Origin of the sequence: Noviherbaspirillum sp. L7-7A, assembly GCF_019052805.1 — a bacterium.
GTDB lineage: Bacteria > Pseudomonadota > Gammaproteobacteria > Burkholderiales > Burkholderiaceae_D > Noviherbaspirillum_A.
The window spans coordinates 2,405,138-2,461,515 of record NZ_JAHQRJ010000001.1 but is presented as its reverse complement, the minus strand read 5'-3'; the positions used below and the strand labels follow the sequence as shown (position 1 = coordinate 2,461,515).

The window sequence follows — 56,378 nt, the reverse complement described above, 5'->3', positions numbered from 1 at the left end:
CACCGCAGTGGCCCGCGCCGCGCCGGATGGCTACACCCTGGGCATCTCCACGATTTCCACCCATGCGGTCAATGCCGCCTGTAATCCGAACCTGCAATACGACCCCGTCACCAGCTTCGCGCCGGTATCCAATCTGGCGCGTACGCCCAACGTGCTGACCGTGACCAACAAGTTTCCGGCGCAGGACTACAAGCAGTTCATCGACCTTGTAAAAAAGAATCCGGGCAAATTCAACTACGCGTCTTCCGGCGTGTGCAGCGTCCTGCACATGATGGGCGAGCAGTTCAAGATCTCGACCGGCACCTTCATCACCCACATGCCGTATCGCGGCTCGGGTCCGGCGCTGATCGACCTGCTCGGCGGCCAGGTTGAAATGATGTTCGACAACCTGCCTTCGTCGATGGGCCATATCCAGAGCGGCAAGATCCGTCCGATCGCGGTGGCCGCGCCCAAGCGGCTGGAAGCCTTGCCGAACGTGCCGACCTTTGCCGAGCTGGGCTTGAAGGAAGTCAATGACCCGGCATGGTATGGCCTGGTGGCGCCGGCCAAGACGCCGGAAGCCATCATCACCCGCCTGAACGCCGCGGCCAACAAGGTCCTGGCCTTGCCGGACGTGCGTGACAAGCTCAAGCAGAACGGCGCCGAATCGGCCGCCAACACGCCGGCCCAGCATGCCGCCGAGATCAAGTACGAGCTGGAGAAGGCGAAATCGGTGGTCAAGAAGCAGAACATCAAGTTCGAGAACTCTTGATCTGTAACCGTCGTGGCGGCCTGGCCGCTGCGGTTTCGTTGCATTGAAAAGCCGGCGCTTTCACGCCGCCGGCATTGCACCTTCCGCGCGTGATGCCAGGCGTAGGGCGGAATACCCCGAAGGGGCATTCCGCCGCATCCTTGGCAAACAGGCGCGACAGTAATCCGCTGCAGATCTGGCCGTCACGGCGCGACCAAACGGAATTTCAAAACCAGCAGCAAAGGCCGCCTGGTCAAGCGCAACCGGCATGCCTCTTCGCGTGCCAAGTGCGGTGCAATGCCCTTCGGGGATTGCACCCTACAGAGCCGGTCTCATCCGGACCGGTCCACGCTGCCCTGTGAGGCACCATTCCGAAGCCCGCAGTTTCACGCAAGCGGCATCACCGGCTCCCTTGCGTGCCGCCTCGCCCCATACCAGACACCGCCCAGCACCAGAAGCGCCGCGGTCAGCACCAGCGTGTTGCCGAACAGGATATAGGGCGTCCAGCCGCGCATGCCCTGCACCTGCGCGCTCAGCACGCCGAAGGTGAAAGGCGCCAGTTGCGCCTGCACCCGGCCGCGCGCATCGACCACGGCAGTGGCGCCGGTGTTCGTGGCGCGCAGCATCGGCCGGCGCATTTCCAGTGCGCGCATCTGCGAGATCTGCAGGTGCTGCGGCAGCGCGATCGAGTCGCCGAACCAGGCGATGTTGGACACATTGAGCATCATCGTCGCCTGCGGCCGGCCGGAAAAATAGCTGGCGGCGATCTGGTCGGCGATCTCTTCGCCAAACAGGTCTTCATAGCAGATGTTGGGCAGGATCCACTGGCCGGCCGCCTCGAACGGCGCCTGCACTGCCGCGCCGCGTGTGAAATCGCCCAGCGGAATGTTCATCAGTTCGACGAACCAGCGGAACCCCGGCGGAATGAATTCGCCGAACGGCACCAGGTGGTGCTTGTCGTAGCGGTAGGGCTGCGGCGCGCCGGCGGCACTGAAGCCCAGCAGGCTGTTGGCATAGGCGCCCGGACGGTCGCTCACCGGGACGCCGACCAGCAAATTACTTTTCGACTGACGCGCAAAGGACGACAGCAGTTCCAGGTAATCCGGCGGCAGCGCATGCGCCATCAGCGGCAGCGCGGTCTCGGGCGTGGCGATCAGGTCGGCGCGCGCTTCGGTCAGCATCTCGTGGTACAGCGCCAGGGTCTCATTGGTGCGCTCCGGATTGAACTTCATCTCCTGCGGCACATTGCCCTGCAGCAGGCGCACCGAGATCGGCCCGCCATTGTTCTCGGTCCAGGCCAGCTGGTTCAGCGCCAGGCCCAGCGCCATCACCGCCACGCCCAGCGCCAGCGCCAGCTTGCGGCGCGGGCCGAAGGCCAGCACCAGGCAAGCCGCCAGCAGCACTGCCAGCCAGCCCAGGCCGTAGACGCCCAGCACCGGCGCATAGCCGGCCAGCGGGCTGTTCACATGGGCATAGCCGGAAACGATCCACGGAAAGCCGGTGGCAACCCAGTTGCGCAGCCATTCGCCCAGCGCCCACAGCGGCGGATAGACCAGCAGCAGGGTAGTGGCCGGCGACAGCGCGCAGCGCAGCCGCAGCCAGGTGCCGGTAGCCATCGCGATGGCCGCATACAGCGCCATCGCGGCTGAGAGCAGCAGCACGGCGGCGGCCGCGATTGGCGCCGGCATGCCGCCGTAGTCATGCATGCTGATGTAGAGCCAGTAGGTGCCGGCCACCATCCAGCCCAGGCTGAAGCACCAGCCGATCAGGGCGCTGCGGCGCGGGCGGTTCTGGCCGACCGACAGCCACAGCAGCAGCGCCAGGCTGACGATCTGCAGCGGCCACCATGACAGCGGCGCAAAGGAAAAGACGGCAAGGGCGCCGGCCAGCAGCGCCCACAGCGGCGCCCAGCGTGAGAGTGCGGGGGAAAGGGAATCGGAAGGCATCCGCGTCTTGTTATTGGTTGATGTCAGGCATCCCGGCCCCGCCGCGCCTTGCAGGGCGGGGCGCCGGGACAGGCGGCTTCAGGCCGGTTCGGTTCAGAGATTGTCTTCGTCCTGGGCAGGCAGGGCGGGCGGAAGCTTTTCCACCAGCAGCACATGGACCTGGCGGGCGTCTGCCCGCAATACCTCGAAGCGCAGCCCGGCCAGGTCGAAGGTTTCGCCCTTGCGCGGCATGCGGCCCAGGTGTCCGGCTACCAGGCCGCCGATGGTGTCGACGCCGTCGTCATTGAAATGGGTGCCGATGCCGTCATTGAACTGCTCGATTTCGGTCAGCGCCTTGACCCGCCAGCGCGGGCCCAGGGGGCCGTCCTTCAGCGCGAGGATATTGTCCTCTTCCTCGTCGAAGTCGTATTCATCCTCGATGTCGCCGACGATCTGCTCCAGCACGTCCTCGATGGTGATCAGGCCGGCCACGCCGCCGTATTCATCGACCACCACGGCCATGTGGTTGCGGTTGGCGCGGAAGTCGCGCAGCAGCACGTTCAGCCGCTTCGATTCGGGAATGAACACCGCCGGCCGCAGCATGCCGCGCACGTCGAACGATTCTTCCGCGTAATAGCGCAGCAGGTCCTTGGCCAGCAGGATGCCGATCACCTTGTCGCGCTCGCCATCCACGGCGGGGAAGCGGGAATGCGCGGTTTCCAGCACCAGCGGCATCCATTCCTCGATCGGCTTGCTGATGTCGACCATGTCGACCTGGGAGCGCGGCACCATGATGTCGCGGGCGGATAGGTCGGACACCTGGAACACGCCTTCGATCATCGACAGCGCATCGGCGTCGATCAGGTTGCGCTCGTGGGCGTCGTGCAGAATTTCCAGCAGTTCTGCGCGGTTTTCCGGTTCGGGGGAAATCAGGGCGGTCAGGCGTTCCAGCAGTGACCGGTGGGGCTTGGCGTCAGGATTCTTAACGCTACTGGGATAGTCTTGCATAGTGGCGTAATGCCGTCGTTTTAAAGGGAGATAGGATACAACAGTTGGCAGGAAGGTCACAAAAACCGGGGCCGGCCTTGCGTTATGACAGGCCAGGGCTCAGCGTTCGGCATAGGGGTTGGCGATGCCCAGCGTGGCGAGGATCTCGGTTTCCAGGGCTTCCATTTCGGCCGCTTCCACGTCGTCCTCATGGTCATAGCCCTGGGCATGCAGCACGCCGTGGACGATCAGATGGGCCGCATGGGCGCCGATTTCAAGGCCCTGTTCGGCCGCTTCCCGTTCCAGCACGTCGGTGCAGAGAATGATGTCGGCCTCGGTGACCGGCGCGCTTTCATCCTCGGTATAGGCGAAGGTCAGCACATTGGTGGCGTAGTCCTTGCCGCGGTAGTCGCGGTTCAGGGTGCGGCCTTCCTCGGCGTCGACGAAGCGGATGGTCAGGTCGGCCGGCGCGAACAGCGCGGCCTGCGTCCAGCGCCGCACGTCGGAGCGGTTCAGGTGCGCGCGGGCGCGCGGATCGGCAAACTGCAGGGACAGCGTCAGCTTATTTTTTGAGGGCATCTTTGAAGCTGGCAGTGGCCGCGCTGACTTCGCTGGCCGATTCATAGGCATCCACGATGCGCGCCACCAGCGGATGTCGCACCACGTCGGCGCTGGTGAAGTGGGTGAAGGCAATGCCGCGCACGTCCTTCAGCACATTCATCGCGTCGATCAGGCCGGATTTCTGGTTGCGCTGCAGGTCGATCTGGGTCACGTCGCCGGTCACCACCGACTTGCTGCCAAAGCCGATGCGGGTCAGGAACATCTTCATCTGCTCGGGCGTGGTGTTCTGCGCCTCGTCCAGGATGATGAAGGCATGGTTCAGCGTGCGGCCGCGCATGTAGGCCAGCGGCGCGATCTCGATGGCCTGCTTCTCGAACATCTTCTGCACCCGGTCGAAGCCCATCAGGTCGTACAGCGCGTCGTACAGCGGGCGCAGGTAGGGGTCGACCTTCTGCGCCAGGTCGCCGGGCAGGAAGCCCAGGCGCTCGCCTGCTTCCACCGCCGGGCGCGTCAGCACGATGCGCTTGACCGCGTCGCGCTCCAGCGCATCCACCGCGCAGGCCACCGCGAGGTAGGTCTTGCCGGTGCCGGCCGGGCCGATGCCGAAGGTGACGTCATGCTCCAGGATGGCCTTCAGGTAATGGTTCTGGTGCGGCGTGCGGCCGCGCAGGTCGTTGCGCCGGGTTTTCAGCACCGGCATTTCCACCGGCGGGGGTTCCTCGACATCTGCCTTCTTCGCCAGGATCGCGGGCTTTTCCACGGCCTGGGCCAGCGTGGCGCGCTGTTCCACCAGGGCCAGCTGCACGTCTTCGACCGACACCGGCCGGTCGGCCACGGCATAGAATTTTTGCAGGATGTCGACCGCGCGTTCGGCATTGGCGCCGGAGACGATGAATTTCTCGCCGCGCCGGAACAGCGTCACGTCGAGCGCCGCGGAGATCTGCCGCAGGTTTTCATCCATCGGGCCGCACAGGTGGGCCAGCCGGTTGTTGTCCACCGGCTGGGGCTCGAAATGCATGGGTTGCAGTGGTTTGTTTTTCAAATCAGGAGCTTGCTTCTTGTCTGTAAGAAAGGGTTTCAGTCGGTATCAATCTGCGATCAATTCGCCGCGCAGCGAATAGGCAAAGGATTCGGTAATACGAAGATCGATCATCTGGCCGATCAGTTCCGCATTGCCTTCAAAATTGACAACCCGGTTGTTTTCCGTGCGTCCCTGCAGCTGCTGCGGGTCCTTCTTGGAAGGGCCCTCGACCAGGATGCGCTGCACGCTGCCCGCCATGCGGTCGCTGTAGCGCCTGGTGTTGTCGGCAATCGCCGCCTGCAGGCGCTGCAGGCGCGCCAGCTTGACCTCATGCGGCGTGTCGTCGGCCAGGTTGGCGGCCGGCGTGCCGGGGCGCGGGCTGAAGATGAAGGAAAAGCTGTTGTCGTAGCCGATGTCGTTGATCAGCTTCATCATGGCCTCGAAGTCGGCATCGGTCTCGCCCGGAAAGCCGACGATGAAGTCGGAGGAGATCGCAATGTCGGGCCGCACTTCGCGCAGGCGGCGGATGATGGACTTGTATTCCAGCGCGGTATAGCCGCGCTTCATTGCCGCCAGGATCTTGTCCGCGCCATGCTGGGCCGGCAGGTAGAGATGGTTGACCAGCTTGGGCACGCGGGCATAGGCGTCGATCAGGCGCTGGGTGAATTCCTTGGGGTGGCTGGTGACGTAGCGGATGCGCTCGATGCCGTCGAGCTCGGCGATGTATTCGATCAGGAGCGCAAAATCGGCGATCTCGCCGTCGGCCATTTCGCCGCGATAGGCATTGACGTTCTGGCCGAGCAGGGTGATTTCCTTCACGCCCTGGGCTTCCAGGCCGGCCACTTCGGCCAGCACGTCGTCGAAGCGGCGCGACACTTCCTCGCCGCGGGTATAGGGCACCACGCAATAGCTGCAGTACTTGCTGCAGCCTTCCATGATGGAGACGAAGGCGGTCGGGCCTTCCACCCGCGCCGGCGGCAGGTGGTCGAACTTCTCGATTTCCGGGAAGCTGATGTCGACCTGCGAGCGGCCGCTGTCGCGCCGCTTGTGCAGCATGTCGGGCAGGCGGTGCAGGGTCTGCGGGCCGAACACCAGGTCGACATAGGGCGCGCGCTTGATGATGGCCTCGCCTTCCTGCGAGGCCACGCAGCCGCCCACGCCGATCACGAGATTGGGGTTGGCCCGCTTGAGCTCGCGCACCCGGCCGAGGTCGGAAAACACTTTTTCCTGCGCTTTTTCACGCACGGAGCAGGTGTTGAAGAGGATGATATCGGCATCGTCCGGCGTGTCGGTCTTGACATAGCCGTCGGCGGCATTGAGCACATCGGCCATCTTGTCCGAGTCGTACTCGTTCATCTGGCAGCCGAAGGTCTTGATGAATACTTTCTTTTGCATGGAATGTTATTGCTGAGACTGTTTGGGCAGCGGCGCGCTGGCTTCGGCCGGAGTCAGGATCCAGACCCGGTCGATGTCGCCCTGCGGGTTTTCGGTGTAGTTCACGGTGAACTCGCGGCCGCGCAGCGTTACCGGCATATCAATCATGTTGTTTTCGTTCCTGATCCATGCGCCCGGCGCGAGCTTGCGCTGGCTGCCGTTGACGCTGACGCTGGGGAAGTCGACATTGGACATCGTGCCGCGCTTGATGTTGGGCGGGAACAGCCGTTCCAGCGCATGCGCGGGCAGGCCGGCGGCCAGCAGCGCGCCGATTGCCAGGGTCGAAAGGATGCGTTTTGCGCCCATGAACAGGATCCGAAATCATGAAAAATCAGGAGTTTATCGTAATCGGGGAGGCTGCGCCGCCGGAACGGGTGCAATTTCCACGGGTCGCTTTGTGCCTTTAATAACAACAGGGAGTGCATATGGGTAAGCGCAGCCGACTGTGTGGCCTGGCCTTGCTGGCCTGGGCCATGCTGGCTCAGGCGGGAACCATCAGCCAGTTTTCGCCGCAGGGCACGGTCAGCAAGGTGCGCCAGGTGCGGGCCACCTTTTCCGAACCGGCGGTGAAGGCCGGCGATCCGCGCGCGCCGGCGCCGTTCGACATCCAGTGCAGCGAGGCCGGCAGCGGCCGCTGGGCCGATGAGCGCAACTGGGTGTATGACTTCGAGCGCGACTTGCCGGCCGGCGTCAGCTGCCGCTTTCAGCTGAAAAAGACATTCAGGCTGCTGTCCGGCGCGGCGGTGCAGGGCGCAGGCAGTTTCCAGTTCGGCACCGACGGCCCGGTGGTGCAGCGCATCTTTCCGGAAGAATGGATGCGGGCGGACGAAGACCAGGTCTTCCTGACCGTGCAGAACGGCCAGGCCACCGACGCCAGCGTGCTTGCCCATGTCCATTGCGAGGCGGAGGGTGTGCAGGAACGCATCCCGGTGAAACTGGTGACAGGCCCGGTGCGCGAGGCGCTGATCAAGCGGTTCGCAGAGAAGACGCCGCCCGAGCGCGTGACCGCGCTGCAATGCGCGCAGCGCCTGCCCAACGATTCAGCGGTGCGCCTGGTCTGGGACAAGGGCGTTGCCACGCCCACCGGCATGGCCACCACCCAGCCGCAGCACTTCGACTACAAGGTGCGCCGCGCATTCACCGCCAGCTTTTCCTGCGAACGGGAAAACGCCCGCGCCGGCTGCATGCCGCTGTCGCCGCTGACCCTGTCCTTCAGCGCCCCGATCAGGCGCGAGATGGCGCAGAAGATCGTGCTGGGCGGCAGCAGCAAAAAATACACGCCGGTCATCGAAGGCGATGAAGGCGCCGACATGGTCACGATGCTGACCTTCAAGCCGAATTTCCCGGAAAACACCAGACTGGTGCTGGAAATGCCGCACAGGCTGGTCGACGATGCCGGCCGGCCGCTCGCCAATGCCAGCCTGTTTCCGATGCATCTGCAGATGGCGGCCTATCCGCCGCTGGCCAAGTTCGCAGCCGCACCCTTCGGCATCATCGAGCTGGACGACGCGCCGGCGGTGCCGGTCACGGTGCGCGGCATCGAGGCTGCCGCCGCGCCCATGCTGGCCAGCCTGAAAGTGGAGGGCGACGCCGCCATCATGGCCTGGATGAAGCGCCTGAACCGCTACCATGAAAATGTGGTCGAAATTGGCGGCAAGGATGTGCAGACGCGCAGCCTGGCCCTGCTGGACAAGGAGCCGGCCGCGCGCAGGACCGCGCTGCCGGGTCCGCATGTCGATGGCGGCGCGCAGCGGCCGTTCGAGGTCATCGGCATTCCGATGCCGGGCGCGGGCTTTTATGTGATGGAACTGGCCTCGACCCGGCTGGGAACGGCGCTGCTGGACAAGCCGGCGCCGATGTATGTGCGCACCAGCGCCCTGGTGACCAACCTGGCGGTGCATGTGAAGGTGGGCCGCGAGAATGGCGCGGTCTGGGTCACCACGCTGGATGCGGGCAAGCCGGTGCCCGATGCCGATGTGCGCATTGCCGACTGCGTCGGCAAGGAACTGTGGCGCGGCAGGACCGGCGCCGACGGCGTGGCGCTGGTGCCGCGCCGGATGGATGCGCAATGCAGCAACGTGCGCTGGGACGATCGTCTGGTTGACGGCCTGTTCGTCAGCGCCCGCGCGCCTGATGCCCGCGGCAAGCCCGACATGGCCTTTGCCCTGACTTCCTGGAATGACGGCATCGAGCCGTTCCGCTTCAATCTGCCGGTCGACACCGATGCGGTGGCCACCCGGCGCGCCCATACCGTGTTCGACCGCACCCTGTTCCGGGCCGGCCAGACGGTGTCGATGAAGCATCTGATGCGGGTGGAAACCGGCAAGGGCCTGGCGCTGCCGCCGGCCGGCGATCTGCCCAATCGGGTGCGCATCATGCACCAGGGCAGCGGCCAGGAATTCCGCTTTCCGCTGACCTGGCGCGCCGAGGGAAGCGCCGAGACCAGTTTCGCCATTCCGGCGCAGGCCAGGCTGGGCCGCTACGATGTGATGCTCGATCACGGCCAGGTCAAGCCTGGCGGCGACAACGTCAATGGCGGCAGCGATAACGGGCACGGCCGCCGCTACATGACCGGCAGCTTCCGGGTCGAGGAATTCCGGCTGCCGGTGCTGGAGGGCCGCATCGCGCCGCCGAAGTCGCCGCAGGTGGCGCCGAAGGAAGTGCCGCTGACGGTGCAACTGAATTATCTCAACGGCGGCGCCGCAGCTGGCCTGCCGGTGCAGCTGACGGCGCTGATGCGCAAGCGCACGCCATCCTTTCCTGCTTACGAGGAGTTTCGCTTCTCCGGCAGGAACGCCGAGAACGAGGAAGAGCAGAAGATCGTGGCCGACAAGCTTGCCATCAGGCTCGACCGCAACGGCATCGCCAGCACCGCGGTGCGCGAGCTGCCGGCCGTGACCGGTGCGTCCGAGCTGCTGGCGGAAATGCGCTTTGCCGATCCCAACGGCGAAATCCAGACCGTGTCGCAGGTCGTGCCGCTGTGGCCGGCGGCGGTGGTGGCCGGCATCAGGATGGAAGACTGGGTCTCGGCCGGCAGGCGCAGCCGGCTGACCGCGCTGGCGCTGGACCTGGAAGGCCGGCCGCGCGCCAATGTGGCGATGGAAATCAGCGCGGTGCGCCACAGTCGCAATGCCCATCGCAAGCGCATGGTGGGCGGCTTCTATGCCTATGAAAACGAGACGGTCAGCAAGGAACTGGGCCGGCTGTGCAGCGGCAAGTCGGATGCCCGCGGCCTGTTCGTCTGCGAGGCCGATCTCGGCGAGGCCGGCGAGGTCGAGCTGACCGCGCGCGCCAGCGATGACAAGGGCCGGCATTCGCAGGCATCGACCACGGTCTGGGTCAGCGGCGCCGACGATGTCTGGTTCGGCGCCGGCAACCAGGACCGGATGGACCTGCTGCCCGAGCGCAAGCAGTACCAGCCCGGCGAGACCGCCGTGTTCCAGGCGCGCATGCCGTTCCGCCAGGCCACCGCGCTGGTGGCCATCGAGCGCGAGGGCGTGCTGGAAACCCGGGTGGTGCAGCTGAACGGCCGCGATCCGGTGATCCGGGTGCCGGTGACGGCGGCCCATGCGCCGAATGTGTATGTGTCGGTGCTGGCGGTGCGCGGCCGCTTGCGCGAGGTGCCATGGTATTCCTTCTTCACCTGGGGCTGGCGCGAGCCGCGCAGCTGGCTGGCCGACTTCCGCGCCTGGAAGGCGCCCGGGCCGACGGTGGACCTGGCCAAGCCGGCCTTCCGCTTCGGCATTGCCGAGATCGCCGTGGGCACCGCCGGCTACAAGCTCGATGTGAAGGTCGATGCGGCGCAGTCGGCCTATCCGGTGCGCGGCAAGGCGCTGGTTACCATCAAGGCCACGCTGCCGGGCGGCAAGCCGGCGGCCGGCGCCGAGATAGCCGTGGCGGCGGTGGATGAAGCGCTGCTGGAATTGCAGTCCAATGCCAGCTGGGACCTTCTGCCGGCCATGCTGCAGCGGCGCGGCTACGGCGTGCAGACGGCGACTGCCCAGATGCAGGTGGTGGGCAAGCGCCATTTCGGCCGCAAGGCCATGCCGGCCGGCGGCGGCGGCGGCCGCGCCGCCACCCGCGAACTGACCGACACGCTGCTGCTGTGGCGCCCGGCGCTACGGCTGGACGGGCAGGGCAGCGCCCAGGTCGAGGTGCCGCTCAATGATGCGCTGTCCTCGTTTCGCATTGTCGCGGTGGCCACCAGCGGCGCGGCGCTGTTCGGCTACGGCCAGACCAGCATACGCAGCACCCAGGACGTGCAGCTGATCGCCGGCCTGCCGCCGGTGGTGCGCCAGAGCGACCGCTACAGCGCGATGGCGACCGTGCGCAACGGCGCCGAGCGCAGCATGGAGCTGGCGGTCAGCGCCCTGGTCGACGGCCGGGCGCTGGACGCCGCGCCGCGCAAGCTGACGCTGGCGGCCGGCCAGGCCCAGGAACTGCGCTGGGAGGTGACGGCGCCGGCGGACGGCGAACGCCTGTCATGGGAACTGAAGGCCCAGGAAGCCGGCGGCGTGCGTGCCGCCGATGCGCTGAAAGTCGAGCAAAAGCTGCTGCCGGCCGTGCCGGTCACGGTGCAGCAGGCCAGCCTGTTCCAGCTGGACGGCAGCCGCACGATTGCGCTGGCCCAGGCGGCCGATGCGCTGCCGGGGCGCGGCGGCATTGCGCTGTCGCTCTCGCCTAGCCTGGCCGGCGCGGCCGACGGCCTGCGGCGCTACTTCCGCGAGTATCCGTATTCCTGCCTGGAGCAGAAGACCTCGCGCGCGATCGGCCTGGACGACCAGGCGGCCTGGCAACGCCTCATGGCCGAGCTGCCGCTGTATCTCGATACCGACGGCCTGGCCCGCTACTACCCGTCCTCCAGCGCCGATACCCATGGCAGCACCATGCTGACCAGCTATCTGCTGGCCATCAGCCACGAGGCCGGCCTGGCCCTGCCGGAACAGAGCCGGGAGCGCATGCTGCTGGGCCTGCAGGCCTATGTCGAAGGCCGCATCGACAGCCATGACTGGGCGCCGCGCAAGGATGGCGACACGCGCCGGCTGGCGGCGCTGGAAGCGATGTCGCGCTACGGCCGCATGCCGGCGCGCGGGCTGGACGCGATCCAGATCCAGCCCGGCATCTGGCCCACCTCGGCGCTCTTGGACTGGATCGCCATCCTGCGCCGCACGCCCGGCCTGCCCAACCATGCGCGCCGGCTGCAGGATGCGGAGCAGGAACTGCGCGCACGGCTGAACTTCCAGGGCAGCCGCATGGGCTTTTCCACCGAGGCCAGCGACTACTGGTGGTGGCAGATGGCCGGCGCCGACGCCAATGCCGTGCGCATGGTGCTGGCGTCGCTGGACGATGCCGCCTGGCGCGAGGACCTGCCGCGCCTGCTGACCGGCGCCATCGCCCGCCAGCAGCGCGGCCACTGGAACACCACCACCGCCAATGCCTGGGGCACGGTGGCGCTGCGCAAGTTCTCCGCCCGCTTCGAAGCCGAAGCGCCGGGCGGCACACTGCGCGCGCAGCTGCGCCAGGGCGGGACGGAACGCTTGGCCAGCCATGCCTGGACCAGTGGCGCCGGCAGGATCGAGCTGCCGTGGAAGGCGGCCGCACCCCGGCCTGACGATGCCGTCACCCTGACCCAGCAGGGGGCGGGCAAGCCCTGGGTCACGCTGCAGAGCCTGGCCGCGGTGCCGCTGAAGGCGCCGCTCTCCAGCGGTTACCGCATCAGCCGCAGGACCGAGATGGTGGAGCAGCAGGCAGAGGGCGCAATCAGCCGCGGCGACGTGATACGCATCACGCTGGAAGTCGATGCCCAGGCCGACATGAGCCAGGTGGTGGTGGCCGACCCGGTGCCGGCCGGCGCCACCATCCTGGGCTCGGGCCTGGGGCGCGATTCCGCCATCGCCAGCGCCGGCAATGCCCGGCCGTCCGGCGGCTGGCTGGCCTTCGAGGAGCGCAGCTTCGACAGCTTCCGCGCCTACTACAGCTACCTGCCCAAGGGCACCAGCACCATCAGCTACACGGTGCGCCTCAATAATCCCGGCCGCTTCCAGCTGCCGCCCACCCGGGTCGAGGCGATGTATGCGCCGGAAATGCATGGCATGGCGCCGAATGCCGCGCTGGAGGTGAAGTGATGCGGCGCTGTCTGGCCATGCTGCTGCTGTGCGCGGCATCCGCCGCCCAGGCGGTGCAAGGCTATGACGCAGTGCGCGCCGCCTACCGGCCGTCGGACGCGCTGCTGCTCGACCGGCGCGGCGCGCCGCTGCAGCAGGTGCGCATCGATGCCAGCGCGCGCCGCCTGGCCTGGGTGTCCCTGGCCGACATCTCGCCGGCCATGCGCAACGCCCTGGTCGCTTCGGAGGACAAGCGCTTCTACCAGCATGCCGGCGTCGACTGGAACGCCGTGGCCGCGGCGGCCTGGGGCAGCCTCTGGCACAGCCGGACCCGGGGCGCCTCCACCATCACGATGCAGCTGGCCGGCCTGCTCGACGAAGGCCTGCGGCGCGGCGCCGCGCCGCGCAGCGGGCCGCAGAAGCTGGAACAGGCCCTGACCGCGAAGGCGCTGGAACGCGGCTGGCGCAAGGACCAGATCCTGGAAGCCTATCTGAACCTGGTCAATTTCCGGGGCGAGCTGGTCGGCGTGCATGCGCTGGCACGGGTCATGTTCGGCAAGCATCCGGAAGGGCTGGACCAGGTCGAGTCGGCGCTGGCGGTGGCGCTGATCCGCGGCCCCAATGCCGGCGCCGCGCTGGTGGCGCGCCGCGCCTGCGCCATCCTGACGGAGCAGGGCGCGCCGGCGCTGTGCCAGGGGCTGGAAGGCGTGACGCAACTGCGGCTGGCGCGCCTGGCCGGGCCGGACCGCGCAGTCGCCAGCGCGCCGCAACTGGCGCCGCATCTCGGCCGGCGCCTGGTGAAGGCGGCTGGCGCACAGGTCACGAGCACGCTGGACGCCGGCCTGCAGCGCCATGCGCGCGACGCGCTGCAGCGGCACCTGGCCGCGCTCGACGGCCGCAACATCGAGGATGGCGCCGTGCTGGTGCTGGACAATGCCAGCGGCGATGTACTGGCCTGGGTGGGTTCCAGCGGCGCCTTGTCGGACGCGCGCGAGGTCGACGCCGTGCTGGCCGCCCGCCAGGCCGGCTCCACCCTCAAGCCCTTCCTGTACGGCCTGGCGCTGGAAGAACGCCGGCTGACGGCGGCCTCGCTGCTGGACGACAGCCCGCTCAACCTTGCCACCGCATCCGGCCTGTACATGCCGCAGAACTACGACCAGCAATACAAGGGCGCGGTCAGCCTGCGCACCGCGCTGGGCTCGTCGCTCAACATTCCCGCCGTGCGCACGCTGGTGATGGTCACGCCCGAGCGCCTGTTCCAGCGCTTGCAGGCGCTGGGCGTGAAGCTGCCCGCGTCGGGCGACTTCTACGGCTACAGCCTGGCGCTGGGCAGCGCCGACATCAGCCTGCTGGCGCTGACCAATGCCTACCGCGCGCTGGCCGCGGGCGGGCGCAGCCAGCCGGTGCGCACCGTGCTGAATGCGCCCGCCGTGCCGCCCGCGCAGGTCATGGACGGCAACGCCGCCTGGATCATCGGCGACATTCTTTCAGACGGCAGCGCCCGCGCCCGCACCTTTGGCCTGGACAGCCCGCTATCAACCCGCTTCTGGAGCGCGGTCAAGACCGGCACCTCCAAGGACATGCGCGACAACTGGTGCATCGGCTATTCGGCCCGCTACACGGTGGGCGTCTGGGTCGGCAATGCCTCGGGCGAATCGATGTGGAATGTCTCCGGCGTCACCGGCGCGGCGCCGGTCTGGCAGGACGTCATGCATTACCTGCACGCCGGTGCGCCAGCCGCCGCGCCAGCCCGGCCGGCCGGCGTGCTGGCGCGCGAGATCCGCTACGGCCACGGCGAGGAGGCTGCCCGCACCGAGTACTTCCTGCCCGGCACGGAGCAGGCGCTGATCGTCGCCGTCGAGCCGGATGCGCTGCCGGCTGCGATCCGCTATCCGACGCCGGGCATGGTGGTGGCGCTCGATCCGGACATTCCGCCGGCGCGCCAGCGCATCCGGCTCGTGGCGCAGGGCATGGCGCAGCCGCGCTGGCGGCTCGACGGCAAGCTGCTGCCGGCTTCTCCAGGCCGTCATGACTGGGCGCCGTGGCCGGGCCGGCACCGGCTGGAACTGCTGGACGCCGGCAACCGGGTGCTGGACCAGGTGGAATTCGACGTGCGCGGCGCGATTGCTAAAATTTCTATGAGGAAATAATTTTGTGCAGGTGCATCAAGTTTTCCGGTTGGCCGCCGTGAATGACTTGTAGTCTCCTCCAATGTTGTTTTCAGCCCGCCCATTCTGGCGGGCATTTTTTTGTCCGTTCTTTTCAAGCCGGTTCTGTATTTCTGTATCAATCCCTGTTTTGCTACACTGCGACAGCAAAAACCGATCACCGCCCGACATGCATGCACTTTCACTGGCAAACCTCCGCGCTCACCTGATGTGCTGGTCCATCACGCTGACTATCATGGTGGTGGACGATGCCGCCATGCTGGCGCTGATGTTCTGCTGACCTGAAAAAGGACATTCCTTATGACCATGCCCGACCTGGCCGGCAAGCGGGTGCTGATCACCCAGGCCGACGCTTTCATGGGGCCGACGCTGTGCGAGGTGTTCGCCGAACTCGGCGCGCAGGTGGTGGCCGACACCCGGTCGCTATGGCCGCCCGAGGCGCCCGCCGCGGCGCTGGCCGAGGCGGGCGATATCGATGTGCTGCTCCTGAACCTGGCAGTGCCGGCGCCGACCTCCGGCGTCACCGATGCCACCGACGAGGAATGGGCGCATGTATTCGGCCACATGGTGGACCCGATGGCGCGGCTGGTGCGCGTTGCGTTGCCTGCGATGATTGCCCGCCGCGCCGGCAAGATCCTGCTGATGGGCAGCGCCTCGGCCTTGCGCGGCATGAAGCGCACCTCCAGCTACAGCGCTGCCCGTGGCGCGCAGCTGGCCTACATCCAGGCGGTGGGCGTGGAAGTGGCGCCGCACAATGTGCAGGTCAATGCGATCGCCCAGAACTTCGTCGACAACCCCACTTATTTTCCGCCCGAGGTGCAGGCGTTGCCGGCATTCCAGGAACGGCTGCGGCGCGAAGTACCGCTGGGCAGGCTGGTGTCGCCGCGCGAGGATGCGCTGTTTGCGGCATTCCTGTGCAGCGACGCGGCGGCGTGTTTCGTGGGGCAGGTGTTTCCGGTATGCGGTGGCTGGGTGGCGCGCTAGCGCCTGTTATCAACATCGGCATGGGCTGGAAGCACCCGGCCCCATCCTTGCGCCAGGCAGGACCGCTTTAATGCGGCTCACCCCATAACTCCCTGAGCCGTGCATCGCGGCCGCAGTTGTGCCGGTAGAACTTGTAGCGCACCGGATTCTTCTTGTAATAGTCCTGGTGATATTGCTCGGCCGGATAGAACGCTCCGGCGGCCGTCACTTCCGTCTCGATCCGTGCGAAGCGTTTTTCCTTTTCCAGCGCCGCCTTGCTGGCAAGCGCCGCTTCGCGCTGCGCCTGGTCCTGGTAGTAGATGGCGGTGCGGTACTGTGCGCCGCTGTCGCAGAACTGCCTGTTCTTCACGGTCGGGTCGATATTGCGCCAGAAATGCGTCAGCAGTTGCGCATAGCCGACCTGGGACGGATCGTATCGGACCCGCACCGCCTCGGCATGGCCGGTACGGCCGGCGCTGACCTGCTGATAGGTAGGGTTCTTTTCCGCGCCGCCGGTATAACCGGATTCGGCGGCTATCACGCCGGGCAGTTTTTCAAAATCCGCTTCAACGCACCAGAAGCAGCCGCCGGCGAAAATCGCCGTGGCGCTCTGGCCCGCCGGCGGTGCGGGACTGTCGGCGGCCATCGCGTGGCTCGCTACGAGCAGAATGCTGGCGATCATGTGTTTCATCGCATGCCTCCTCATCGGGAAGGGGATGTGGAATGGTGGCGCCGGGAGCCGGCCGCCGCGTCATACCAATCGGGATTGGTATCAGGCCACGGCCTGCCAGCCGCCGGTGCCCATCGGCACCGGCTTCTGCACGCCGTAGCCCTGTGCGTAATCTACGCCGATTTCCCGCAGCGCATTGAGCACGGCGTCGTTCTCGACGAACTCGGCCACGGTGCGCAGCTTCATCACATGGCCGATGTGATTGATCGACTCCACCATCGCGCGGTCGACCGGGTCGTCCAGCATGTCCTTGACGAAGCCGCCGTCGATCTTCAGGTAGTCCACCGGCAGATGCTTCAGATAGGCGAAGGACGACATGCCGCTGCCAAAGTCGTCCAGGGAAAACCGGCAGCCCATTACCTTCAGTTCCCGGATCAGCGTGGTTGCCTGGCGCAGGTTGGCAATGGCCGCCGTCTCGGTGATTTCGAAGCAGATCCGCCCGGGGTCGGCGCCGTGCTCGCGAAAGCTCTGCTGCACGAAGGCCAGAAAGGTTTCATCGCAGACAGTGGCGCCGGAGAGGTTGATGGCATAGGTCGTTGCATTGGCGGCGGCATGCGCCAGCACGGTGCCGATGATCCAGCGGTCGATCTGCGGCATCAGGCCGTAGCGTTCAGCCGCGGGGATGAAGGCCGCCGGCGCAATCAGGCCGCCATGGCGGTCCAGCATGCGCACCAGCACTTCATGATGCTGGTCCGCGGCATTGTCCGGCCCCAGGCCCTGCAGGCGCTGGGTATAGAGCACGAAGCGCTGCTCGCGCAGCGCCTCGTGGATGCGACCGACCCAGTTCATTTCGCCTTCGCGCTGCCGGATCGCCTGGTCGTCGGCCGACGACAGGTGGACCCGGTTGCGTCCCCGTTCCTTGGCGATGTAGCAGGCCGCGTCGGCCACCCGCAGCGCATCGGTAATGGACATCCGGCCCGGCGCCAGCAGCACCGCGCCGATGCTCACGCCAATCGGAAACACCTTGTCGGACCAGACGAAATGGAAGTCGGACACGGTTTCACGCAGCCGCTGCGCCACCGTCAGGCCCTGCTCGGGCGTGGCGCGGCGCAGGATCAGGCCGAACTCGTCGCCGCCCAGCCGGGCCAGGGTGTCGTTGTCGCGCAGGTCGCCCAGCATGATGGTGGCCACCTGGCGCAACAGCTCGTCGCCGGCGGCATGGCCGCAGGTGTCGTTGACGATCTTGAACTGGTCGAGGTCCAGATAGAGCAGCATGTCGCAGCCCTTGGCGGGCGCTGACAGCAGCGTCGCCAGCCTGCGCTCGAACTCGCTGCGGTTGGTCAGGCCGGTCAGCGCGTCATGGGTGGCCTGGAAGTGCAGCCGGGCCTGCATTTCCTGGGCTTCCGTGACGTCCCGGATCGCGATGACGGCGCCCACCAGTTCGCCTGCGGCATCGTGCATCGACTGCGCCGACAGCGTCACATGGGCGGTTCCGCCGGCGGGGCGATACAGCTTGGCCATGCTGTGGTCCGGCTGGCCTTGCGCCGGCCGGGTGGCCGAGGCCAGCAGGGCCGCTGCCTGCGCCTCGCCTATGGGCAGCACCTCGGCCAGCAGCCTGCCCTTGACCTCCCTGCGGCGTTTGCCGGTAATGGCTTCGGCCACCGGATTCAGATAGGTGACATGGCCAGCCACGTCGGTGGCGATCACGCCGTCGGCAACCGAATTGAGGATGACCCGCAGCCGCTCCTGCTGTGCATGCAGCGCGGCGTTGGAGTCCATCAGCTGCTGGTTCAGCGCCTCGAGCTGCCGGCTGGACTGCTCGGAGGCCTGGCGCGCCTTGAGCAGTTCCTGCTCGTAGCGCCAGCGGTCGGCGGCGTTGAATACGGTGATGCGGCGCACCAGCGCGCGCCCCTGCTCGTCATTCTTTTGCCGGATATTGACCAGGGTCGGCAGCCGCTCGCCACTGCGGGTAATGATTTGGTAAGCCACTTCGTCGATGCGGCCCTGCAGATGCAGCAGGGGCCAGGACTGGCTCTGGAAAAAGATGCGCGCGGCCGGCGTCAGGAAGTCCTCGAAGCGCTTCTTGCCCAGGATTTCGCTGCGGGCATAGCCGGTGCTGTCGAGGAAGGTCTGGTTGACCTTGATGATCCTGCCATCCGGCCCCGTCGAGAGGTAGCCGCATGAAGCATGCTCGTAGATTTCTTCGACGCTTTCTTCCAGCAGGGTGGAATGGAGCTGGCAGTGGCCTGCCTGAGAAGGTTCGTCGCCGGATGTCATACGAAGGCGCGAATCGCGGCGATGGTTTCTTGTGGCGCGGACATATGCGGGCAGTGGCCCACCGCCTGCATCCTGACCAGGGTGCTGTTCGGCATCTGGCGGTGCATGTAATCGCCCACCACGACTGGCGCGATCGCATCGTCGGAACATTGCAGTATCAGCGAAGGCCGGGTCAGGCGCGGCAGATCGGCCCGGTTATCGCCGAGGAAGGTGACACGTGCGAACTGCCTGGCGATTTCCGGGTTGGTGCGGCAGAAGCTGTTGTAGAGCTCGTCCGCCAGTTCCGGCTGGTCGGGCTGGTTCATGATCACCGGCGCCATGCTGGATGACCAGCCGAGGTAATTTGCGCTGAGCACCTCCAGCAGTTCATCGATGTCCGCCCGCGTGAAGCCGCCAATATAGTCGCCGTCGTTGATGTAGCAGGGGGAGGGGCCGACCAGCACCAGGCGGTCGAATCGTTCCGGAGCGCGGATCGCTGCCAGGATGCCGATCATTGCACTCACCGAATGCCCGACATAGATCGTCTGCCTGATGTCGAGTTCGTCAAGGATGTCGAGCAGGTCTTCCGCGTAGCCTTGCAGCGAGCCATATCGCTGGGCATTGTGCTGCGCCAGGTCGGAATTGCCGGCGCCAACATGGTCGAACAGCACGATACGGTATTGCGATGAAAAGGCCGGCGTGATGAAGCGCCACACATTCTGGTCGCATCCGTAGCCATGGGCGAAGACCATGGTTTTTGGTCCGTTGCCGATGATGCTCACATTGTTTCTCTTCAGGACTGACACGATTTCCACTGCCTTTTCTAGTGATGCGGTGTTGCCGCCGTTGCTGCGAATCGGGAAATGCGGCGCATGCATGGATTTGCCTGTCCCCGTTGCACGGAATGCAAGCTGATTTGGCAGCCAGAAGTCAACCGGAATCCCATGTCAACAACAGGGTGATGCATGGTAACTACTTCCGGTTGCGAATGGCAAATGATTTTTCTTTTGGGAAATTGTGTGCGCGCTTTGCACAAAATTTCGCACAAACTCTGCAAGGTTGTCTGGTCAATAATGCAGGAAGATCATGTGCCGCCCGGTGTGGATAGCCTGGCCCGGCAGTATTGTCCAAGCCTCAGTTCTTTGCCGAAGGGAAGAACAGCTGCTGGCCATCCACCTTGAAGCTGGCGATCCTGGCCTGTCCTTCGGCGGAAGTGATCCATTCGATCAGCTGCGTTGCGCCCTTGTAGTTCACCGCAGGATGGCGCGCCGGATTGACCGCTATGATGCCGTACGGGTTGAACATCTTCGGGTCGCCTTCGACTTCGATGGCCAGGCCGGTCTTGGCCTTGTAGGCGCCATAGGTGGCGCGGTCGGTCAGGGTATAGGCCTGCATCTCCGCCGCCATGGTCAGCACCTCGCCCATGCCCAGCCCGGCTGAAACATAGGCGCTGCCTTCGGGCCTGGCGCCGGCTTCCTGCCAGTAGGTTTTCTCCATCTGGTCGGTGCCGGAGTTATCGCCGCGGGAAATGAACTTTACCTTGCTGCCGGCGATTTTCCTCATCGCCTTGAGCACCTCCCTGCTGCCCCTGATGCCGGCCGGGTCGGCTGGCGGACCAACCAGGATGAAGTCGTTGTACATCACGTCGCGGCGGTTCACGCCATGGCCTTCGGCGACGAACTTGTCTTCGGATGGGCGGGCATGGACCAGCGTCACATCGACATCGCCGTTTTTGGCCATCTCCAGCGCCTTGCCGGTGCCAACCGAGATCACATGCACCCGCTTGCCGGTCCTGGTTTCGAAGGCCGGGAGCAGGTATTGCAGCAGGCCGGAATTCTCGGTGCTGGTGGTGGTGGAGAGCCGGATCACTTCCTGGCCCATTGCCGGCAGCGCCGCTACCGTTGCCGCCACCGCAAAAACCAGCACGCGTCGTTTCATGTTCAGCACGTTTTTCCCCTGAAGTGTTCGCCGTATTTGGGCACCGTGCTATGTTACGCATCGAAAATTAACCGCTCAATATGAACGGGCTTTCCTATGTTGCGCATAAAAATGGCCTATACCCTGGTGCAGGAAACCGGTACCCAGGCCCAGCTCGATAATCCGCTGTTCGACATGCTGGCCGCGATTCACCAGACCGGCTCGGTGGCGCAGGCCGCACAGCGGCTTGGCCTGTCCTACCGGCATGTCTGGGGCGCCCTGCGGAAATGGGAAAGCCAGCTCGGTTCGGATCTGGTGGTATGGAACCAGGGCAGGGGGGCGCGCCTGTCCGGCTTTGGCGAAAAGCTGCTGTTTGCCGAACAGCGCGCCAAGGCGCGCGCGCTGCCGGAACTGGAAAACCTGCGCGCCGGCATGGAACGGGAATTCGCGCTGGCTTTCGATCCGGAGGTGCATGTGCTGTCGCTGCATGCCAGCCATGACCTGGCTTTGTCGCGGCTGAAGCAGTACACCGAGCGCGAAGCCAGGCTGCACCTGAACCTGCACTTCTGCCCGAGCATGGAATCGATCGAGGCGATGTCGTGCGGCGAATGCCTGCTGGCCGGCTTTCATGTCAGCGAAGACCGCGCGCCCGGCAGCCTGACCCAGAAGGCCTTCAAGAAGCTGCTCAAGCCCGGCAGGCACAAGCTGATCAATTTCCTGACCCGCCAGCAGGGCATGATGGTGGCCGCCGGCAACCCCATGCGCATTGCCGGGCTGGCCGACCTCAAGCGCGCCGGCGTGCGCTTCATCAACCGCCAGCCCGGATCAGGCACCCGGCTCGAAATCGACCAGATGCTGGCGCGTGAAGGCATAGACAGCGGCTCGGTCATGGGCTACGACAATACCGAGACCACCCATCTGGCCGTCGCTGCCGCCGTTGCCAGCGGCGCGGCCGATGTCGGCATCGGCATCGAGGCCGCCGCCGCCCAGTTCGGGCTGGATTTCATCCCGCTCGGCCGCGAGCAGTACTACTTCGCCTGCCTGAAGGAGACGCTGGACACGCCGGCCGTGATCCGCCTGCGCGAACTGTTGCGGCAGCAGCAGTGGCTGGAAGCGATCGGCAACATGCCGGGATACAATGCGCAGTCCAGCGGGGAGGTGGCAGCGCTCAGGAAGGCACTGCCGTGGTATGCGTTCCGCAAGCCCAGGGGAAGGGCGGGCGCCGATACTGGCGGCCAGGCCGCCGCGGATGCACGGGTACCAGCAACGCAATGACCGGCGCCAGCCTGCCGCCGGAGAAATCGGGAGAACAAATCCCCGGCATATCGGTTGGGCGATGAGGCACTGGCAATGCAGACGTGAATCGGGAAATATCGTATGGAGAACATGATGCTCAGCCGACTGCGAAAGATGCAGGGCAAATGATCAGGGTTGCGGCCGGCCTGGCATTGAGCCTGAGCGTCTGCGCTGTCCAGGCACAGGACGCGGAGCGGGAAAAGCGCTGGGACGCCCGGTTCCAGGCAACGTATATCTGGCAGCAAAAACCGTCGTTCGATGCGGCTTACAGCGGCCAGAACAGTCTTCTGCCCAACAGGGAAAAGGCCTATACCTTCAGCAGCACTGCCTATCTCGGCTGGCGTCCGGCATCCGACCTGGAGATATGGTTCAACCCGGAAGTGGTACAGGGCGTGCCTTTTTCAGGCCTGCATGGCCTCGGCGGCTTTCCCAATGGCGAGCAGCAGAAGGTCAGCGGCCCGAACCCGACCTTCTACCGGTCGCGCCTCTTCCTGCGCAAGACCTGGGCCTTGGGCGGGGCAGAGCTGCCGGTGGAAGGCGAGATGAACCAGTTCGCCATGACGACCAGGCAGGAGCGTCTGGTGCTCACTGCCGGCAACCTGGCAGTCACCGACGTGTTCGATCCCAGCAGCTACGCGCACGACGCCCGCACCCAGTTCATGAACTGGACATTCCTCACTCACGGCGCCTTCGATTTCGCCGCCGATGCGCGTGGCTATTCCTGGGGCGCGGCGCTGGAGTATTACCGGGGCGACTGGGCAATCCGTGTCGGCAGGTTCATGCAGCCGGCCCAGTCCAACGGGCTGCGGCTGGACAGGCGCATCGGTCGCCACCATGGCGACCAGATCGAGGTCGAGCATGCGCATCAGCTCGCCGGCCGGCCCGGGCAAACCCGCTTGCTGCTGTTTCGCAATCATGCCCGCATGGGTGCATTCGACGATGCACTCGCCAGCGCCGCCGGCGCCATCCCCGACCTGGCCGACGTGCGGCGCGAGCAGTCCAAGCGCGGCGTGGCATTCGCGTTCGAGCAGGAGGTGCGGGACGACGTTGGCATCTTCGGCCGGGCAAGCCGCCATGACGGCCGCACCGAAACCTATGCCTTCACCGAGATCGACCAATCGGTGTCGACCGGCATAGCGGTCAAGGGACGCGCATGGTCGAGGCCGGAGGACACGCTGGGCATGGCCGTCGCGGTCAATGGCCTGAGTTCAGCCCACCAGCGCTACCTGGCCGCCGGCGGCCTCGGCGCCTTCCTGGGTGACGGCGCCCTGAACTACGGCCGCGAGCGCATCGGCGAACTCTATTACAGCCTGCGCCTGGCCAGAAGCGCCTGGCTCAGCCTGGACTACCAGCGCATTGGCAACCCGGGGTATAACCGCGACAGGGGACCGGTGTCGGTGGCTTCGGCGAGGGTGCATCTGGAGTTTTGAATGAGTGCCAGAACCAGGTGCGCCCGTCAGATCCGTCTTTTCACTTTATCAAAGACAGAAAAGCCGCTGATCCTTGCGAGTCAGCGGCTTTGGTATTTCTGGTGGTGATAGGTGGATTTGAACCACCGACCCCAGCATTATGAGTGCTGTGCTCTAACCAACTGAGCTATATCACCAAACGAGCACGAGATTCTGACCGGTTTGGCCGGAACTGTCAAGCCATAAGTTGCACCAGGGATGCAAAATCATCCGGCCTGCGCCATGTCGATCTGTTGCAGGATGCGCTCCGACGGCGACGGATGCAGGCAATCCACCACGATGCGGTCAGGCATGGAACGCAGCCAGGTGAGCTGCCTCTTGGCCAGCTGGCGGGTGGCGGCGAAGCCCTTGTCGCGCAGCCCTGCCTGGTCGATCTCGCCGTCCAGGTATTCCCAGGCCTGGCGGTAGCCGACGCAGCGCATGGACGGCAGATCGGGATGCAGGTCGCCCCGCGCGCGCAGGCGGCGTACTTCTTCCAGCAGGCCGCCATCCGGCGCTGACAGCATTGCGTCGAAACGCGTGGCGATGCGGGCATGCAGCTGGGCGCGGTCGGAAGGTTCCAGCGCAATGGGCAGCAGGCGAAAGGGCAGGGTGGCGGGCGGCGCCTTGGCCAGCAGGGCCGACATCGGCTGGCCGGTCAGGCGGATGACTTCCAGCGCGCGCTGGATGCGCTGGCTGTCATTGGGCTTCAAGCGCGCCGCGGTCGGCGCATCGAGTGCGGCCAGGCGCGCATGCAGCGCCGGCATGCCGAGTTCGGCGGCGTCGCGGTCGAGTTCGGCGCGCAGCGCCGGATCGGCGCGCGGCAGGTCGTCCAGGCCGTCGCGCAGCGCCTTGAAATAGAGCATGGTGCCGCCGACCAGGAGCGGCAGCGCGCCGCGGCCCTGGATTTCCCGCACCAGGCGCAGCGCGTCATCGCGAAACTGCATCACCGAATAGCTCTGGGCCGGGTCGATGATGTCGATCAGGTGGTGCGGCGCGGCCGCCAGTTCCTCGGCCGTGGGCTTGGCGGTGCCGATATCCATGCCGCGATAGACCAGCGCCGAGTCCACCGAAATGATTTCGCAGGGCCGCCGGCGCGCAATCTCCAGTGCCGCGCCGGTCTTGCCGGAAGCCGTCGGGCCCATGATGGCCACTGCCAGCGGCAGCGCCTGGCTTGTCGGTGCCTCCATGCTATTGACCGCGCAGGAACAGGCGGTCGAGCTCGGACAGGCCAAGCTGCACCCAGGTCGGCCGGCCGTGGTTGCACTGGTCGGCGCGTTCGGTGGCTTCCATCTGGCGCAGCAGCGCATTCATTTCCGGCACCGTCAGCGCACGGTTGGCGCGTACCGCCGTGTGGCAGGCCAGCGTGCCCAGCAACTCATTGCGGCGTTCGACCAGCACCCGCGAGCCGCCGTATTCGCGCAGGTCGCGCAGCACGTCGCGCGCCAGGCCCTGGGCATCGGCATTCTTCAGCAGCACGGGAATTGCCCGCACCGCCAGCGTGGTGGGCGACATCACCGCGATATCGAAGCCGAGCGCTTCCAGCGTTTCCCGGTTTTCCTCGACGGCGCCGACCTCGACCGGGTCGGCGAAGAACGTCACCGGAATCAGGAGCGGCTGTACCTGCACCGCGTCGGCGTCCAGCGAGCGCTTGAATTCCTCGTACAGGATGCGTTCATGGGCCGCATGCATGTCCACCAGCACCAGGCCGGCGGCGTTCTGCGCCAGCACGAAGATGCCGTGAAGCTGGGCCAGCGCGAAGCCCAGCGGGAATTCCTCGGCGTCCGCATTCCCGGTCTGGGACTGCGCGTGGGCGGCTGGCGCGGCGAAGGCTGCCGATGCGGTTGGCGCCAGGTCGCCGGCGTCGAACAGGCTGGCCGGCCTGGCGTCGCCGGCCGGCTTCAGGCCCGCGAACAGCGCGCCGTAGCTGGCGGTGGACTGGGCCACGCCGCCGCCGCTGCCGGTATCGCCGAAGCGTGGCGTGAACTGTGACGCGAACGTGGCCTGCTGCTGCGGCTGTGGCCGCCAGGGCGCCGTGCCCGCCAGCGTGGCGGCCGGCTGCGGCGCCGGCGCGGACCCGGCGGCGGTGGCCGAGGTCTGGGCCAGCGCCCGGCTGACGGCGTGGAACACGAACTGGTGCACCGCACGGCCGTCGCGGAAGCGCACCTCGATCTTGGACGGATGCACGTTCACATCGACCAGGGTCGGGTCCAGGTCCAGCCGCAACACGTAGGAGGGATAGCGGTCGCCATGCAGCACATCCTGGTAGGCGGCGCGCACCGCGTGCGTCAGCAGCTTGTCGCGCACGAAGCGGCCATTGACGTAGAAGTACTGGGCGTCGGCGCGCAGCCGGGCGGCGGTGGGCAGGCCGGCGAAGCCCTGGATGCGCAGCACGCCGCTGGCTTCCTCCAGCGGCAGCCTGGCCCGGGCAAAGTCGTCGCCCAGCAGCTGGGCGCTGCGCTTGTCCATCTCGCAGGCGGTCCAGTGCTCGGCGGTGCGGCCGTTGTGGCTCAGGGTGAAGGCGACATCCGGCCGCGCCAGTGCGATGCGGCGCACCACTTCCACGCAGTGGCCGTATTCGGTCTGTTCCGACTTCAGGAACTTGCGCCGGGCCGGCGTATTGAAATACAGGTCCTGCACATCGACCGTGGTGCCGACCGCGCCGGAGGCCGGCGCCGGCTCGCGGGCGCCGGGCGCAATTTCCCAGGCATGCGGCGCGTCGGCCGTGCGCGAGGTCAGCGTGACCTGCGCCACCGAGGCGATCGAGGCCAGCGCCTCGCCGCGAAAGCCCAGCGACAGCACGCTTTCCAGGTCGGACAGGGAGGCGATCTTGGAAGTGGCATGGCGCGCCAGGGCCAGCGGCATTTCCTCTGGCGGAATGCCGCGGCCGTTGTCGCAGATGGCGATGCGCTTGACGCCGCCCTGGTCGAGCTTGATCGTGATCTGGGTGGCGCCGGCGTCGAGCGCGTTTTCCAGCAATTCCTTGACCACCGCGGCGGGACGCTCGATGACTTCACCAGCCGCGATCTGGGAAATGAGCTGGTCGGAAAGTGGCTGGATGGCGCGTCGCGCCTGCTGTATCTGTGCATTCATACAGCGATTATAGCCTTGTGCAGACAGCAGGTTTGCGTGCGGTCGAGCGTTGAACGCCCGGGAAGGATGGCAGGCCGGGCAAGCCGTAGTGTATGATTTTGCGGCATTTCTTTAACATTTTTACAAGGAAAACAATGGACTTCATGCAACTCGTCGACATGATCCTGCACGTCGACAAGTCTCTCGGCAAGGTCATCGCCGAATATGGCCAGATGGTCTACGGCGTACTTTCCGCCATCGTGTTTGCCGAGACCGGCCTGGTCGTGTTTCCCTTCCTGCCCGGCGACACGCTGCTGTTCATCGGCGGCGCCTTTGCCGCGACTGGCGAGCTGAATGTCTGGCTGCTGATGGGCCTGCTGCTGTTCGCGGCGGTGGCTGGCAATACCGTGAACTACCTGATCGGCAATGCCATCGGCCAGAAGGTGTTTACCCATGACTATCGCTGGCTGGACCGCGCGGCGCTGGAAAAAACCCATGCCTTCTACGAGAACCACGGCGGCAAGACCATCATCCTGGCGCGCTTCGTGCCGGTGGTGCGTACCTTCGCGCCGTTCGTGGCCGGCGTGTCGAACATGAGCTTTGCGAAGTTCCAGCTTTATAACGTGACCGGCGCGCTGATCTGGGTGGTGGGCCTGGTGGCTGCCGGCTACTTCTTCGGCAATATTCCCATCATCCGCGACCACCTGACCACCATCGTGCTGATCGGCGTGGGCGCCGCGGTGATTCCTGTGGCGCTGGGCGTGATGCTGAAGTTCTTCCGCCGTTTCGCCCGCAGTTAACGAGGCGGGGACGTTCGCCGCTCAGGTCAGCTTGTTCCTGGCCAGCGGCGGATTCTTCGAGAAGTACTTGCGGATGCCGTTCATCAGCGCTTCCGCCATCTGGTCCTGGTAGCCATTGTCGGTCAGCCGCGCCTCTTCCTCCGGGTTGGAAATGAAGGCGGTTTCGACCAGGATGCTGGGAATGTCCGGCGCCTTCAAGACCGCAAAGCCGGCCTGTTCGACCGAGCGCTTGTGCAGCCGGTTGATGCCGCCGATTTCATTGAGCACCGCGCGCGCCAGCTTCATGCTGTCATTGATCTGGGCGGTGGTGGACAGGTCCAGCAGCACGCTGGCGAGTTGCCTGTCCTGGCCGCGCAGGTTGACGCCGCCGATCAGGTCGGCCGCGTTTTCCTTGTTGGCCAGCCAGCGGGCGGCGGTCGAGCTGGCGCCCTTTTCCGAGAGCGCGAACACCGAGGAGCCACGGGCGGTCGGCTCGACGAAGGCATCGGCATGGATGGACACGAACAGGTCGGCCTGCACCTTGCGCGCCTTCTGCACCCGCACCTGCAGCGGCACGAAATAGTCAGCGTCGCGGGTCAGCATCACCCGCATGTTGGGCTGCTGCTCGATCTTGGCCTTGAGCCGCTTGGCAATGGCCAGCACCACGTCCTTCTCGAAGCTGCCGGAAGCGCCGACCGCGCCCGGATCCTCGCCGCCATGGCCAGGGTCGAGCGCGATGGTGATCATGCGGTTCAGGTTGGGCGGCGCGTCTTCCTGCGGCTCTTTCCTTGCGATCTGCGGCTCGGACGGCTGCGGCCTGGGCGCCGGCCGGTTTTCGAGAGCGGGCGCGCCGAATTCCGGCGGCAGTTCCCGGGAAGGCCCCTTGGGCAGTTCCTTCATCCAGTCGCCCTTTTCAATCAGCGCGGCGATCAGGTCGGGCGGATTGACCGGGTAAAGGTCGAAGATCAGCCGGTGCTGGTAGCTGCCCACCGGCGGCAGCACGAACACCTGCGGCCGCACTTCCTCCTTCAGGTCGAACACCAGGCGCACCACGCCGGGCCGGTTCTGTCCGACCCGCACCTGCCGGATGTAGGGGTCGTTGGACTGGATCTTGGCCACCAGGCTCTTCAGCGCCGGGCTCAGGTCCAGGCCCTCGATGTCGACCACCATGCGTTCCGGGTCCTTCACCAGGAAGTGCGTAGTCTTCAGGTCGCTGTCGTTTTCCAGCGTGACGCGGGTATATTCCTCGGCCGGCCAGACACGCACGCCCACGATCTGCGCGGCACGCGCCGGCGCCGGGCCCATCACCGACAGCAGCAGGGTGCCGCCCGCCTTGAGCAGCACGCGGCGGTTGCGCGACGTCACAGGTTGGGCGCGAAGTGCAGGCGTTCGAGACATTGGGAACCGTGGGGAGACAGGGCCTGTAATTCTACCTTACGGCCTGTGCCATGCATGGTGAGGAAGACGTTGATGTCGGGCGGGGGCAACACGTCGCCCGCCTTTTCCGGCCATTCGATGATGCAGACGGTGCGGTGGTTGAAGTAGTCGCGAAATCCGGCATCGAGGAACTCGTCCGGGCCGGCCATGCGGTACAGGTCGAAATGCACCACTTCCACCGGCTGGCCGCCCAGTTCCACCGTGTAGGGCTCGGCCAGGGTATAGGTCGGGCTCTTCACATGGCCGGGATGGCCGGCCGCATGCAGCAGCGCGCGGGTCAGGGCCGTCTTGCCGGCGCCGAGGTCGCCATGCAGGTAGATCGTCAGGCCCGGCGCCAGCGCGCGCGACAGCGCCGCGCCCAGGGCCAGGGTGCCGGCTTCATCCTTCAGTTCTGCTTCGAAATGCTGCATCTTTTAAAATGGCTGGCTCAGAGAAAACGGGATTGATCATTGTGCAACACGAAAGCGCTATCGACCTTGATGCGCTGGCCCTGGCCATCAAGGCCTGGGGCCGCGAGCTTGGCTTTGCCGATGTGCGCATCGCCGATGCCGACCTGTCGGCCTCCGAACCGGGTTTCGAGGCCTGGCTGGCGGCGGGCTTTCATGGCGAGATGGATTATATGGCAGCCCATGGCAGCAAGCGTACCCGTCCGGCCGAACTGGTGCCCGGCACCCGGCGCGTGATCGCTGCGCGCATGGACTACCTGCCGCCCAGCGCCGGCCCGGACTGGCGCGAGCGGGAAGCGGCGCGCCTGGCCGATCCGCAGGCGGCGGTGGTGTCGGTGTATGCCCGCGGCCGCGACTACCACAAGGTGCTGCGCAGCCGGCTGCAGCAGCTGGCGCAGCGGGTGGAGGCCGAGGTCGGCGCCTTCGGCTATCGGGTTTTTACCGATTCGGCGCCGGTGCTGGAAGTGGCGCTGGCCGACAAGTCCGGCCTCGGATGGCGCGGCAAGCACACGCTGCTGCTCAACCGCGACGCCGGTTCGATGTACTTCCTCGGCGAAATCTATACCGACCTGGCGCTGCCGGTCGATGCGCCGGTCAGCGCCCATTGCGGCGGCTGCCACGCCTGCATTACCGTCTGCCCGACGCAGGCCATCCTCGGCCCGCAGCGCATGGATGCGCGGCGCTGCATTTCCTATCTGACGATCGAATTGAAAGGCAGCATACCGCTCGACTTGCGGCCGCTGATCGGCAACCGGGTATTGGGCTGCGACGACTGCCAGCTGGTCTGCCCCTGGAACAAGTTCGCCCAGCGCGCCAGCCTGCCGGATTTCGACGTGCGCAATGGCCTGGACCAGGCAACGCTGTCGGAACTGTTCGCCTGGACCGAGCAGGAGTTCGACCAGCGCCTGCAGGGCAGCGCGATCCGCCGCATCGGCCATGAGCGATGGCTGCGCAACATCGCCGTCGGCCTGGGCAACGCGGCCGATGCCGGGCTGGCCGGCGATGCCGGCATCGTTGCTGCCCTGCAGTCGCGCGCGGAACACGACTCGCCGCTGGTGCGGGAGCATGTGGCCTGGGCGCTGGCGCGCCATGCGTCAGCGCGCCAGGGATAGCCAGAGCGGCAGGGTGGCGATCGACACCAGGGTGCCGGCCGAGATGATGAAGGCCACCAGCGGCGCATTGCCGCCCAGCCGCGCCGCCAGCACATAGGCGCTGGAAGCGGTGGGCAGGGCGCCGAACATCACCAGAATCTGCAGCTGCAGCCAGGGCAGCCCGAACAGGCGGCCCAGCAGCATCGCCAGCGCGGGCATCGCCAGCAGCTTGACCGCGATGAAGTAAGTCGACATCGCCTTGCCTTCCGACAGCCCCGACAGCCGCAGGCCGGCGCCGACCAGGATCAGGCCCAGCGCGATCGACGCATTGCCCATGCGCGACAGCAGCACGCCGGCCACTTCCGGCATCGGCAGGCCCGACAGGTTGAACAGCACGCCGCTGCCGGTGGCCAGAAGCAGCGGATTCTTCGCCAGTTCCCTCGCCAGGCCGCCGCTCTTGTGGACCAGCGCATGAACCGCCGCCATATTGCACAGCGGGACGGCAAAACCAATGATCAGCGCCATCATCGAGGTGCCGTTCTCGCCGCCCAGGCGGTAGGCAATCGCCAGCGCCATATAGGAATTGAAGCGGAAGGCGGTCTGCAGCGCCGACTCGAAGCTCATCGGCCCGACCTTGAACAGCGGCCTGGCCAGCCAGCCCATTGCGATGCCGCCCAGCACCAGCAGCAGCGCCGCCTGGATCAGCCGGCCGGTGGCGGAAAAGTCCAGCGGCGTGCGCGAGGTGGAGTAGAACAGCAGCGCCGGGAACAGCACGTAGTACACCATCTTTTCCAGCCCGGCCCAGAACTCGCTGCCCCAGCGGGTAATGCGCATCAGGATCACGCCGAGCAGGATCAGGGAAAAATCGGGCAGGAGAATGGAAGCGATGGACATGGAGGGACGCTGTCTTGCCGTGCGGCGAAAGGCCACATGTTACCGGATGAAAAGCCTGGAGCCTGCGTGGCGCAAGGCGGTGAAGCCGAAGTGCGCTGTTTTCTTGCGCGTTGTAGCCGACTATCGTTCTGCGGCACAGGCTCCCGGCCGGCTGCGTAATGAGTCGGGATGGGTCGGAATGGCTATCAGGCCAGACCCAGATACTGGCGCAGCTGCGCGACGGTGTGCGCCAGCGTGTCCGGCTGGTGTGCCGCCAGGGCGTCCGGCAGGGTATAGCCCCAGCCGACCGCGGCCGCCGCCGCCCGCACGCCGCGGGCGGCTTCGATATCGCGGATTTCATCGCCGATGCACACGGTCTGGCCCGGTGCGAAGCCGGTGCGCGCCAGCAGCGCGCGCAGCCTGCGCTTCTTGCCCATGAGCGACACGCCGCAATCGAGATGGCGGATCAGCGCGCTCAGCGTGGGACCGAGCACGGCCTGCACGTTGTCGCGGGAATTCGAACTCAGCACCGCCAGTTCGACGCCGGCGCCGGCCAGGTCGCGCAGCAGGGCCGGCATGCCGTCGAACAGCGCAATCTGCGCCGTCCTGCCCGCCATCAGGCGCCGGAAGTCCATCGCTACCAGCGGCACCTTCCATGCCGGCAGGCCGACATGGCGCATCAGCTGCCTGGCGTCGAGCCGGCGCAGTTCGTCGAGATTGCCGCGGTCCAGCGGGCGGAATCCGTGGACACGGGCCAGTTCGCCGAAGCTGGCGAGAAAGAAGGGAAACGAGTCGGCCAGCGTGCCGTCGAAGTCGAATACCGCGAGCCTGTGCTGCACGGCTTACTTCAGCAGCCGCGCCAGTTCGACGGCGGTCTTGACGTTCATCTTGTCGAAGATATGCGCCCGATGCACTTCCACCGTGCGCATCGAGATGCCCAGGCAATCGGCGATCACCTTGTTCATCTTGCCTTCCAGGATCAGGTCCAGCACTTCCCGCTCACGTGCCGACAGCGCCGCCAGGCGGTCATGGATGGCGGCCGAGGCGCCGGCGCTGCGCGAGGCGGCCAGCGCTTCCTCCACCCGGTCCATCAGGCTGTTGTCGTTGAACGGCTTCTCGAAGAAATCGAAGGCGCCGCGCTTCAAGGCGCTGACCGCCATCGGCACGTCGCCATGGCCGGTCAGGAAGATCACCGGCAGCCGCGCCGTCAGGCCGCGTGCGTCCAGCGCCTCGAACAGCGCGATGCCGCTGGTGCCGGGCATGCGAATGTCCAGCAGCAGGCATTCCCCGCCCTCATCGAAGCCGGGCCGCGCTTGCAGCGCGGCGAGGAAAGCATCGGCGCCGTCGTAGGCGGCCGCGGCAATGCCGCGCGACTGCGCCAGCCAGGACAGCGCGTCCCGGATCACTTCCTCGTCATCGACAATGTGCAGCATCCGTGTTCCCGGTGAAAGATGGTGGGCGGCGAAGGTGGTGCCGCGGGCTCTGGCAAGGCAGTGTAACGAAAATCCGCGATGCCATTCTGCGCCGCCTCATGGCGCCGGCAGCGCCGCATCCGCGGCACGGGTCATGACCGGCAGGGTGAAGCGAAACACCGTGCCGCCCTGGGGATTGTGGCTATGGCTCAGGGTGCCGCCATGGAATTCCACCACCGTGCGGCAGATGTTCAGGCCCATGCCCATGCCCTCGGATTTGGTCGAGAAGAAGGGCGAAAACAGCCGCTCTGCCACTTCGTCGGGTATGCCATGGCCCTGGTCGATCACGGAAATCGCGATCATCGGCGTGGCCGCGCTCCGGTCCAGGGCGGCATGGATGCGCAGGATGCGGCGCGCCGGCTGCACCGTCTGCATCGACTCGATCGCATTGCGGGTCAGGTTCAGCAGCACCTGCTCCAGCATCACGCCGTCGCCCAGCACCCTGGGCAGGCCGGGCGCGCTGTTGATCTGGATGGCCACGAAGAACTGGCGCGCCTGCAGTTCCACCAGCGGCAGCAGGCCGTCGAGCAGCTGGCCGACATCGATCGGCACCCGCGCCGGGTCGCGCTTCCTGACGAAGGCATGGACGCTGCGGATGATCTGGCCGGCGCGCTGCGCCTGGGCGCTGGCCTTTTCCAGCGCGCTTTTGAGCATGCCATGGTCGACGCCGGACGCCGGCGACCGTTCCAGCATGTTCAGTGCGCCGGTGGCATAGCTGGAGATGGCGGCCAGCGGCTGGTTCAGTTCATGCGCCAGGGTGGACGCGATCTCGCCCATGCTGGCCAGGCGGGCGCTGGCCTGCAGCTTTTCCTGCTGCTGGCGGTTGATGTTCTCGGCGCGCCGCAAGTCGGAAACATCGAGGATCGAGCCCATCCAGCCGGTCTGGTTGCCGGCGTCGTCGAGCAGCGGCGCTTCGAACACCAGCACCGGGAAGCGCTCGCCGTCGGCGCGCTGGAATACGGTTTCAAAGCGCGGCGTGACGCTGCCGGCCAGCACCCGGGAAAACCGGTCCTGATATTCATTCATCGCTTCCGGCGCCCAGTAGGGCATGGGCGGCAGGCGGCCGATGATGTCCGACGCCGGCAGCCCGACCATCTGGCAGAACGCCGGATTGACATAGGTAACCCGGCCTTCCAGGTCGCGTGCCCGCAGGCCGGTGACCAGCGAGTTTTCCATTGCGGCGCGAAACGACACCTGCTGGCGCAGCGCATCCTCGGCCGCCAGCCGGCGGTTGATGTCGCGCCACAGCGCCGCCAGGCTCCACAGCAGTCCCAGCGACAGCACGATCACCGAGCCTACCAGCAGGTTGGGCAGGAGCCGCGGCGCGCTCTTGATGCTGTTGGTGCGCAGGTTCAATGCCACGCCCGGCAAATCAAGCGCCCGGGTATGGGTGTAGACACCGCGGCCGGGGCCGCCGGAGGCTCGCCGGTCGAGCACGGTGTCGTCGCTGTCGGTGAGCAGGATCTCGTTATCCTGCGCAAACCACCACGGCACCAGCTGGTCGAGGATGCTGGCGGTGGAATAGGTCGCCACCAGGGTGCCGCGATACTCGCTGCCGCGCAGGAGCGGCACGTAATAGTCCAGCGTCATCCCGCCGCTGGCCGAGCGCACCGGCTGGCTGTACATGGGCGTGCGGGTTGCGCGCGCCTTGTCCAGCGCCTGGCGCGAGGCTGGCGGCAGCTCGGCCAGCTTCAGTTCGGTGCCGTCATCGGTGGCATTGACCTGTTTGCCATCGGCATCCAGCCAGGTGACCCGCGCCAGTTCCCGGCTGTTGCGCAGCAGGGCGTCCAGCCTGTCGTTCCATTTGCGGCCTTCCAGGTAGCCGGCCAGCATGTCCGAGGCCACCAGGCGCAGGCTCTCCTCGTTGCGCCCGAGCTGGAAGCGCACCGTCTGCTCCACCCACAGCGTATCGGCGATCAGCTGTTCCTGGCGCTCGGTCGATTCCATGTGCTGCGCCTGCCAGGGCAGCCAGAGCAGCGCGAACACGAACAGCAGCAGCAGGAAAACCGGCAATAGCCAGCGCCAGGCATGCTTTCTACTGGGAAAGCCGGGAAGTGGAAAGAAGAGGGGGACACGCATAACGGAAATTGTATCTTTGCGGAAACATCAAGTCTGGCTTTGGCTATTGTGGTTATCCACAGTTGTGGCATTGAAACCACTTGCAGAGAATGTTCTGCCTGTTAATTAACAGCAAGAAAAACAAGAAACATTCTTATCCATCTGGAGAAACCATGAAATTCAAGTCCCTTTACCTGGCGCTGGCTGGCGCCGCCATCGTGGCCGGACCGTCCTTTGCCCAGAGCCCCATCGTCATCAAGTTCAGCCACGTGGTGGCGAACGACACCCCGAAGGGCAAGGCAGCGGAGCGTTTCAAGGAACTGGCGGAGAAGGCCACCAAGGGCCGGGTGAAGGTCGAAGTGTACCCGAACAGCACGCTCTACAAGGACAAGGAAGAAATGGAAGCGCTGCAGCTGGGCGCGGTGCAGATGCTGGCGCCGTCGCTGGCCAAGTTCGGGCCGCTGGGCGTGAAGGAATTCGAGGTCTTCGACTTGCCTTATATCTTCCCCTCCAAGGACGTGCTGTACCGCGTGACCGAAGGCCCGGTCGGCAAGGAGCTGTTCAGGAAGCTCGAACCCAAGGGCATCACCGGCCTGGCCTACTGGGACAATGGCTTCAAGATCATGTCGTCCAACAAGCCGATGCGCACGCCAGCCGACTTCAAGGGCATGAAGATGCGCATCCAGTCGTCCAAGGTGCTGGACGCGCAGATGCGCGCGCTGGGCGCGAACCCGCAGGTGATGGCCTTCTCCGAGGTCTACCAGGCGCTGCAGACCGGCGTGGTGGACGGCACCGAGAATCCGCCCTCCAACCTCTACACCCAGAAGATGCATGAAGTGCAGAAGCATGTGACCGTGTCCGACCATGGTTACCTGGGCTATGCGGTGATCGTCAACAAGAAGTTCTGGGACGGCCTGCCGGCGGATGTGCGCACCCAGCTGGAAGTGGCGATGAAGGATGCGACCAAGTATGCCAATGCCATTGCACAGCAGGAGAACGACAGGGCCATGGCGGCGGTCAAAGCGTCCGGCAAGACCGAGATCTACGCTCTGAACGACAAGGAAAAGGCCGAATGGCGCAAGGCGCTGGCGCCGGTGCAGAAGGACATGGAAAGCCGCATCGGCAAGGCCACCATCGACGCGGTCAACAAGGAAGCGGCCGCGCTCGGCAGCAAGTAGGCACAAGCGGCCTGCTCCAGGAGCCTGCCGGCATCGCGCTGGCAGGCCGCATTGCGTCGGGCGGACCATCCATGCGTCGGCAGGAGACACCCATGAAAATACTGGACCATCTCGAGGAATGGCTGATCGCCAGCCTGATGGCGGCGGCGACCATCGTCGTCTTTGTGGCGGTGGTGCACCGCTACATGTCCGGCTGGCCGATACCGGGCCTGCAGGACTGGCTGATACAGCTCAACACCAGCTGGGCGCAGGAACTGACGATCTACATGTTCGTCTGGATGGCCAAGTTCGGCGCCGCCTATGGGGTGCGCACCGGCATCCACGTCGGCGTCGACGTGCTGATCAACCGCATGAACGGCGCCTGGTACCGCCGCTTCGTGGTGCTGGGCCTGCTGGCCGGCGCGCTGTTTACGGGCATCGTCGGCACGCTGGGCGCCACCTTCGTCTACGAGCTCAGCCATACCAGCAGCACTTCCGAAGTGCTGGAAATCCCGATGTGGATGGTCTACCTGGCGGTGCCGCTCGGTTCCTACCTGATGTGCTTCCGCTTCCTCCAGGTGACCTGGCGCTTCCTCCGCACGGGCGAGCTGCCCAAGCATGACCATGCCCATGTCGAAGGCATCGACCCCAATGAGGAAGACATCGCGGGAGCCAAGGTATGAATGCGCTGATCATTTTCGTCCTGCTGCTGGCGCTGATGCTGACCGGCATGCCGATCTCGATTTCCCTTGGCCTGACGGTGCTGACCTTCCTGTTCACGATGACCCAGGTGCCGATCGAGTCGGTGGCGCTGAAGCTGTTCACCGGCATCGAGAAGTTCGAGATCATGGCGATCCCGTTCTTCATCCTGGCTGGCAATTTCCTGACCCATGGCGGCGTGGCGCGGCGCATGATCAATTTCGCGTCGTCCATGGTGGGCCACTGGCATGGCGGCCTGGCGCTGGCGGGGGTGATGGCCTGCGCGCTGTTTGCCGCGGTGTCCGGCTCCAGCCCGGCGACCGTGGTGGCGATCGGCTCCATCATCATGCCGGCCATGGTGCGCCAGGGTTATCCCAAGGGCTTCGGAGCCGGCGTGATCACCACCTCGGGCGCGCTGGGCATCCTGATTCCGCCGTCGATCGTGATGGTGATGTATTCGGTATCGACCAACACCTCGGTCGGCAAGCTGTTCATGGCCGGCGTGGTGCCGGGCCTGATGCTGGCCACGCTGCTTGGCCTGACCACCTGGTACCTGGCGAAGAAGCACAACTACCCGCGCATGCCGCGCGCCAGCTGGGCTGAACGTCTCACCGCCTTCCGCAGGAGTGCATGGGGCCTGCTGCTGATCGTCATCGTCATGGGCGGCATCTATACCGGCGTATTCACGCCAACCGAGGCGGCCGCGATGTCGGCGGTGTATGCCTTCGTCGTCGCGGTCTTGGTCTACAAGGACATGGGCATGAAGCAGGTGCCCAAGGTACTTCTGGACTCGGCATCGATGTCGGCCATGCTGCTCTACATCATCACCAACGCGGTGCTGTTCTCCTTCCTGATGACCTCGGAAAACATCCCGCAGGCAATGGCTGGCTGGATCATGGACAAGGGATTCGGCGTGGTCAGCTTCCTGCTCGTAGTGAATGTGCTGCTGCTGTTGGCCGGCAATGTGATGGAGCCGTCGTCCATCGTGCTGATCATGGCGCCCATCCTGTTCCCGGTAGCGATGACCCTGGGCATCGATCCGGTCCACTTCGGCATCATGATGGTGGTGAACATGGAAGTCGGCATGTGTCATCCGCCGGTGGGCCTGAATTTGTATGTGGCCTCGGGCATTACCAAGATGGGCATCAGCGAGCTGACGGTGGCGGTGATGCCGTGGCTGCTGACCATGCTGGGTTTCCTGCTGCTGGTGACTTATGTACCGCAGATCTCGCTGTGGCTGCCCAATCTGCTGTATGGCAGCTGAGCGGCGCTGAGACTGGGTTGACATCGAACCACCGCGCTCTGGAGCGGCGGTTTTTTATCGTGGTTCGGCAATGGCTTGAACTGGCGACAGTCGTCGAGAATCAGGCTTGCAGTTGCAGTTGCAGTTGCAGTTGCAGTTGCAGTTGTTGTTGTTGTTGCCCTTGCCTTCGTCTTTCAACTCCCCGTTGAGCGCGCCGTGTCGGCGGTGCCCCGAGCGGGAAAAGGTGCGGCGTCTGTCTGAGCGAAGCGCAGCGTAGCGAGTTTAGCCGCGCCCCGCTCGGGGCACCGCCGACACGGGAACCCCGCGCAGCGGGGCGCGATCACCGGGGCCGCCTTTTTTGGTTACTTTTTTGGCGGAGCAAAAAAGTAAGCCGGCCGCCGGGACGGACTCCCGGCTTGTCTCCATGGCAGTGCAATCGCATTGCGTCACCCGGCAAGGCACGGGCAGCACTGTCGTCGTTGAAGTTGACTTTTGTAAGCGAGCTCTGCAAACGTCAAGAGCAACTGCTGCTTCGCCGTGACGCCTTTGCGCCTGATGACCCAATACGCATGTCCTTGCATCATGACCACGCCGGGAGTTCGCCCCGGCAGGCGACCCTCTTTTTTGCGTCGCCAAAAAAGAGGGGCAAAAAAGGCGACCCGATGATCGCGCCCCGCTTACGCGGGGTCCCCGTGCCGTCGACGCCTGAAGCGGGGCGCGGCTAAACTCGCTACGCTGCGCTTCGCTCAAACAGACGCCGCACCTTATCCGCTTCAGGCATCGCCGCCACGGCGCGCTCAATCGGGAGTTGAAAGACGACGGCAACGGCAACGGCAACGGCAACGGCAACGGCAACGGCAACGGCAACGGCAACGGCAACTGTCGCTGCGCGTGCTTCAAATGCAGCCGCAACGTTAGCCCCTTCGTAGGGTGCAATACCCGAAGGGCATTGCACCATTGGCCGCAAACCGGGGCCGCATTGTCGACCGACTTCCTTGATCAACCATCCGTGCAATGCCCCTGTGGGGTATTGCCCCTACGATGCCGCGCCTTCGACTTCACGCATCGCTGTCATGGCGCGCTCAACGGGCAAGCTGGACGGCAAGAGCAACGGCTAATTCAATTTCAACGGCGAGGTGAAATCGCCGCAAAGGCACCACACCCTGTCAACGTGCCACCACATCACATTCCTTCACGCTCATCCCCGGCGAGCCCTTCTAATGCGCGAAATGCCCATACAGCGACACCACCAGCTCCATCACGATCAGCATCACGATATACCACTCCACCCGGTGCGAGCTCTTGTAGCGCACCGTCTCCAGCAGTGTCTCGGCGGTGCGCACCAGCGTGGCCAGCTTGCGCTCCAGCGCCTTGGCGCGGTCGATGATTTCATAGTCGCCTTCCAGCCGCGCATGCAATCCCTCCAGGTGGCTGTTGCTCCATAACAGTTCGGGCTTGTCCATCACCTCGGCCCGGCTGGTCAGCCTGTGTTCCGACAACAGCATGTTGCCCACTGCCCGCATCAGTTCCTGCGAGCGCACCGAGAAGCGGCCATCGTCTGCCAGGTCCTGCGCCAGGGGCTCGATGCGGTCGAATTCGCCGGCCGAACGGCGCTCCTGGAAGGACAGCATGGCCGCCTTGGACATCACTTCCGCCAACAGTTGCAGCCGGTCGCGGTCGGCTGCGTGAATATGGATGGCATTGCCAACCGGGCCCTCGTGGGTTTCCGCATCCACGATGACAGTCGCTTTTTCCTCGGCCAGCGCATCGCCCTTGCCGGAGCTGGCCGGGCCAATGCTGGCCATGAGCCATTCGCGGTCGCCGGCTTCCTCGGCGAAGAAGGCGACCGCGCCATAGCGGAAGATGGCGGCCACGCCGGCGCCGGGCAGGCGCACCATCAGCGGCGACTGCGCCACCATCGGCAGGTGGGCCAGCGCCTTGATGTCGATGCGTTCGGCGACGATGGCCACGGCGGCGGTGAACTCGGTGGCGGTGATCAGCGGCTTGCCCTCGCGGCGCACGATGCGCTGGGTGCGGGACTGGCGGCGGCCGGCACGCGGCGTCCAGTTGATCGCGGGCCGGTGCGGGACGGATTGTTGTGTCATTGTTTTTCTCCCCGTAAATGGAAAACGCGTTCCTGCTCAGTAACGCAGCGCGCAGGCAGGTATGCAGTTGAATGGAGTGGGCGGTCTTTCCACTGTAGCGCATGCATGGTCGAGGCAAGGCCCGGCCGGACAAGCCGTGCAGATGCCGCGCGCGCATTTTTCCTTTATGCTGGCGGCCATGTCGATTCCCCCGATTTTCTCCGCCGTCGTGCCGGCACCGTTTGGCGCGATGGGCGTGCGCACCGACCATGGCCTGGTGCGCGAGCTGGTGTACCTGCCGCCATCCCATGCGCTGCTCGGCCCGTCCGATGACCTGGCCGAACAGGTTGCGCGCCAGTTGCAACGCTATTTCGGCGACCCCGATTTCCGCTTCGACCTGCCACTGCAGCCAGCCGGCACGCCCTTCCAGCAAAAGGTCTGGTCCGCGATTTCCGGCATTCCGCGTGGCCGGGTGCGCACCTACGGCGACATCGCCCGCCTGCTGGGCTCGGCGCCGCGCGCGGTGGGCCAGGCCTGCGGCGCCAACTGGTTTCCGCTGGCGGTGCCGTGCCACCGGGTCACCGCGACCGGCGGCCTGGGCGGCTTTGCCAACAGCGCCGAGGCCGACGGCTTTCACCTGCAGGTCAAGCGCTGGCTGCTGGCGCATGAAGGCGTGGAGGGCTATTGACGATGGAGCAGGCAGCAAAGGCACTTGCCAGCCAGCCGCAGATCGATGCCTTCTGCGACACCCTGTGGCTGGAAGACGGCCTGGCGAAGAACACCCTGGAAGCCTACCGGCGCGACCTCACCCTGTTTGCAACCTGGCTGGAAGCCGAGCACGGCAAGCCGCTGGACGCAGCCGGCGCACCGGAACTCAACGGCTATTTCGCCGCCCGCCATGCCGACAGCCGCGCCACCTCGTCGAACCGCCGGCTGGCGGTGCTGCGGCGCTATTACCAGATGGCTTTGCGGCAGAACCGCATTGCGGTCGACCCCTGCCTGCGCATGCGTTCGGCGCGCCAGCCGCAGCGTTTTCCGAAGACGCTGTCGGAAGCCCAGGTCGAGGCCCTGCTGGCCGCGCCCGATACCGGCACGCCGCTTGGCCTGCGCGACCGCACCATGCTGGAACTGATGTATGCCAGCGGTTTGCGGGTGTCGGAACTGGTGCTGCTCAAATCGATGGAAGTGGGCATGAACGAGGGCGTGCTGCGCATCACCGGCAAGGGCGACAAGACCCGGCTGGTGCCATTTGGCGACGAGGCCCGCGGCTGGATAGAGCGTTACCTGAAGGAAGGGCGCGGCGCCATCCTGAACGGGCAGACCGATGACGCCCTGTTCGTTACCGCCCGCGGCGGCCCAATGACCCGGCAGATGTTCTGGATACTGATCAAGAAGCATGCGTTGAAGGCCGGCATCAATGCGCCGCTGTCGCCGCATACCCTGCGCCATGCCTTCGCCACCCATCTGCTGAACCATGGCGCCGACCTGCGGGTGGTGCAGTTGCTGCTGGGCCATGCCGATATCTCCACCACCCAGATCTATACCCACGTCGCCCGCGAGCGCCTGAAGCTGCTGCATGCGCAGCATCATCCCCGCGGCTGACTGCTTGCTCGGCACACGTTAGCCATGGCCATTCGCATCGTCCGTCTCGGCAGCCCGCGCGTCGAAGGGGAGGGATTGCGGCTGGGCACCGTTCGGCGTCCGCCACGCGGCGTGCCCAGGGCCGATTTCGCCCGGCGCGACTTCTACGATGTCTGGCTGCCGCTGCTCTCGCCCGCGCCGGAACTGGTGAAAACCTGGCTGCAGGCGGAGGATGACGCCACTCTGGCGCGCTGCCGCAAGAAGTTCGTCGCCCAGATGAACAAGCCCGATGCCGCCCGCCTGCTCGACCTGCTGGCGGGGCTGTCGCACCAGACCGGATTGTCCCTGGGCTGCTACTGCGCAGACCCGGCCCGCTGCCACCGGACTGTATTGCGCGATCTCCTGATCGAGCGCGGAGCGATTATCGAATAAAAGTTCGGCATGCTACGATGCCGGGACGGCCCACCCAGCAGTCCTTCATCGGAGAGAACGTCGTGGCGAAAACCAATTTTCAGTACGAGAAGCGGCAGAAAGAGCTTGAAAAGAAGCGCAAGAAGGAAGAAAAACTGAAACGCAAGCAGGAGCGCGGCAGCGATACCGGCGAAAGCACAGAGGATGGCAGGAGCGGCGACACCCAGGCCAGCGGCACGGAAGCGCTGCCCGAGCCGGTGGAGCACGACTCCCAGACCGAAGCGCCCTGAGCCGGTCAGCGCTGGAACAGGCGCAGCCTGACCAGAACCGCGCCGTGATCGGAGGTTTCCGGGGCGCGGAAGATGACATGGTCATTCAGATAGGCTACGTCGAGCACCTCGCCCAGCGCATGCTTTGATGCCGGATGGAATTCTTCCGAGACCAGCACGTGGTCGATGGTCTCGAAGTTGCCGTCATGCACATGGGTGTAGCCCACATCCCGCAGCGGATCGCGCCTTGATTGCAGCCGGTAGCACTCGAACATCCGTTCATCATGGCCATTCGGGCCACGGCCGCCGCCCAGCACCATCTGGGTCGGCACCGCGTCGGCTACATCATTGAAGTCACCCATCACCATCATCGGCAACCGCCGGCCGGCCGCGAAATCGGTCAGCAGATAGCGCAGGCCCAGCGCCTCGGCGCCGCGCCGCACCATGGACCGCAACACCGCCGCGCCAACGCTGGCGGGATCGGTTTCATTGTCATCGGTTCGATAGTCAGGCCGTTTGGATTTCAGGTGTACGACAAAGATCGTCAGCGCCAGTCCCGGCGCCAGCAGCACCGGCACCTGCAGTACCGGCCGGGTGAAGCGGGTCATGGCTTCCTTCAGGTCCAGCAGCGGCACCGTCAGGCCGCGCGGCAGGTCCAGGTGCTTGGCGGGCTCGCCCGCCAGCGGCAGCCGCGTGACCAGCGCCACGCTGGGCGTGAGCTTGCCCGGCTCGGGCGCGAAGCCGATATGGAGGGCGTCGCGGTAGCGTTCGCTGCGGGCCATGACGTCCCTGACCGCCTCCTGAGAAAATACTTCCTGCAGGGCAATGACATCGGCGTCGAGCCGGTCGAACTGGTGTGCCAGCCAGCTGACCTTGGCGTCGTACTGCTCTTGGGTATAGGGTTCGATGCCGTCGTAGAAGCGCAAGCCGGGGCGGGCGAGGTTCAGGACGTTGAAGGTCGCCAGGCGAATTTCCTGTTGCATAATACCTCACCAAAATTTCGAATGAGCGTATCACGCATGAGCAGGAAAGAGCATATCTCCGAGACCCCGGCCACCCAGTATCTGCGGCGCCAGCGCATTGTCTTTTCGGAACACCCCTATCAATACGAGGAACATGGCGGCACCACCGTGTCGGCGCGCGAGCTGGGCGTGAATGAACATCAGGTGGTCAAGACCCTGGTGATGCAGGACGAGGCCGGCAAGCCGCTGATCGTGCTGATGCATGGCGACTGCAAGGTATCGACCAAGAACCTGGCGCGCCAGATCGGCTGCAAGTCGGTCGAACCCTGCGCGCCCGAGGTGGCGCAGCGCCATTCCGGCTACCAGGTGGGCGGCACCTCGCCGTTCGGCACCCGCAAGACCATGCCTGTGTATGTCGAACAAGGCATCCTCGGGCTGGAGCGGATCTATATCAATGGCGGCCGGCGCGGCTACCTGGTCGGTCTCGATCCGGCCGTTCTCCCTACGATACTCCCGGTGACCGCTGTATCATGCGCGCTGGCCGGACAATAGCCGGCGCCGATATCATCAACAAGACCCAGGGAGTCTATGCATACCGTTCTGTTCGCCGTTGCCGCCTATCTGATCGGCTCCATTTCCTTTGCCGTAGTATGCAGCCGGCTGTTCGGCATCGCCGATCCGCGCACCTACGGCTCGAAAAATCCAGGCGCGACCAATGTGCTGCGCAGCGGCAACAAAAAAGCGGCCATCGCCACGCTGATCGGCGATTGCGCAAAGGGCTGGTTCGCGGTCTGGCTGGCCATCCGCCTGGGGCCGCAGTTCGGCGTGGAGGAGGGCGGCATTGCGCTGGTGGCGATCGCGGTCTTTCTCGGCCACCTGTGGCCGGTGTTCTTCCGCTTTGTCGGCGGCAAGGGGGTGGCTACTGCGCTGGGCGTGCTGCTGGGACTGAATGTCTGGCTGGGGCTGGGAACGCTGGCCACCTGGCTGATCATCGCCTATGCCTTCCGCTATTCATCGCTGGCGGCGCTGGTATCCAGCCTGTTTGCGCCATTCTTCTATGTGCTGCTGTTCGGCGTCGATGTGCAATTGCTGGCGGTGGTGGCGATGAGCGTGCTGCTGGTCTACCGGCATGGCAAGAATATCGCCAACCTGATCAGCGGCAAGGAAAGCCGCATCGGCAGCAAGAAGTCGTAGCGGCTGTTTTTAGAACCTGTTCAGGATCGCGGTCCGTCACAGGTTCCGGCAGACGACGCCCGCGCTACTCTCAAATACGCAGTTCATCCAGCGGCCAGCGCGGCCGCACATTGAAGGCATAGTCCTTCTGCGCCGCTTCCGGCTGCAATTGCAGCCGCATCGCGCCGGCAAAGGCGATCATTGCGCCATTGTCGGTGCAGAACTCCAGTTCCGGATAAAACACCCGGAAGCGCTTCCTGGCAGCAGCCGCATTCAGCGCTTCCCGCAGCTGGCGGTTGGCGCCGACGCCGCCGGCAATCACCAGCCGCTTCAGCCCGGTCTGCTTCAGCGCGGCCAGGCATTTCGCCACCAGCACTTCCACGATCGCATCCACGAAGGCCCGCGCCACGTTGGCCTTGTCCTGCTCGCAGATATTGGTGATGTTGTTCTTCACCAGCGTCAGCACCGCGGTCTTGAGCCCGGAAAAGCTGAAGTTGAGATTCTTCGAATGCAGCATCGGCCGCGGCAAAGTGTAGACGCCCGGATCGCCGAATTCCGCCAGCCGCGAAATCGCCGGACCGCCCGGATAGCCCAGGCCCAGCAGCTTGGCCGACTTGTCGAAAGCTTCGCCAGCCGCATCGTCCACCGTCTCGCCCAAGAGCATGTAGCGGCCCACGCCATCGACCCGCATCAGCTGGGTGTGGCCGCCCGATACCAGCAGCGCCACGAAGGGAAATTCCGGCGGCTCGCTGGCCAGGAGCGGCGACAGCAGATGGCCTTCCAGGTGATGCACGCCCAGCACCGGCTTGTCCAGCGCCAGGCCGAGGCCGCAGGCGACGGAGGCGCCGACCAGCAGCGCGCCGGCCAGGCCGGGGCCCTGGGTGTAGGCGATGGCATCGATCGCGTGGCGGTCGGCGCCGCCATCGGCCAGCACCTGCTCCAGCAGCGGCAGCGCGCGCCGGATATGGTCGCGCGACGCCAGTTCCGGCACCACGCCGCCATATTGTTCATGCATGGCTACCTGGGAATGCAGGGCATGGGACAGCAGGCCGCGCTGCGTGTCATACAGGGCCAGGCCGGTTTCATCGCAGGAGGATTCGACGCCGAGGACTATCATTCAGAAGGACCGGAAGAGGGTGGCAAGCTTTTTGCAAAGCGGTATTGTAAAGGAAAGCGCCCCTGCGCTTATCACACCCATGACCTCCATGACCGATTCGAAACTGCTGCGTATTGTCGTTGTCAATTCCCTGGTTCCCACCGACGGCGCGGATGCCGCCGCCATCGAGCGGGCCGAGCGCGCCCGCACCCTGCGCATCAGCCTGCTCGAAGCCGGCTACAACATCCTGGCCGCGCTGCCGCCGGATGCCAGGCTGCAGGAGCAGATCGCGCACCTGCAGCCGGACGTGATCATCGTCGACGCCCAGTCCGACGCCGCCCTGAAGGAAGTGGTGTCGGCCACCACCAATGCGCCGCGGCCCATCATCTGCTTTTCCGAGGACGGCGACCGCGACCGCATGCATGCGGCGCTGGAGGCGGGCGTATCGGCCTATGTCGCCGCCGGCCTGTCGGCGGACTGGGTCAAGGCCGTGCTGGACGTGGCCGTGGCGCGTTTCGAGGTGGACCGGAAGCTGCGCGACGAGCTCTCCGAAACCCGCATGAAGCTGGCCGAGCGCAAGGTAATCGAGCGCGCCAAGGGCCTGCTGATGGAGCGCCACCGCTGCAGCGAGGACGACGCCTACCGCAAGCTGCGCCGCCTGGCCATGGACAAGAACCTGAAGCTGTCCGATGTGGCGCAGCGCATGATCGACGTGGCCGACCTGCTCATTTGATGCGCACCACAGTCGGGCCATGTTCCGGGCATGGCCTGCACGTTTCCCGCCGCACTCCGCCGTTTCCCCCTTAAAACCCCGCGCTCTCCTGGTGCGTCGCACAGGCGCAGGGCAAATCATGCCTCGCGGTGAAGCAAACCGATTTCCGCCCGTGCTGGCATACCCCTTGCTGTAAGGCAGTGAGCGCCAAGGAAGGCGCGCAACACGGTAGTGGGTTGCGGCCAATGGTGGCCGCGATCTTGTGGGCTTTGCTCCCATTTCTCGACGCAAGGAAGCCATGACAGCGAAAGCAGACAAATCATCATTGACCCGCCGCGGCATGCTCAAGGCGGGCGCCGCGGCCGGCCTCGCCGGCGCCTTCAGCGCCTTATCCACCCGCGGCGCCTGGGCCGCCGGCTCGGACAAGCCGGAAAAGGAAGAGGTCAAGGTCGGCTTCATTCCGCTGACTGACTGCGCCTCGGTGGTGATGGCATCGGTGCTGGGCATCGACAGGAAATACGGCATCAGGATCACGCCCTCCAAGGAGGCTTCCTGGCCGGGCGTGCGCGACAAGCTGGTCAATGGCGAGCTCGACGCCGCCCATGTGCTGTATGGCCTGATCTATGGCGTGCACCTGGGCGTATCGGGCCCGAAGAAGGACATGGCGGTGCTGATGACCCTGAATAACAATGGCCAGGCAATCACGCTGTCGAAGAAGCTGGTCGACAAGGGCGCGGTCGACGGCCCATCGCTGGCCAAGCTGATGAAGGCCGAGAAGCGCGAATACACCTTCGCCCAGACCTTCCCGACCGGCACCCATGCGATGTGGCTGTACTACTGGCTGGCGGCCAACGGCATCGACCCGATGAAGGATGCCAAGATCATCACGGTGCCGCCGCCGCAAATGGTGGCCAATATGCGGGTCGGCAACATGGACGGCTACTGCGTCGGCGAGCCCTGGGGCCACCGCGCCATCGCCGACGGCATCGGCATCACCGCCATCACTACCCAGGACATCTGGCGCGACCATCCCGAGAAGGTGCTGGGCACCAGCGCCGAGTGGGTGAAGAAATACCCCAACACGGCGCGCGCGCTCACGGCCGCGGTGCTGGAAGCCAGCAAGTGGATCGATGCGTCGCTGTCGAACAAGAACAAGATGGCGGAAACCATCGCCGACAAGTCCTATGTGAACACCTCGGTGGACGTGATCAACCAGCGCATCCTCGGCCGCTACCAGAACGGCCTGGGCAAGACCTGGGACGACCCGAACTACATGAAGTTCTTCAACGACGGCGCGGTGAACTTCCCCTACCTGTCCGACGGCATGTGGTTCCTGACCCAGCACAAGCGCTGGGGCTTGCTGAAGAACGACGTCGACTACCTGGCCGTGGCCAAACAGATCAACCAGATCGACCTCTACAAGGACGCCGCCGGCATGGCCAAGGTCAGCGTGCCCAAGGACGCCATGCGCAGCAGCAAGCTGATGGATGGCGCGGTATGGGACGGCAAGAATCCGCAGGCCTATGCGGCCTCCTTCAACATCAAGGTCTGATCGACCGCCAGCCAGAACAGGAAATGCCATGAGCGCTGTGATGAAATCCCTCGACCCTCTCAACCCCCTCGATCCCCATGCCACGCCCGGCGCCGCCAACCCGGCCGGCCAGGCCGTGGTGTCCGTCCCGGCCGCCCCGGCGCAAAAGCCTGCAGCCCGCGCCAGGCCTGCCGGCACGCCCTGGCGGCTGCGCCTGCGCACGCTGGCCGGCGTGGTGCTGCCGCCGGTGCTGGGCATCGCCTTCCTGGTGCTGATCTGGCAGATCGTCTCGGTCAGCAGCAGCGGCATTCCGTCGCCGCTGGCAACGCTGGACGAAGCGGTCAAGATCTTTTCCGACCCGTTCTACAGCAAGAGCCCGAATGACCAGGGCATAGGCTGGAACCTGCTGGCCTCGCTGCAGCGGGTGGCGGTAGGCTTTGGCCTGGCGGCCGCGGTCGGCATCCCGGCAGGCTTTCTGATCGGCCGCTTCCGCATCCTGGCCGCGATGTTCAACCCCATCATCTCGATACTCAAGCCAGTGTCGCCGCTGGCCTGGCTGCCGATTGGCCTTTTGGTATTCAAGGCCGCCAACCCGGCATCGATCTGGGCCATCTTCATCTGCTCGATCTGGCCCATGATCATCAACACCGCGGTCGGCGTGCAGCGGGTGCCGCAGGACTACATGAACGTGGCGCGGGTGCTGAACCTGTCGGAATGGAAGATCCTGACCCGGATCCTGTTCCCGTCGGTGCTGCCCTACATGCTGACCGGCGTTCGCCTGTCCATCGGCACCGCCTGGCTGGTCATCGTGGCGGCGGAAATGCTGACCGGCGGCGTCGGCATCGGCTTCTGGGTGTGGGACGAATGGAACAACCTCAATGTGCCGCACATCATCATCGCCATCTTCGCCATCGGCCTGGTCGGCCTGGTGCTGGAGCAGGCGCTGGTCATGCTGGCCCGCGCATTCACCTACGAAGATGTCAAGAACTGAGGACAGGATCATGGACAACCGGAAATTCATTGAGATCCAGGACGCGCACATGTCCTTCAACACCCGCAACGGCGTGTTCCAGGCGCTGCGCGACATCAACCTGACCGTGGCCAAGGGCGAATTCATTACCCTGATCGGGCACTCGGGCTGCGGCAAGTCCACGTTGCTGAACCTGATCGCCGGCCTGCTCAAGGCCAGCGGCGGCGCGCTGCTGTGCGCCAACCGCGAGATCGCCGGCCCGGCGCCGGAACGGGCGGTGGTGTTCCAGAACCATTCGCTGCTGCCCTGGCTGACCTGCTTCGAAAACGTCTACCTGGCGGTGGAACGGGTATTCGGCGCCAGCGAGAGCCGCGCGCAGCTGAAGGAGCGCACCAATGCCGCGCTGGCGATGGTGGGCCTGGCCCATGCGGCCCAGAAGCGTCCCAATGAAATCTCCGGCGGCATGAAGCAGCGCGTCGGCATTGCGCGCGCGCTGTCGATGGAGCCCAAGGTGCTGCTGATGGACGAGCCCTTCGGCGCGCTCGATGCGCTGACCCGCGCCCACCTGCAGGACGAGCTGCTGAAGATCGTCGCCCGCACCAGTTCCACCGTGGTGATGGTCACCCATGATGTCGACGAGGCGGTGCTGCTGTCGGACCGCATCGTGATGATGACCAATGGCCCGGCGGCCACCATCGGCGAAATCCTGCCGGTGGAACTGGAGCGGCCAAGGGAGCGGGTGGCGCTGGCGCAGGATGCGCGTTATTCGCAGTACCGCACCGCGGTGCTGGAATTCCTGTACCACCGGCAGGCGCACCCGGCCAAGGAAGCGGCCTGAGGGCAGCGATGGCCCGGCTCAGTTGGCGGGCTCGACCTTGAGCTCCAGCACACGCGGCACGCCGCTGGGTCCGGGAAAGTCGGCGAAGGCGCTCTTCACCATGGCGGGCATGACGGTTGCCAGCGATGGCGTCTGGCCCTGGCTGTTGACCGTCGCCTGATACAGGTTGCGGCCATCGGCGGCGCGGCCGATCGTGATCTTCAGCTGCCGGCTGTAGACGACGAAGCGCCGCTCCACCGGCTGCACCACCGGCGGGCCAAACCAGAACGGATCGGCGAACGGGCTGTAAAAGCCGTAGGGATAGCGATACCGGCCAAAGAAGCCCGGTCCATACCAGGGGTCGACCACCACCGGCTCGACCACCCGCATGTCGCGTGCATCGACGTGGTAATCGAGGCTGACGTTCAGGCGTCCGCGTTCCGACTCGGCAAAGCCCAGGCGCTGCAGTTCGGCGCGCACCAGGTTTTCATAATTGCGGTATTCCAGGTCGTTGGCCTGTGCAGTGTCGCGCCGGAAGGTGTAGCTTTTCTCGCCCGTGTCAGTAGGCCATTCATGAAACGCCGTAACCTCGCTGCGCACGATGGTGCCGGCGCAGCCGGCAAGCATCAGCGCAAGCAGGATTGCGAGCCACGGCAGAAGCCGCCGCGCCATTTGGCCAGGAAGATACATATCGGACTCCCTCATGCAGATGGACTCATTCTGCGCCGCCGCCATGCCGCCTGCAGCGCCATGGCAAGGGCGGCATGACGGCAAGCAAAGCCGCGCCGCGTCAGGCGATGGCGGCAAAGGCGGTGCGGGCCGCTTCCACGGTGGCATCCACCACCGCATCGTCATGCTGCGCGGAGAGGAAGCCGGCCTCGAACGCCGATGGCGCCAGGTAGACGCCGGCGTCCAGCATCGCATGGAAGAAGGCATTGAAGGCGCTCTTGTCGCACTTCATCATCTCGGCATAGGAGCGCGGCACCGCCTGGGCGAAATAGATGCCGAACATGCCGCCCACCGAGTCGCCGCAGAACGGCACGCCGGCCGCCCGCGCCGCTTCCGTCATGCCTGCCACCAGGCGTGCGGTCTGGGTCGACAATGCCTCGTAGAAGCCGGGCGCCTGGATCAGCTTCAGCGTCGTCATGCCGGCCGCCACCGCCACCGGATTGCCCGACAGGGTGCCGGCCTGGTACACGCCGCCCAGCGGCGCCAGGTGCTTCATGAGGTCGGCGCGTCCGCCGAAGGCTGCCACCGGCAGGCCGCCGCCGATGACCTTGCCCAGCACCGTCATGTCGGGCGTGATGTTGTAGATCGACTGCGCGCCACCCAGCGCCACCCGGAAGCCCGACATCACCTCGTCGAACAGCAGCAGCGCGCCGTGCCTGCTGCAGAGGCGGCGCATGGTCTGCAGGAATTCCGGCGTGGCCGGCAGCAGGTTCATGTTGCCCGCCACCGGCTCGACGATCACGCAGGCAATGCGGTCGCCGACCCTGGCAAAGGTGTCTTCCAGCTGCTGCGGGTCATTGAAGTCCAGCACCATGGTGTGGCGGGCGAAGTCTTCCGGCACGCCCGACGAGGTCGGATTGCCGAAGGTCAGCAGGCCGCTGCCGGCCTTGACCAGCAGAGAATCGGCATGGCCGTGGTAACAGCCCTCGAACTTCACCACCAGGTCGCGACCGGTGGCGCCGCGCGCCAGGCGCAGCGCGCTCATGGCCGCCTCGGTGCCCGAGGACACCAGCCGCACCTGCTCCAGCGAAGGCACCAGTCGGCAGATTTCCTCGGCCATCAGCACCTCGCCCTCGGTCGGCGCGCCGAAGGACAGGCCGCGCTCGGCGGCTTCCTGCACCGCCTTGATCACGGTCGGATGGGCATGGCCGACGATGGCCGGCCCCCAGGAGCCGATGTAGTCGATGTAGCGGCGGTCGTCGGCATCCCAGAAATAGGGGCCGGCGGCGCGGGTGATGAAGCGCGGCGTTCCGCCCACGGAACGGAAGGCGCGCACCGGGGAATTGACGCCGCCTGGCGTGGTGCGCTGGGCGCGTTCAAACAGGATGTCGTTATTCGAGGTCATGGTAATCGCTTTATCAAGGTTGGCGCGGAGCTTGCCCGGAGCTTGCGCGGCGGCGGGCAGGGGCGCGGTCAGGCCATTTCGTCGGTGTCGCGGGCCCAGAACAGGCGGTCCGGTATCAGCTTGCCCATGCCCATCCGGCCGGCATGGGCGAGGGCAGCTACGATGAATTCCTGCGCTTCCAGCACGGCTTCCGGCACATCCAGGCCATTGGCCAGCATCGCCGCGATGGTGGCCGACAGCGTGCTGCCGGCGCCGCTGAAGGCGCCGGGCTGGCGCGCCCAGCTGTCGTGCCGCACCCGGCCGGACTCGTTGAACAGGCTGTTGGCCACCTTCTGCACGTCATCCGGCGCATTGGTCACGAACACGTATTCGCAGCCCATGTCGACCAGGTGCATCGCATCGTCGGCCAGCATGTCGCGGCTGCTGGGCTCGCGCCAGGTTTCGGCCAGCCGCGACAGTTCCACCGCCGACAGCAGCAGCAGGGTGGTCTGCGGCACCAGCAGTTCGCGCACGGCCACCAGCAGGTCCTCGCCGTCGCTGCCGAGGTCGGGCATGCGGCTGGAGAAGGGGTCCAGCACCAGCGCAATGTCGGGATAGTCGGAAACGATCTCGGCAATCACCGAGACATTCTCGATGCCGCCCAGGTAGCCGACCTTGAAGGCCGACACCGGCATGTCCTCCAGCATGACCCGGGCCTGGTCCGACACCCAGTCGGCCTCGATGGTCTGCGCATCCTCGACGCGGGCGGTATCGCCCACGGCAAGCGCGGTCACGACGGAAAGGCCATGGCAGCCCATCGCGGCGAACGAAGCCAGGTCGGCCTGTATGCCGGTCGCGCCGACCGGATCGGCGACATTGAAGCTCATCACGAGCGGAGAAGTTTGGTTTTGCACAGGGACTAGATTAAGATATCCGACTTTGCATTTTACTTGAAGGGCAGTACACCGTGAGCAATGACACAACAGCCGCAACCGACTACAAAACCTGGATGTGCCTGATCTGTGGCTGGATCTACGACGAGGCCGAAGGCCTGCCGGAAGAGGGCATCGCCGCCGGCACCCGCTGGGACCAGGTGCCGATGAACTGGACCTGCCCGGAATGCGGCGCGCGCAAGGAAGACTTTGAAATGGTCGCGGTTTAACAATTTGACATTGGCATTTCGCGCATTCGTGCGATTGCCAATAGCAATTTCCCAAGCATTCGCATAAATACCACGTCAGGGAATGATGGCCCCGTAATGCCGATTTAACGATCTTGCTTTTAGTCATGAATGCGCCGTATATTACGAAGCTTCAACAGGATGGCGCCATGACAACACCTACTGAAAACGTCGCCCTGAAAATCATGGTGATCGACGACAGCAGCACGATCCGACGGTCGGCAGAGATTTTCCTGGGGCAGGCCGGGTACCAGACCGTTCTGGCGGAAGACGGTTTCGACGCGCTGGCGAAAATGAATGACCACAATCCGGCGCTGATCTTCTGCGACATTCTGATGCCACGTCTGGACGGCTATCAGACCTGCTCGCTGATCAGGAAAAGCGCGCGGTTCCATTCAACGCCCGTCGTCATGCTGTCCTCCAAGGACGGCCTGTTCGACCGTGCGCGCGGCGCCATGGTCGGTTCAAACGCCTATCTCACCAAGCCGTTCACCAAAGACAGCCTGCTGCGCACGGTGCGCGAATACACGGCAGCCGCGGTCTCCCGGTAGTGCACTCATTCCAAGGTTAATGCGATGGCCATACAAAAAATTCTGGTAGTCGATGATTCGCCGACAGAGCGTTACTTTCTGTCTGACATCCTGATCAAGCACGGCTTCTCCGTCTCCACCGCCGAAAACGGCGAGGAAGCGCTGCTGAAGGTCAAGGCCGACCGGCCGCAACTGATTCTCATGGACGTGGTGATGCCGGGCCAGAACGGCTTTCAGGTCACCCGCGCCATCAGCCGCAATCCTGAAACCCAGGATGTGCCCATCATCATGTGCACCAGCAAGGGCCAGGAAACCGATCGCATCTGGGGCCTGCGCCAGGGCGCCCGCGACTACATCGTCAAGCCAGTCGATCCCCAGGAATTGCTGGCAAAAATAGCGGCGCTTGGCTAAGCCATGGCCAGCCTCCAGCCCGCGCAGCAGAACGCTTCCTCGACGACGCAGAACACGTCCGACCGCGCCGGCCGGCGGGCGCGGCTGCGCGACTACCAGACGCATCTGGTCGATCGCATGCAGGCCGCGCGCAGCGGCGCCGAACTCCATCGCAACCAGCTTGGCGTGATGATCGGCACAAGCCGTCTTCTGCTCGACCTGAAGCAGGCCGGCGAAATCATGACTATCGCCGGCATCACGCCGGTGCCTCTCACGCAGGACTGGTACCGCGGCCTCGTCAACGTCCGCGGCAACCTGATCGGCGTGATCGATCTTGCCCGTTTCCAGGGCGAGGAAGCCACTGCCATCACCAAGGAAAGCCGTATCGTGGCCTTCGCGCCGTTGCTTGGTTTCAACTGCGGGCTGCTGGTGTCGCGCGTGCTCGGCCTGCGCAGCAGCGACGACATGGCGTTAAAGAATCCGGCCGCGGCTGCCGATAATGCGTCATGGCTGGGCCGGCAGCATGTGGACCAGGAGGCGCAGGAATGGACTGAGCTGGATCTTTCCCTGATCACGCGGGACTCCCGATTTTTGCATGTAGGTTCATGACCGCCAGGCGGTCGCGCCTGGAATTACCGTAATCGGCATCAGGAGACTATGCATGGCGTTCAATCTGGATTTCCTCAACAAGCTCAAGAAACAGCGCGTCGTGCCCGAACTCGAGCCGGCGCTGGCCAATGCGGCTTCCGCGCAAGCCGCAGCGCCTTCCTCCGGCGCCGGCCGCAAGGCCAGGGGAAAAGGCAAGGCCGGCGACGCCGCCGGTCCCGCTGCTTCCGAAGCTGCTGCTGACGCCAGGTTTTCCGCGTCCATGTTCCGGCGCTTTCCATTGCAATACCAGATGCGCATCCTGCTTGGCCTGCTGGGCGGCTCGCTGCTGCTGGGCTCCGGCGCGGTCTGGCTCAATGCGTCGACATCCAGCGTCAACTCGCTGCAGTCGCAGATCGCCGGCAATGCGCTGATGCACTCGCAGCGTATCGGCAAGGCGGCGCCGAATGCGATCCAGGGCAATGCGTCGGCGTTTTCGCAGCTGGTCGACAGCCGGCGCGAACTCAACACCGATCTCGACGTGCTGGCCAACGGCGGCGCCTACCAGGGACGGTCCATTCCCGGCGCGCGCGGCGACATCAGCGACATCCTCACCGAAACGCGCAAGGCCTGGGCCAGTTCCGACAAGGCCGCCGGCACGGTGCTGAAGCTGCAGAAGGAGTTGTCCGGTTTCGGCGCCACGCTGCAAAAGCTCAACGCACTGTCCCCGACGCTGCTGGAACTGACCGAGCAGATCTCCACGCTCAAGGCCCAGGGCGGCGCTTCGCCGCGTGAAATTGCCGCAGCCGGCCAGCTCGTGATGCTGACCCAGCGCCTGGGCCGTAGCGCCAACGAATTCCTGACCTCCGAAGGCGTCAATCCGGAAACCGCTTTCCTGCTCGGCAAGGACACCAATACCTTCCGCGACATTACCGACGGCTTCCTCAACGGCAGCGACATCATGCGCCTGTCGGTGACCCGCGATCCGGACACCCGCGAAAAGCTGATGGAGTTGCAAAAGACCTTTGCCGACTATCAGAAATCGGTTTCCAGCATTCTTGGCAACCTGCAGAACTTCATCGCCGCCAAGCAGGCGGAGCAACTGATCTTCACGGAAAACGAAGCACTCCGTGAGCGTCTGACCAACCTGCAGCGCGCCTACCGCGCCCATGAGGAATCGATAGGCTGGACATTCTGGCCCATGCTGGTGTTCGCACTGACGGCGCTGCTGTCTGCGGCCGGCATTGCCCGCGTGCTGCTGCTTGACAGCCGCTACCGCGCGCAGGAAGCGGAATCGCGGCGTGAATCGGCGGAAGCACAGCGGCTGGAAGCGCAGCGCCAGGAAGAGCAGGCCAAGGCCGCCAACGATCAGAACCAGGCGGCGATTCTGCGGCTGATGAATGAATTGCAGGAGGTTGCGGACGGTGACCTGACCGTGCAGGCCACGGTGTCGGAAGACATCACCGGCGCGATCGCCGACTCGCTCAACTATACGGTCGAGGAATTGCGCGGCCTGGTCGGACGTGTCACCAAGACCGCCGAGCAGGTCCGCTCGGCGTCGAACGAAGCGCAGAGCATTTCCGCCGAACTGCTGGATGCATCGCAGAAGCAGTCCAAGGAAATTCAGGCAACCGGCCAGGCGGTATTGCAGATGGCAAGCCAGATTACCGAGGTGTCGCGTTCGGCCAGCGAGTCCGCCGAAGTGGCCCGCCACTCGGTGACCGCAGCGGAGCAGGGCTCGCGCGCGGTGGAAAACGCGATCAAGGGCATGACCGAGATCCGCGAGCAGATCCAGGAAACCTCCAAGCGCATCAAGCGGCTGGGCGAATCGTCACAGGAAATCGGCGAGATCACCGAGCTGATTTCCGATATTACCGAACAGACCAACGTGCTGGCGCTCAATGCCGCGATCCAGGCAGCCTCCGCCGGCGAGGCGGGACGCGGCTTTTCGGTAGTGGCGGAAGAAGTGCAGCGGCTGGCGGAACGCTCTGCCGAAGCGACCAAGCAGATCGGCGCGCTGGTACGCACCATTCAGACCGATACCCACGACGCCGTAGCGGCAATGGAAAAGTCCACCCAGGGCGTGGTCGAAGGCGCGCGCCTGTCGGACGCCGCCGGCGCGGCGCTGCTGGATATCCGCCGGGTTTCCAATCAGCTGGCGGAACTGATCCAGGAGATTTCCGCTGCCACAGGGCGCCAGGCGCAATCAGCCAGCAGCGTCGCCGGC

Annotated in this window: 50 protein-coding genes and 1 tRNA gene (2 of these 51 running past the window's edge); 26 read left to right on the top strand and 25 right to left on the bottom strand. The window is 65.3% G+C overall.

Features of this window, described 5'->3' with window-relative positions; all coding sequences use genetic code 11:
• On the top strand, positions 1-751 hold the 3' portion of the coding sequence (locus tag KTQ42_RS11125) for a tripartite tricarboxylate transporter substrate binding protein BugE (protein ID WP_217345558.1). The gene continues 221 nt to the left of window position 1, outside the view; 751 of the gene's 972 nt are visible here — the last part of the coding sequence; its start codon lies off the left edge, out of view; its stop codon occupies positions 749-751.
• Between the two features lie 365 nt (positions 752-1,116).
• On the opposite strand, the gene lnt is transcribed toward KTQ42_RS11125, so the two are convergent.
• The 6 genes from lnt to KTQ42_RS11095 form a co-directional block, all read right to left on the bottom strand.
• Positions 1,117-2,676: an apolipoprotein N-acyltransferase gene (gene lnt, locus KTQ42_RS11120; protein WP_217345557.1), complete on the bottom strand. Its 1,560-nt coding sequence runs from the start codon at positions 2,674-2,676 to the stop codon at positions 1,117-1,119.
• Between the two features lie 93 nt (positions 2,677-2,769).
• A complete protein-coding gene (locus KTQ42_RS11115) occupies positions 2,770-3,663 on the bottom strand; it encodes a transporter associated domain-containing protein (protein ID WP_217345556.1) in 894 nt (297 codons plus the stop codon).
• A 99-nt stretch (positions 3,664-3,762) separates the two neighbouring features.
• On the bottom strand, positions 3,763-4,221 hold the full coding sequence (gene ybeY / locus KTQ42_RS11110; protein WP_217345555.1) for an rRNA maturation RNase YbeY: 459 nt from the start codon (positions 4,219-4,221) through the stop codon (positions 3,763-3,765).
• A complete protein-coding gene (locus KTQ42_RS11105; RefSeq protein ID WP_217345554.1) occupies positions 4,205-5,245 on the bottom strand; it encodes a PhoH family protein in 1,041 nt (346 codons plus the stop codon). The genes ybeY and KTQ42_RS11105 overlap by 17 nt, the downstream gene beginning before the upstream one ends.
• Positions 5,246-5,290: 45 nt before the next feature.
• On the bottom strand, positions 5,291-6,619 hold the full coding sequence (gene miaB, locus KTQ42_RS11100; RefSeq protein WP_217345553.1) for a tRNA (N6-isopentenyl adenosine(37)-C2)-methylthiotransferase MiaB: 1,329 nt from the start codon (positions 6,617-6,619) through the stop codon (positions 5,291-5,293).
• Between the two features lie 6 nt (positions 6,620-6,625).
• Complete coding sequence (locus KTQ42_RS11095; protein WP_217345552.1) at positions 6,626-6,964, bottom strand: hypothetical protein; 339 nt, start codon at positions 6,962-6,964, stop codon at positions 6,626-6,628.
• Between the two features lie 119 nt (positions 6,965-7,083).
• On the opposite strand from KTQ42_RS11095, the gene KTQ42_RS11090 reads away from it, so the two are divergent.
• The 3 genes from KTQ42_RS11090 to KTQ42_RS11080 all read left to right on the top strand — a co-directional run bounded on the left by KTQ42_RS11090 (position 7,084) and on the right by KTQ42_RS11080 (position 15,914).
• Entirely contained in the window at positions 7,084-12,783 is a 5,700-nt protein-coding gene (locus tag KTQ42_RS11090) for an MG2 domain-containing protein (protein WP_217345551.1), read from the top strand.
• Positions 12,783-14,912 carry a penicillin-binding protein 1C gene (pbpC, locus tag KTQ42_RS11085; RefSeq protein ID WP_249222724.1) on the top strand — a complete coding sequence of 710 codons (2,130 nt, stop codon included), beginning with the start codon at positions 12,783-12,785 and terminating at the stop codon, positions 14,910-14,912. The genes KTQ42_RS11090 and pbpC overlap by 1 nt, the downstream gene beginning before the upstream one ends.
• Before the next feature lie 318 nt (positions 14,913-15,230).
• Positions 15,231-15,914, top strand: coding sequence for an SDR family oxidoreductase (locus KTQ42_RS11080; protein WP_217345550.1), 684 nt, complete (start codon positions 15,231-15,233; stop codon positions 15,912-15,914).
• Between the two features lie 67 nt (positions 15,915-15,981).
• On the opposite strand, the gene msrA is transcribed toward KTQ42_RS11080, so the two are convergent.
• From msrA to KTQ42_RS11060, 4 genes are all read right to left on the bottom strand, one after another.
• The gene (gene msrA, locus KTQ42_RS11075; RefSeq protein WP_249222723.1) at positions 15,982-16,584 is read right to left on the bottom strand and encodes a peptide-methionine (S)-S-oxide reductase MsrA; all 603 of its coding nucleotides are present in this window, start codon (positions 16,582-16,584) and stop codon (positions 15,982-15,984) included.
• A gap of 81 nt (positions 16,585-16,665) precedes the next feature.
• Positions 16,666-18,840, bottom strand: a complete 2,175-nt coding sequence (locus KTQ42_RS11070) for a bifunctional diguanylate cyclase/phosphodiesterase (RefSeq protein ID WP_217345548.1) — start codon at positions 18,838-18,840, stop codon at positions 16,666-16,668.
• Positions 18,837-19,625 (bottom strand): alpha/beta hydrolase, encoded by a 789-nt coding sequence (locus KTQ42_RS11065; RefSeq protein WP_349292168.1) that lies wholly within the window; start codon positions 19,623-19,625, stop codon positions 18,837-18,839. The genes KTQ42_RS11070 and KTQ42_RS11065 overlap by 4 nt, the downstream gene beginning before the upstream one ends.
• A 328-nt stretch (positions 19,626-19,953) precedes the next feature.
• Positions 19,954-20,757 carry a substrate-binding domain-containing protein gene (locus KTQ42_RS11060; protein ID WP_217345547.1) on the bottom strand — a complete coding sequence of 268 codons (804 nt, stop codon included), beginning with the start codon at positions 20,755-20,757 and terminating at the stop codon, positions 19,954-19,956.
• Positions 20,758-20,853: 96 nt separating this feature from the next.
• Here KTQ42_RS11060 and KTQ42_RS11055 point away from each other — a divergent pair, with 96 nt between their 5' ends.
• Together KTQ42_RS11055 and KTQ42_RS11050 are read left to right on the top strand one after the other, a co-directional pair.
• Positions 20,854-22,011 (top strand): substrate-binding domain-containing protein, encoded by a 1,158-nt coding sequence (locus KTQ42_RS11055; protein ID WP_217345546.1) that lies wholly within the window; start codon positions 20,854-20,856, stop codon positions 22,009-22,011.
• Positions 22,012-22,157: 146 nt separating this feature from the next.
• A complete protein-coding gene (locus KTQ42_RS11050) occupies positions 22,158-23,462 on the top strand; it encodes a carbohydrate porin (protein ID WP_217345545.1) in 1,305 nt (434 codons plus the stop codon).
• 99 nt (positions 23,463-23,561) lie between these two features.
• On the opposite strand, the gene KTQ42_RS11045 is transcribed toward KTQ42_RS11050, so the two are convergent.
• The 3 genes from KTQ42_RS11045 to mutL form a co-directional block, all read right to left on the bottom strand.
• Positions 23,562-23,638 (bottom strand) — tRNA-Met (locus KTQ42_RS11045).
• Between the two features lie 69 nt (positions 23,639-23,707).
• Complete coding sequence (miaA, locus tag KTQ42_RS11040) at positions 23,708-24,670, bottom strand: tRNA (adenosine(37)-N6)-dimethylallyltransferase MiaA (protein ID WP_217345544.1); 963 nt, start codon at positions 24,668-24,670, stop codon at positions 23,708-23,710.
• A gap of 1 nt (position 24,671) precedes the next feature.
• The gene (gene mutL, locus KTQ42_RS11035) at positions 24,672-26,573 is read right to left on the bottom strand and encodes a DNA mismatch repair endonuclease MutL (protein WP_217345543.1); all 1,902 of its coding nucleotides are present in this window, start codon (positions 26,571-26,573) and stop codon (positions 24,672-24,674) included.
• 134 nt (positions 26,574-26,707) lie between these two features.
• Between mutL and KTQ42_RS11030 the strand changes: the two genes are divergently transcribed.
• Positions 26,708-27,352 carry a VTT domain-containing protein gene (locus tag KTQ42_RS11030; protein ID WP_217345542.1) on the top strand — a complete coding sequence of 215 codons (645 nt, stop codon included), beginning with the start codon at positions 26,708-26,710 and terminating at the stop codon, positions 27,350-27,352.
• A gap of 21 nt (positions 27,353-27,373) precedes the next feature.
• Here KTQ42_RS11030 and KTQ42_RS11025 read toward each other — a convergent pair whose 3' ends face one another.
• Positions 27,374-28,729, bottom strand: coding sequence for an N-acetylmuramoyl-L-alanine amidase (locus tag KTQ42_RS11025; protein WP_217345541.1), 1,356 nt, complete (start codon positions 28,727-28,729; stop codon positions 27,374-27,376).
• Positions 28,693-29,178 (bottom strand): tRNA (adenosine(37)-N6)-threonylcarbamoyltransferase complex ATPase subunit type 1 TsaE, encoded by a 486-nt coding sequence (tsaE, locus tag KTQ42_RS11020; protein ID WP_217345540.1) that lies wholly within the window; start codon positions 29,176-29,178, stop codon positions 28,693-28,695. The genes KTQ42_RS11025 and tsaE overlap by 37 nt, the downstream gene beginning before the upstream one ends.
• A 32-nt stretch (positions 29,179-29,210) precedes the next feature.
• On the opposite strand from tsaE, the gene queG reads away from it, so the two are divergent.
• The gene (gene queG, locus KTQ42_RS11015) at positions 29,211-30,326 is read left to right on the top strand and encodes a tRNA epoxyqueuosine(34) reductase QueG (RefSeq protein ID WP_249222722.1); all 1,116 of its coding nucleotides are present in this window, start codon (positions 29,211-29,213) and stop codon (positions 30,324-30,326) included.
• Here the strand turns inward: queG and KTQ42_RS11010 are convergent.
• The 4 genes from KTQ42_RS11010 to KTQ42_RS10995 form a co-directional block, all read right to left on the bottom strand.
• Positions 30,309-31,199 carry an AEC family transporter gene (locus KTQ42_RS11010; protein ID WP_217345538.1) on the bottom strand — a complete coding sequence of 297 codons (891 nt, stop codon included), beginning with the start codon at positions 31,197-31,199 and terminating at the stop codon, positions 30,309-30,311. The two genes, queG and KTQ42_RS11010, sit on opposite strands and share 18 nt — an antisense overlap.
• 185 nt (positions 31,200-31,384) lie before the next feature.
• The gene (locus tag KTQ42_RS11005; protein ID WP_217345537.1) at positions 31,385-32,017 is read right to left on the bottom strand and encodes an HAD hydrolase-like protein; all 633 of its coding nucleotides are present in this window, start codon (positions 32,015-32,017) and stop codon (positions 31,385-31,387) included.
• Between the two features lie 3 nt (positions 32,018-32,020).
• Positions 32,021-32,611, bottom strand: coding sequence for a response regulator (locus KTQ42_RS11000; protein WP_217345536.1), 591 nt, complete (start codon positions 32,609-32,611; stop codon positions 32,021-32,023).
• A 96-nt stretch (positions 32,612-32,707) separates the two neighbouring features.
• Positions 32,708-34,729, bottom strand: coding sequence for an ATP-binding protein (locus KTQ42_RS10995; protein ID WP_217345535.1), 2,022 nt, complete (start codon positions 34,727-34,729; stop codon positions 32,708-32,710).
• Between the two features lie 152 nt (positions 34,730-34,881).
• Between KTQ42_RS10995 and KTQ42_RS10990 the strand changes: the two genes are divergently transcribed.
• From KTQ42_RS10990 to KTQ42_RS10980, 3 genes are all read left to right on the top strand, one after another.
• Positions 34,882-35,886: a TRAP transporter substrate-binding protein gene (locus KTQ42_RS10990; protein WP_217345534.1), complete on the top strand. Its 1,005-nt coding sequence runs from the start codon at positions 34,882-34,884 to the stop codon at positions 35,884-35,886.
• Positions 35,887-35,978: 92 nt separating this feature from the next.
• On the top strand, positions 35,979-36,548 hold the full coding sequence (locus KTQ42_RS10985) for a TRAP transporter small permease (protein ID WP_217345533.1): 570 nt from the start codon (positions 35,979-35,981) through the stop codon (positions 36,546-36,548).
• Entirely contained in the window at positions 36,545-37,828 is a 1,284-nt protein-coding gene (locus KTQ42_RS10980) for a TRAP transporter large permease subunit (protein WP_217345532.1), read from the top strand. Before KTQ42_RS10985 ends, KTQ42_RS10980 begins: the two co-directional genes overlap by 4 nt.
• A 1,196-nt stretch (positions 37,829-39,024) precedes the next feature.
• Here the strand turns inward: KTQ42_RS10980 and KTQ42_RS10975 are convergent.
• The gene (locus tag KTQ42_RS10975; protein ID WP_217345531.1) at positions 39,025-39,912 is read right to left on the bottom strand and encodes an RMD1 family protein; all 888 of its coding nucleotides are present in this window, start codon (positions 39,910-39,912) and stop codon (positions 39,025-39,027) included.
• 142 nt (positions 39,913-40,054) lie between these two features.
• On the opposite strand from KTQ42_RS10975, the gene KTQ42_RS10970 reads away from it, so the two are divergent.
• The 4 genes from KTQ42_RS10970 to KTQ42_RS10955 all read left to right on the top strand — a co-directional run bounded on the left by KTQ42_RS10970 (position 40,055) and on the right by KTQ42_RS10955 (position 42,173).
• Positions 40,055-40,579, top strand: a complete 525-nt coding sequence (locus KTQ42_RS10970) for a methylated-DNA--[protein]-cysteine S-methyltransferase (RefSeq protein WP_249222913.1) — start codon at positions 40,055-40,057, stop codon at positions 40,577-40,579.
• 2 nt (positions 40,580-40,581) lie between these two features.
• Positions 40,582-41,493: a site-specific tyrosine recombinase XerD gene (gene xerD, locus KTQ42_RS10965; RefSeq protein ID WP_217345530.1), complete on the top strand. Its 912-nt coding sequence runs from the start codon at positions 40,582-40,584 to the stop codon at positions 41,491-41,493.
• A 24-nt stretch (positions 41,494-41,517) separates the two neighbouring features.
• Complete coding sequence (locus KTQ42_RS10960; RefSeq protein WP_217345529.1) at positions 41,518-41,904, top strand: DUF488 family protein; 387 nt, start codon at positions 41,518-41,520, stop codon at positions 41,902-41,904.
• 62 nt (positions 41,905-41,966) lie between these two features.
• Complete coding sequence (locus KTQ42_RS10955; RefSeq protein WP_217346914.1) at positions 41,967-42,173, top strand: hypothetical protein; 207 nt, start codon at positions 41,967-41,969, stop codon at positions 42,171-42,173.
• A 5-nt stretch (positions 42,174-42,178) separates the two neighbouring features.
• Here the strand turns inward: KTQ42_RS10955 and KTQ42_RS10950 are convergent, their stop codons facing one another.
• Positions 42,179-43,135, bottom strand: coding sequence for an endonuclease/exonuclease/phosphatase family protein (locus KTQ42_RS10950; RefSeq protein ID WP_217345528.1), 957 nt, complete (start codon positions 43,133-43,135; stop codon positions 42,179-42,181).
• 36 nt (positions 43,136-43,171) lie between these two features.
• Between KTQ42_RS10950 and KTQ42_RS10945 the strand changes: the two genes are divergently transcribed.
• Positions 43,172-43,666 carry an aminoacyl-tRNA deacylase gene (locus KTQ42_RS10945; protein WP_217345527.1) on the top strand — a complete coding sequence of 165 codons (495 nt, stop codon included), beginning with the start codon at positions 43,172-43,174 and terminating at the stop codon, positions 43,664-43,666.
• 36 nt (positions 43,667-43,702) lie between these two features.
• A complete protein-coding gene (gene plsY, locus KTQ42_RS10940; RefSeq protein ID WP_217345526.1) occupies positions 43,703-44,308 on the top strand; it encodes a glycerol-3-phosphate 1-O-acyltransferase PlsY in 606 nt (201 codons plus the stop codon).
• Between the two features lie 70 nt (positions 44,309-44,378).
• On the opposite strand, the gene tsaD is transcribed toward plsY, so the two are convergent.
• A complete protein-coding gene (tsaD, locus tag KTQ42_RS10935; protein ID WP_217345525.1) occupies positions 44,379-45,404 on the bottom strand; it encodes a tRNA (adenosine(37)-N6)-threonylcarbamoyltransferase complex transferase subunit TsaD in 1,026 nt (341 codons plus the stop codon).
• A gap of 88 nt (positions 45,405-45,492) precedes the next feature.
• Between tsaD and KTQ42_RS10930 the strand changes: the two genes are divergently transcribed.
• The 4 genes from KTQ42_RS10930 to KTQ42_RS10915 all read left to right on the top strand — a co-directional run bounded on the left by KTQ42_RS10930 (position 45,493) and on the right by KTQ42_RS10915 (position 49,434).
• On the top strand, positions 45,493-46,116 hold the full coding sequence (locus KTQ42_RS10930; RefSeq protein WP_217345524.1) for an ANTAR domain-containing protein: 624 nt from the start codon (positions 45,493-45,495) through the stop codon (positions 46,114-46,116).
• Positions 46,117-46,393: 277 nt separating this feature from the next.
• On the top strand, positions 46,394-47,647 hold the full coding sequence (locus KTQ42_RS10925) for a CmpA/NrtA family ABC transporter substrate-binding protein (RefSeq protein WP_217345523.1): 1,254 nt from the start codon (positions 46,394-46,396) through the stop codon (positions 47,645-47,647).
• A gap of 28 nt (positions 47,648-47,675) precedes the next feature.
• Positions 47,676-48,617, top strand: coding sequence for a nitrate ABC transporter permease (gene ntrB / locus KTQ42_RS10920; RefSeq protein ID WP_249222720.1), 942 nt, complete (start codon positions 47,676-47,678; stop codon positions 48,615-48,617).
• Between the two features lie 10 nt (positions 48,618-48,627).
• The gene (locus tag KTQ42_RS10915; protein WP_217345522.1) at positions 48,628-49,434 is read left to right on the top strand and encodes an ABC transporter ATP-binding protein; all 807 of its coding nucleotides are present in this window, start codon (positions 48,628-48,630) and stop codon (positions 49,432-49,434) included.
• An 18-nt stretch (positions 49,435-49,452) separates the two neighbouring features.
• Here KTQ42_RS10915 and KTQ42_RS10910 read toward each other — a convergent pair whose 3' ends face one another.
• The 3 genes from KTQ42_RS10910 to KTQ42_RS10900 form a co-directional block, all read right to left on the bottom strand.
• The gene (locus KTQ42_RS10910) at positions 49,453-50,103 is read right to left on the bottom strand and encodes a DUF4136 domain-containing protein (protein ID WP_249222719.1); all 651 of its coding nucleotides are present in this window, start codon (positions 50,101-50,103) and stop codon (positions 49,453-49,455) included.
• Positions 50,104-50,203: 100 nt separating this feature from the next.
• The gene (gene hemL / locus KTQ42_RS10905; RefSeq protein ID WP_217345521.1) at positions 50,204-51,487 is read right to left on the bottom strand and encodes a glutamate-1-semialdehyde 2,1-aminomutase; all 1,284 of its coding nucleotides are present in this window, start codon (positions 51,485-51,487) and stop codon (positions 50,204-50,206) included.
• A 68-nt stretch (positions 51,488-51,555) separates the two neighbouring features.
• Positions 51,556-52,380, bottom strand: a complete 825-nt coding sequence (locus KTQ42_RS10900; protein ID WP_217345520.1) for a hydroxymethylpyrimidine/phosphomethylpyrimidine kinase — start codon at positions 52,378-52,380, stop codon at positions 51,556-51,558.
• Positions 52,381-52,475: 95 nt separating this feature from the next.
• On the opposite strand from KTQ42_RS10900, the gene KTQ42_RS10895 reads away from it, so the two are divergent.
• From KTQ42_RS10895 to KTQ42_RS10875, 5 genes are all read left to right on the top strand, one after another.
• Positions 52,476-52,628, top strand: a complete 153-nt coding sequence (locus KTQ42_RS10895; protein WP_194713895.1) for a rubredoxin — start codon at positions 52,476-52,478, stop codon at positions 52,626-52,628.
• Between the two features lie 167 nt (positions 52,629-52,795).
• Positions 52,796-53,197, top strand: coding sequence for a response regulator (locus tag KTQ42_RS10890; RefSeq protein WP_217346911.1), 402 nt, complete (start codon positions 52,796-52,798; stop codon positions 53,195-53,197).
• A gap of 24 nt (positions 53,198-53,221) precedes the next feature.
• Entirely contained in the window at positions 53,222-53,587 is a 366-nt protein-coding gene (locus KTQ42_RS10885) for a response regulator (RefSeq protein WP_194713864.1), read from the top strand.
• A 3-nt stretch (positions 53,588-53,590) separates the two neighbouring features.
• The gene (locus KTQ42_RS10880) at positions 53,591-54,175 is read left to right on the top strand and encodes a chemotaxis protein CheW (protein ID WP_249222717.1); all 585 of its coding nucleotides are present in this window, start codon (positions 53,591-53,593) and stop codon (positions 54,173-54,175) included.
• A 52-nt stretch (positions 54,176-54,227) separates the two neighbouring features.
• Positions 54,228-56,378 carry the 5' portion of a methyl-accepting chemotaxis protein gene (locus KTQ42_RS10875; protein ID WP_217345519.1) on the top strand. It continues 132 nt past the right edge of the window, so only the first 2,151 of its 2,283 coding nucleotides appear in the window; its start codon is at positions 54,228-54,230; its stop codon lies beyond the right edge, outside the window.

Excerpts from the sequence above, each read along its gene's own strand:
- tsaD (WP_217345525.1), bottom strand. The coding sequence starts at position 45,404 with ATGATAGTCCTCGGCGTCGAATCCTCCTGCGATGAAACCGGCCTGGCC.
- KTQ42_RS10990 (WP_217345534.1), top strand. The coding sequence starts at position 34,882 with ATGAAATTCAAGTCCCTTTACCTGGCGCTGGCTGGCGCCGCCATCGTG.
- mutL (WP_217345543.1), bottom strand. The coding sequence starts at position 26,573 with ATGAATGCACAGATACAGCAGGCGCGACGCGCCATCCAGCCACTTTCC.
- KTQ42_RS11050 (WP_217345545.1), top strand. The coding sequence starts at position 22,158 with ATGATCAGGGTTGCGGCCGGCCTGGCATTGAGCCTGAGCGTCTGCGCT.
- hemL (WP_217345521.1), bottom strand. The coding sequence starts at position 51,487 with ATGACCTCGAATAACGACATCCTGTTTGAACGCGCCCAGCGCACCACG.
- KTQ42_RS10960 (WP_217345529.1), top strand. The coding sequence starts at position 41,518 with ATGGCCATTCGCATCGTCCGTCTCGGCAGCCCGCGCGTCGAAGGGGAG.
- miaB (WP_217345553.1), bottom strand. The coding sequence starts at position 6,619 with ATGCAAAAGAAAGTATTCATCAAGACCTTCGGCTGCCAGATGAACGAG.
- KTQ42_RS11070 (WP_217345548.1), bottom strand. The coding sequence starts at position 18,840 with ATGACATCCGGCGACGAACCTTCTCAGGCAGGCCACTGCCAGCTCCAT.
- KTQ42_RS11060 (WP_217345547.1), bottom strand. The coding sequence starts at position 20,757 with ATGAAACGACGCGTGCTGGTTTTTGCGGTGGCGGCAACGGTAGCGGCG.
- ntrB (WP_249222720.1), top strand. The coding sequence starts at position 47,676 with ATGAGCGCTGTGATGAAATCCCTCGACCCTCTCAACCCCCTCGATCCC.
- KTQ42_RS10915 (WP_217345522.1), top strand. The coding sequence starts at position 48,628 with ATGGACAACCGGAAATTCATTGAGATCCAGGACGCGCACATGTCCTTC.
- KTQ42_RS11010 (WP_217345538.1), bottom strand. The coding sequence starts at position 31,199 with ATGTCCATCGCTTCCATTCTCCTGCCCGATTTTTCCCTGATCCTGCTC.
- KTQ42_RS11080 (WP_217345550.1), top strand. The coding sequence starts at position 15,231 with ATGACCATGCCCGACCTGGCCGGCAAGCGGGTGCTGATCACCCAGGCC.
- KTQ42_RS11030 (WP_217345542.1), top strand. The coding sequence starts at position 26,708 with ATGGACTTCATGCAACTCGTCGACATGATCCTGCACGTCGACAAGTCT.
- KTQ42_RS10980 (WP_217345532.1), top strand. The coding sequence starts at position 36,545 with ATGAATGCGCTGATCATTTTCGTCCTGCTGCTGGCGCTGATGCTGACC.
- tsaE (WP_217345540.1), bottom strand. The coding sequence starts at position 29,178 with ATGCAGCATTTCGAAGCAGAACTGAAGGATGAAGCCGGCACCCTGGCC.
- plsY (WP_217345526.1), top strand. The coding sequence starts at position 43,703 with ATGCATACCGTTCTGTTCGCCGTTGCCGCCTATCTGATCGGCTCCATT.
- KTQ42_RS11090 (WP_217345551.1), top strand. The coding sequence starts at position 7,084 with ATGGGTAAGCGCAGCCGACTGTGTGGCCTGGCCTTGCTGGCCTGGGCC.
- KTQ42_RS10895 (WP_194713895.1), top strand. The coding sequence starts at position 52,476 with ATGTGCCTGATCTGTGGCTGGATCTACGACGAGGCCGAAGGCCTGCCG.
- msrA (WP_249222723.1), bottom strand. The coding sequence starts at position 16,584 with ATGAAACACATGATCGCCAGCATTCTGCTCGTAGCGAGCCACGCGATG.
- KTQ42_RS11025 (WP_217345541.1), bottom strand. The coding sequence starts at position 28,729 with ATGTCTCGAACGCCTGCACTTCGCGCCCAACCTGTGACGTCGCGCAAC.
- KTQ42_RS10950 (WP_217345528.1), bottom strand. The coding sequence starts at position 43,135 with ATGCAACAGGAAATTCGCCTGGCGACCTTCAACGTCCTGAACCTCGCC.
- ybeY (WP_217345555.1), bottom strand. The coding sequence starts at position 4,221 with ATGCCCTCAAAAAATAAGCTGACGCTGTCCCTGCAGTTTGCCGATCCG.
- KTQ42_RS11000 (WP_217345536.1), bottom strand. The coding sequence starts at position 32,611 with ATGCTGCACATTGTCGATGACGAGGAAGTGATCCGGGACGCGCTGTCC.
- KTQ42_RS11115 (WP_217345556.1), bottom strand. The coding sequence starts at position 3,663 with ATGCAAGACTATCCCAGTAGCGTTAAGAATCCTGACGCCAAGCCCCAC.
- KTQ42_RS10910 (WP_249222719.1), bottom strand. The coding sequence starts at position 50,103 with ATGTATCTTCCTGGCCAAATGGCGCGGCGGCTTCTGCCGTGGCTCGCA.
- KTQ42_RS11095 (WP_217345552.1), bottom strand. The coding sequence starts at position 6,964 with ATGGGCGCAAAACGCATCCTTTCGACCCTGGCAATCGGCGCGCTGCTG.
- KTQ42_RS10885 (WP_194713864.1), top strand. The coding sequence starts at position 53,222 with ATGGCCATACAAAAAATTCTGGTAGTCGATGATTCGCCGACAGAGCGT.
- KTQ42_RS10880 (WP_249222717.1), top strand. The coding sequence starts at position 53,591 with ATGGCCAGCCTCCAGCCCGCGCAGCAGAACGCTTCCTCGACGACGCAG.
- KTQ42_RS10970 (WP_249222913.1), top strand. The coding sequence starts at position 40,055 with ATGCCGCGCGCGCATTTTTCCTTTATGCTGGCGGCCATGTCGATTCCC.
- KTQ42_RS10925 (WP_217345523.1), top strand. The coding sequence starts at position 46,394 with ATGACAGCGAAAGCAGACAAATCATCATTGACCCGCCGCGGCATGCTC.
- xerD (WP_217345530.1), top strand. The coding sequence starts at position 40,582 with ATGGAGCAGGCAGCAAAGGCACTTGCCAGCCAGCCGCAGATCGATGCC.
- pbpC (WP_249222724.1), top strand. The coding sequence starts at position 12,783 with ATGCGGCGCTGTCTGGCCATGCTGCTGCTGTGCGCGGCATCCGCCGCC.
- KTQ42_RS10890 (WP_217346911.1), top strand. The coding sequence starts at position 52,796 with ATGACAACACCTACTGAAAACGTCGCCCTGAAAATCATGGTGATCGAC.
- miaA (WP_217345544.1), bottom strand. The coding sequence starts at position 24,670 with ATGGAGGCACCGACAAGCCAGGCGCTGCCGCTGGCAGTGGCCATCATG.
- KTQ42_RS10930 (WP_217345524.1), top strand. The coding sequence starts at position 45,493 with ATGACCGATTCGAAACTGCTGCGTATTGTCGTTGTCAATTCCCTGGTT.
- lnt (WP_217345557.1), bottom strand. The coding sequence starts at position 2,676 with ATGCCTTCCGATTCCCTTTCCCCCGCACTCTCACGCTGGGCGCCGCTG.
- KTQ42_RS10975 (WP_217345531.1), bottom strand. The coding sequence starts at position 39,912 with ATGACACAACAATCCGTCCCGCACCGGCCCGCGATCAACTGGACGCCG.
- KTQ42_RS10985 (WP_217345533.1), top strand. The coding sequence starts at position 35,979 with ATGAAAATACTGGACCATCTCGAGGAATGGCTGATCGCCAGCCTGATG.
- KTQ42_RS10945 (WP_217345527.1), top strand. The coding sequence starts at position 43,172 with ATGAGCAGGAAAGAGCATATCTCCGAGACCCCGGCCACCCAGTATCTG.
- KTQ42_RS10995 (WP_217345535.1), bottom strand. The coding sequence starts at position 34,729 with ATGCGTGTCCCCCTCTTCTTTCCACTTCCCGGCTTTCCCAGTAGAAAG.
- KTQ42_RS11055 (WP_217345546.1), top strand. The coding sequence starts at position 20,854 with ATGTTGCGCATAAAAATGGCCTATACCCTGGTGCAGGAAACCGGTACC.